We start from the raw sequence: 57,671 nt of genomic DNA, 5'->3' as shown, positions 1-57,671 counted from the left end.
CCCACTCGGCCAAGGCTTTACTGACCAGCTCTGGCCCGTTATCCATCCGCAGTGCTTTTGGCATGCCCCGCTCCAACGCCAACACGTCGAGTTGTTCCGCTAGATCCAGCCCAGTGATGGAGTAGTCGACGAGGCCGCCCAAGCATTCTCTGGTGTGTTCATCAACGATGGAGAGAATCTTGATCGGTTTGCCTGTGATGGTTGAGTCGAACTGGAAGTCGACAGACCACACATCATTGGCTTTCTCAGCGACCACTGCTGGGACGGTTGACACACCGATTCGTTTCCGGCGGCGTTTCACCACCACGCGGAGTCCTTCTTCAGCCCAGAGGCGTTGAATTTTCTTATGGTTCACCTGCCAACCGTCACGGCGGGCGTCAACATACGCCCGCCGATACCCCCACCGGGCATGACGGCGCGCATAGTCACGCAACCACGCCCGAAGGGCCCGATCTGGATCATCAGGGCGCTCACGTTGCAAGCGTCGGCGGAATGCAGACCGGGATAGCCCGACTAGTCGACAGGCGAGCCGCTCACTGATGTCAAAGACTGACATCACATGAATCACGGCCCGACGTCGACTGGTCGGGCTTAGAAGTTTCCCTCAGCCAACTCCTTGAGGACTGCTTTTTCGAGTTCTGCTTCAGCGAGCAGTTTCTTCAACTGCAAATTCTGCTTCTCCAACGCTTTGAGCTTCTTCGCGTCTTCTGCTTTCAAACCGCCGTAATGGTTTCGCCACCGGTAATACGTCGCCTCCGTGACATTCAGCTCTTTCAACACGGCAGCAACGTCACCGCCCTGGGCGAGGATGCGATCAGCGTCCTGGATTTTCCGAACGATTTGCTCCGGCGAATGCCGCTTCTTCCTTTTCGTCATGATGTTCACAGTCTTTCTGCCAGCTGACGCTGGCCGCAAGACGACTCTCATAACTTTCGGACCTAAAAAATGGGGTCACGTCACAGGCTGATGCCCAGATGCGGTCATCCGGCTGAGAGGAGCCGGCCGTTGTGGGATTGTGCCTTGCACGACCCGCCACTGGGAGGTGAGCCTCCGAGGGGTCAGGCAGAAAACGATGAGGGTTTTTTGGATTTAGGAGAATCAATTACATGCTCAAGCGCGAACGCTGGCTGATCGGATGGGACAAGGTGCCCTGGACCACGAAAATCCGGTGATTCAATGGGGTTAAATGGCACAAAAGACTTCTAGGAAAAAAACAAACTTCCTGATTTGTGTCCCGCTCACAAGGTTAACCATAAGTTCCAACCAAATTTTCAAGACCAGCGGTGAAGGGCGGGCATCGCCTGTGAGGCAATCCGGACAGTGTTCGCTGTTGTGGCGTTACTCACCGACGTGTTCTTACGGAAGAGTGTTGGCTGGTCCGCGTCGACCCTGTCGACAATTGAAGAGTTGACCGGCAAGCCACTCAATCTGGAGGTTTGGAGCTTCATTGAGCGCCTCGCATGGCGGATTCATCATTTCACCTGTGGCTCAAACTAGCATTCTTTTGCGTATGCGGACCGAATCCTTGAACTGGGAATGAAAACGACTATCAGCCCTAAAAGCAAGCTTTGTGAGGATGCCATCACCGAGTCCCAGTTTGCAATGTCGAGGTCCGAACTGACCAAGAAATGGCCTTCTTCGAGAACTTTCGGGTAGGTAGAATCCTCGAGTCTCGAGTAGAGGTTGGTGTTACAACACCAAACGGCCGCACTGACCAATCCGAGGAGTGTCACCAGGCGGAAATGAGCCGACCTACTACGCTGAAAAGGCCTATATATCAACGGCCGCGTGAGGCCGAGCGTCAATGGCGATACACACAAATAGTGAGTGGTAATGAGTAAAAGAACTTTTAGGCCCGACCTCCAGGGACTCCGTGGGATTGCTGTTGTTGCGGTCGTTGCGTACCACCTTGGAATTTTCTTTCCGGGCGGTTTTTTGGGCGTCGACATTTTCTTCGTCATCTCAGGGTTTGTTATCGGACAAATTTTGCTTCATGAGTGGGAGAGCGATGGGCATATTCGGTGGGCAAAGTTTTTTGCCAGGCGTTTTTTTCGCCTGATTCCTGCTCTTGCAATTGTCGTGTTGGTCACCATGGCATTGGCCGTATTCGTTTTCACATCGCCGGCCATTCAAGAAAATGCTGTTCTGACGGGCGCTTCGGCGTTACTCGGGACGTCCAACTTTGTGATCGCTGATCTCTCCGGTGGCTATTTTGGGTTTGCGCCCGCAATGAATCCGCTCATCCACACTTGGTCTCTGAGTGTGGAGTGGCAGTTCTACCTCATCTTCCCGCTACTGCTCCTCGCACTCGGCGCGGGGACTCGTAAGAGCAAGCCTCCTCGAGACGTGCTCCTGTTTGTGACCGTACTGCTCATCTCGGTGCTCTCCTTTGCTCTGTCTTTCGGGGAAGTGAGAGTGCCGGGTCTTGGGGAGATGGACGTGTTGGGTTTTTATTCGCCACTCCCGCGGATTTGGGAGTTTGGTTTAGGCATCCTCGCACTACTGGTGGTTCGGAGGCTCGGTGCCCTCCCTCGGGCTATGGGTGCCACCCTTGCAACCGTGGGCCTGCTGGCAATTGCCTTCGGGTTGTTTTTTGTGAGCGAAGACAATTCGACACCGGGGCTCACCACCCTGATACCCACTGTGGGGACAGCGCTTCTCATCGTCGCTGGATCTCGAATGGTTGAAGGCGAAAAATCACTCAACGGGGCGTTGTCAATTAAGCCGTTGCGTTGGTTGGGTGATTTGTCCTACTCGCTTTATCTCTGGCACTGGCCCGTCTTATATTTCGCGAAGGAGTTTGGTTTTCCCAACAACCCTCAACGGATGGTTGCGGTCGTCGGACTCTCTTTGCTTGCGAGCGTGATTTCCTACTACTGGGTAGAAACCAAATTTCGAAGCAGACAATGGCCGGTCAGTAGCCGGGTAAGCGTTCGCGCGGTGGCCTTGGGGGTGACGCCGTTTCTTGTGGCAGGGCTGTGGTCCGTTGCGGGCGATACCTATCGAGACGCCCTCGAACGGCAAGGGGTGATCGATACCGTGCCTGGTGATGTCGGGCACGACCTTTTTCATGAGACGGTCGAAGAACGTTTTTTTCCTTGTCTTCCCCTAGCGATTCGAGACGAAGCAGACAGATGGAAGGGCTTCCTGCGATGCCAACAATCGAAAGAAACCGAAGGCCTCAGCGTGGCATTGGTGGGAGACAGTCACGCTGAGCACCTATTTGCCGGTCTTGCCACAGCCCTGCCAGAAGAAAATGTCGGGTATTACATCCGCTCAGGTGAACTTGCCGTCGCGGGCAGTTCAGCGCAAATGCGGAACATCCTCCACACCGTTGCTGAGTCAGGGAGTATTCACACGGTGGTGATTTCCAACTGGTGGATGTTGTTTGGGGTGCCTGTTGACGAACTTGCCACCACAGTGGCCACACTGGAGGACGCCGGCAAACGGGTCATCATTACCAACGACATTCCGACCGCCCCATTCAATCCTGACAACTGCAAGACCAGCGCCTACATTTTTGCCCCACGAGAGTGTGACTTTCCGGTGAAAGCCATCGAATTCAGCCGCGAAGAAGTGCAAAAAGACTTAGAGGCCGTCGTCGAATCATCCCAATCGGCCTACTTGATGGACACCTACGGCCTATTCTGCGAAGGAGACTTCTGCACAATGGACGTTCCCGATTACGGTGTCGTGTATCGAGACAATGATCACTTGAATCTCTTAGGCTCGGAGCTTGTCGCAACCCAAATAGCGGAAAAAATAGGGCATTCCATTCGGTAGATCTCAGGGTGCGAAGTCATGAAACCCCAAGGCGCACTCCTCGCGCAATCTTCCCAATTGGCCGCAGGATTTTTCGCCTGTACAAGCTCCGAATGTGAACGATGTCCTGAGACACCACATTGGCGGAGGATGGGGTGTCCAGGTTCAGGACATCGTTGATATCTGTCTCACCACATCGTTGATAGTCGCTTCTTAGGTTATCGAAACCCTCGGGGGTTCGTTTTTTGATGTGTCACGACACCGTTCACAGCAGAATGAGGAATGTCAAAGTCACGGGTAATTGTTCTGTCTGTCGTCCAGCAAGGCCTCACGAAAGCTGAGGTCGCACGAAAATATGGTGTCTCGTGGCAATGGGTCCACGAGCTCGTCACCCGCTACGAACGCGAGGGCGACGCCGGGTTAGAACCCCGCTCCCGAAAACCCCGAAGCAACAAAAACCACACTGCGCCCGAGGCCGCTAATCGCGTCCTTGAATTACGCCGTCAACTCACTCACGAGGGTTTCGATGCAGGCCCCCATTCCATCAGAGACCGCCTGATCCATGAGGGCCTCCCCGCACCGTCTCGCTCAACAATTAGTCGCATTCTGAAACGGGCTGGCCTGATCATTCCCGAACCCAAAAAACGCCCCAAGTCTTCCTACATTCGCTTCCAAGCCGACCAACCCAACGAGTGTTGGCAATCTGATTTCACCCACTGGCGACTCGCGGACGGCACCGACATTGAAATCATCAACTGGTTGGACGACCACTCCCGATTCTTACTCTCCCTCCACGCCCACCCGCGCATCACCGGAGACATCGTGATCGATACTTTCACCCAAAACACTGACTACTACGGCCTGCCAGAGCCCACCCTGACCGATAACGGAAGTGTTTACACCTCCCGCTTCACCGGAGGACGAAACGGTTTCGAATACCTCCCCGCAGCCCTCGGTATTCGACAGAAAAACGGCTCCCCCAACCACCCCCAAACCCAAGGCAAAATCGAACGCTTCCACCAAACCCAGAAACGTTGGCTCGCCGCCAGGCCCCCCGCGGAAAACCTCCACGAACTACAACACCAACTAGACGAGTTCCAACACGCCTACAACACCAAAAGACCCCACAGGTCCCTAGAAGGCCAGACACCCGACCACGCTTACCACTCCACACCCAAAGCCACCCCACGCACCCCAGCAGACGCCACCCACTACCGAATTCGCATCGACCGACTCGACCCCAAAGGCAAAGGCTCACTAAGGCGCGCCGGAAAAATGCACCACCTTGGCTGCCGAGTCGAAAACGCACGAAAAAGAGTCCTCATGCTCATCGACGACACCACGGTCACCATCACAGAACTCACCACCGGCGAAGTCCTCAGCCAACACCACATCAACCCTGAAAAGAACTACTGGCCCAACACACTCAAACCCGCAGGACGCTGGCCGAATCGCGACGCAGCGAACCCTTGAATATCAACTATGTCGCGAGACATCTATCAACGATGTCCTGAGACATCACATTGGCGGAGGATGGGGTGTCCAGGTTCAGGACATCGTTGATATCTGTCTCACCACATCGTTGATATTGCGCACGCGGGGGTTCCTGAGGAATGGGGGTTCACTTTTTGATGTGTCACGACATAGTTCCTATCTCGAGGTAGCAGGAATCCATCTCTGAGGTTCATAACGGGCTACTGCCGAGCGTTCCTTTTCCGCAGCGCCATGTCCCTTTAAGCAGCCGTTCTCACCCTTTTTCAAACTTGCCTGCCCGTATTCAAAAGGGCAGGCAAGCTTGCGCCTACCAGCCCTGAGAAGAGGCGATCGCCACGCGAGAAGCCGGCGTAAGAGGGATCCCGCGGAAATTCACAACTCTCAACTATGTCGCGAGACATCTATCAACGATGTCGTGAGACACCACATTGGCGGAGGATGGGGGATTCGAACCCCCGAGGGCGTTAACCCAACACGCTTTCCAAGCGTGCGCCATAGGCCACTAGGCGAATCCTCCGGCTCTGCCCCGAAGGGCCCTCCCAATCCTAACGGTAGACTTGAGGTTGGCTCCTCGCGTGGCGCCATCTCGGTCAATCCCCCAGGACGGAAACGTAGCAAGGGTCGCTGGGCTCTGGTGGGTGCGCGGGGAGTCGTTTTTTGAGGTCACCAGTGGCGCGTACTCTGTAGCTATGGCTTCCGGTGTGTGCATCACAGCGGCCGAGGGCTTCTCGGGAAAATCCACAGTAGCCCTGGGACTTATCGACGCGCTCGCCGGCACGGTTTCCACAGTGGGGGTTTTTCGTCCCGTCGCCCGCTCCGGTGACGATAGGGATTACGTCTTAGAGCTATTGCTCTCCCACGAGGCTGTCGATCTGGATTACGACGCCTGCGTGGGGGTGAGCTACGACCAGGTCCACACAGATCCAGACGCCGCCATGTCCGAGATAGTTCGGAAATATCGCGCGCTGGAAGCGCGCTGCGATTCTGTGGTGGTTTTAGGCTCCGACTACACCGATGTGGGTAATCCCACCGAGTTCGAGTTCAATGCCCAGATTGCGACCAATCTGGGCATCCCTGTGGTCTTGGTGGTAACCGGAAGGGACCCTGCGGAACAGGCGCACAGAGGTCTTGCCTCCGCACCGGCGAGAAGCGCCGAAGATGTTGCAAGGGTTGCATCTTCTGCGTTGGCAGAAATTCGCGAAGCCCATGCGCGCCCCGTTGCGGTCATTGTGAACCGGGCAGAGCCCTCCGATAAGGAGGCCATCCTAGAAGCGTTACGCGCAGTGGCTTCAGGTCTTCTTGTTGCCACCGTTCCGGAAAACCGTGTGTTGGTATCGCCCACTGTCGCCAGTGTCATTGCGGCCGTCGATGGCCAGCTGGTTCAGGGCGACCAGGAAGCACTGGGGCGGGAGGCGCTCGGCGTGATGGTAGCCGCCATGGAGCTGGAAACCGTGTTGACCCGTCTTCGAGAGGGTTATCTCGTGTTGGTCCCCGCCGATCGTTACGAAGTGTTGATGGCGGTCGTATTGGCCCACCAGAGTGAAAACTTCCCGGGCCTCGCCGGGGTGGTGCTTTATGGCGGTGTGAAGATCCCCGAGGTGGTCTCGTCGCTGTTATCTGGTCTGCACTCCCGGTTGCCGATTATTCAGACCCAATCGGATACGTATGAGACTGTGCTTCAGGTGACCGGCGCGAGGGGGCGAATGGCAGCAGATTCGCAGGGGAAATACGACACTGCGTTGGCTCTCTTTCGAGACAACGTGGATGCGGAGTCGCTGCTGGAGAGCTTCAACGTGGCGAAATCAGATGTGGTCACACCCCTCATGTTCGAATATGACTTACTCGAGCGCGCGAAGTCGGATCTGAAACACATTGTGTTGCCGGAGGGCAGTGACGATCGGATCATTCGGGCGGCCGCCACCCTCTTAGCGAGGGGCGTCGTTCGCCTCACCCTGCTGGGTGATGAGCAGGAAATTCGCTCGCGGGCGAGCGAATTGGGTGTGAGTTTGGAGGGCGCAAATGTGCTCTCGCCTTTTGATGAGGGTTTGCGCGAGCGCTTCGCGGCCGAGTATTTCCGTTTGCGCGAACACAAAGGGATGACCGTGGAGCAGGCGCGGGACATTGTGGTGGATGTGTCGTTTTTTGGCACGATGATGGTCCACCTGGCGTTGGCAGATGGCATGGTCTCTGGTGCGGTAAACACCACCGCCCACACGATTACACCCAGTTTTCAGATCATCAAAACCACTCCCGGAGTTTCTGTCGTATCCAGCGTCTTTTTCATGTGTTTAGCCGATCGGGTGTTGGTCTACGGCGACTGTGCCGTGGTGCCAGAGCCCACGGCAGAAGAACTAGCCGATATTGCCGCTGGTGCGGCGCAAACCGCCGCACAGTTCGGTATTGAACCCAGGGTGGCGATGCTTTCTTACTCGACCGGTGAGTCCGGTCGAGGCACTGAAGTAGAAAAGGTTCGCACAGCAACAGCGCTCTTGCGAAAGCTGCGGCCCGATCTGCCCATCGAGGGTCCCATCCAATACGATGCCGCAGCCGAGCCCACGGTGGCCCGGACAAAGATGCCAGACTCTGATGTGGCCGGCCGTGCCACAGTCTTTGTTTTTCCCGACCTGAACACCGGAAACAACACCTACAAGGCGGTCCAGCGCAGTGCCGGGGCCATCGCGATTGGTCCAGTACTCCAAGGGCTCAATAAACCCGTCAACGATCTTTCCCGCGGCGCCACCGTTAGAGACATTGTGAACACGGTCGCCATCACCGCAATTCAAGCCCAAGGTCATGAGGCGGTGGCCTCATGACCCAAGTCCTGGTCGTGAACTCTGGTTCCTCGTCCGTGAAATACCAAGTCATTGACCTGCCCTCAGAGCAGGTCGTCGACAAGGGCCAAAGGGACCGTGTCGGAATCGATGGGGGCGACTTTGCTACCCACAAGGAAGCGATTGCGGACATCGTGGCCTCCCTGCCAGCCAACGTGTCACTTGATCTTGTGGGTCACCGGGTCGTCCACGGTGGGGCCCGCTTCACGAGACCTGTATTAATCGACCAGGACGTGATTTCAGGAATTGAAAAAGTCAGAGCCCTGGCGCCCCTTCACAATCCGGCAAATCTGGAAGGGATTCATGCCGTCACCGAAGTGATGCCGCAGTTACCCCAGGTGGCCGTCTTTGATACCGCGTTTTTTTCCACGCTGTCTCCTGCCGCATATGACTACGCGCTTCCTCGCGACCTGGTGGAGAAATATGGAATCCGTAAATACGGATTCCATGGCACCAGTCACGACTACGTGACGGGTGAATTGTCGAGGCTCATGCCACCGTCTGAAAAGCCCGTGCGGGTGGTGTCGTTTCACCTGGGCAATGGCTCCTCGGTGGCTGCTGTCCGTGGCGGTGTTGCCGTGGATACATCGATGGGGCTTACCCCACTGGCAGGCCTAGTCATGGGCACACGCTCTGGGGACATTGACCCCTCGGTGGTCCTGTATTTGCAAAGGGAAGCGGGATTAAGTCCAGAGCAGGTTGATGAGGTGCTGAACCGCAACAGCGGCCTGCTGGGGTTGTCCGGTCATTCCGATATGCGAGACCTCTACGAACACGCAGAACACGGCGACCCCGATGCTTTACACGCCCTTGACGTGTGGACGTGGAGGGCCAAGCACTACCTGGGGGCCTACCTCGCCCAGTTGGGTGGTCTAGACGCCATCGTGTTCACCGGCGGTATTGGCGAAAACAGCCCAGAACTTCGCTTAAGTGCAGTTTCTGACCTAGAGGGTCTCGGAATCCATATAGACGAGAGCAGAAATAAGGCTGAGTCAGGTGAACCCCGGCTTATTTCTGCTGATGGTTCCTCGGTGTCGCTGTGGGTAATACCCACCAATGAAGAGCTCCATATTGCCCGAATTGCTACACGCCACTGCGAGAGCGCAAGAAAGAAAACCGATTTACGCCCTTGAGGGTTGGACGTGGCTTTTAGGTGGTGTGTGATGTCGCAAAGCATTGGAATAATCTGAACTTACGGTCTTGGGTCTCTTCTTATTTCTGCGGCCGGTCTTTTTGGCTTGTCCTCCGGTCAGGCGGGTTTCCAAGAACCAGTATGGACACCGGTGTCGTAGAGTTAGCGGGTGCCTTTTTGCCGCCTAAGCAGGGTTGGTTGGGTTTTTGTCCCCGCAGAGTGCGCGAAAGCCGCTTCACCTTCTTCTTTCTAGCGTGTGGTGAGTGCGGAGACTGAGCTTTGTAAGGCGCCGTATTTGACGACTGTTTGTTGTTGTGTCAGGTTCCTAATATAGGTCGCGGTGATGATTAGTCGGGTGTTGTGCATGGCTCAAGTCGGCCAATGAATTATTCCTAAGTAGCACGACAGGGTCTTCCTATGTCCTGGGACCGGAAAGTGTTTGAGGTGACGAATTTGCATTTTTCTTCTTGAGGTATGTTGGCAGGCCAAGCTAAAAATCGTCGCCCGCCTGAGAGGCAGGTCAATCACACCAGAGACATACTGTTCGATAACGTTGTCACGATGTTAGTCAATTTTAGCTATGGCGTCGTTTTCGTTAAGACTCACAAAACCGCCGGTTCGTCCACAGAGGCCTACCTACAGGCTGCTTTGTGGCCCACACAGCCTCCTGTTCAAGAGCAACAGGGATTTGTGCTTTATCGAGATGGCTGGTGCACTAGTCGCCTTCAGCGAGATGTCGCCCCACTTTACAAAACGACGCTCTTGTGCCTGCGGAACAAGCTCATGCCGACCCGATCGGTTCGAATCCGAGGAACCAGAAATCACAGTACTCCTCAGGAAATCAGAGCGTGTGTGGGGCCCAATTTCTGGAATCGCTCTCTGAAAGTAGTGAACATACGGAACCCTTTTGACTTGGTCGTCTCGGAATTTTTTTGGAGATCCCGAAGGGCGACAACCCGTAGGACTTTTGGTGACTTTGTTCGGGACTATCGGCGCCTCCCAAACAATGCCGCACTTGCCACCGAGATCGATTCAACTTGGGAGCTACTCCGATATGAGACGTTGAGAGAGGGGGGGTGGTGAACGTTTTGGTGACATCTGACATGTGAACACCGTGGGGTGTTCCTGGAAGGATGTTGCTATGAAAGCGTTCCCTGAAGAGTTCCGCCGTGACGTGGTGGAAATTGCGCGTAGTAGTCGTGAGCCGAGGAAGAAAATCGCTGAGGATTTCGGTATTTCCCCGGCGACGTTATCGAACTGGTTGAAGGCTGACGAGGTGGAAAACGGGTCCCGTGATGGTGTGACCAAGGACCAGGTGGAGGAGTTGCGGCAGTTGCGTCGCCGCACTCGCCTGTTGGAGCAGGAAAACGAGGTGTTGCGTCGCGCGGCAGCGTATTTGTCGCAAGCGAATCTGAAATTGGGTGGTTCCCCAAAATGATGTACCCGCTCGTTCGTGAGCTAGCCGTGGAGGGTGTCCCTGTGACGGTGACGTGTCGGGTGTTGAAAATGGCCAGGCAACCCTATTACCAGTGGTTAGACACTCCAGTGTCTGATCGGGCGTGGGCGCAAGCGCATCAGCTCAACGCTTTGGTGGATGCCAACCGGGCTGACCCTGAATACGGGTATCGGCTGCTGCGTGATGAAGCAGAACAGGGTGGCTGGTCGATGAGTCGTCGAACAGCGTGGCAGTTGGCCTCCTGGCAACGCATTCGTTCAGTAATCGGCAGGAAACAGCGTGGGTCGGGCAAGACGCCTGGCCCTGCTGTTGCTGACGACCTGGTGAAACGTGACTTCACCGCTGATGGGCCCAACCAGTTATGGCTCACCGATATCACTGAACATAAAACGCGCGAGGGAACGCTGTATGCCTGCGGGGTGAAAGACGTGTTCTCGAACCGCATTGTGGGCTATTCCATCTCCGAGAGGATGACAGCAACACTCGTCACCTCTGCCATCACCAACGCGGTCGCCAGACGTCGTGATGTCACCGGGTGTGTTGTTCACGCCGACCGAGGATCCCAGTTTCGCTCGAGGGCATTCCAGGAGGTCCTCACCCGGCATGGACTGATCTTGTCCATGGGTCGAGTCGCATCCGCGGCGGATAACGCCGCGATGGAATCATTCCATTCCCTCCTCCAAGGAAACGTCCTCGACCGGCGAACCTGGGACACCCGTGACCAACTGCGGCAAGCAATCGTCACCTGGATAGAAACGAAATACCACCGCCGCCGGCGACAAGACCGGTTAGGGCGATTGACACCCATCGAATACGAAGCAAAAATGACCACTGAAACAGGCCACGCAGCCTAAACCCTACATGTCACCAAAACGTGCACCAGGCCCAGGATTTGAGTTCTCTGTCGCTGAAGTTAGGCCTACCAGTCCAGACGGTGCCAACCTTTAAAATGAACACCCGCCCGCGCGCCGCCTCGGATTTTAGGTCTTTTTATTCGCGGCGCGAGCGCGCAATTGTGGCATCTTTATACTCAGACTGGTTGGACACTTTTGGGTATGGGTTTGAATGAAAAGCAAGTGGACCGGTCACTTAATTTCGGTCCAAGTGGTCCGACCGTCATGTTTCCGCCGAAATCCTGCTAAGGGGGGATCTGGGTCATCAAGGCGCCCACCTTTCAAGAGGCGGCAGAGAGCGGGCCGGGACAGCGCGGCTAGTCGACACGCGAGTGGGTGGCCGGCATCAAACGTGTTGATGACGTGAATCACGGCCCGAAGTTTGCTCGTCGGGCTTAGGCGACCCGCTCAGCCAACCAGTCCAACAAAGCTTTATCGAGTTCTGCTTCAGCAAGCAGTTTCTTCAACTTCTGATTCTACTTCTCCAGCTGAGTCAATTCTTGGCATCTTCAGCTTTCAGGCCGGTGTAATGGCTCCGCCAACAGTAACACCTCGCCTGAGTAACTTTCAGCTCCTTCAACACTGCGGCAACGTCACCGCCCTCGGCGGAAAACTGATCAGCGTCCTGGATTTTGCGAGCGATTTGCTCCGGCGAGTGCCGCTTTTCTTTTTGGTCACGATGCTCAAGGTCTTCTTGCCAGCAAAAGTCGACAGCAAGAAAACTCTCATGGTTTTGGACCGAGGAATGGGTTCAAGTCAGTTGCTTGGGAGCGTTTGCCAGGGTAGGCGCGCTCTATCCAGAACACGATTTCTAACCCGCGCTGCCGGCGAGTTGTCCGCTGGCAGCGGCCAACGACGTTTTGCTGCAACCGGCGAGGAATGATTCCCTGACGGCGTTTCTACTGCCGGATCTGCTCGCTCTAATGACCCAACAAGTCCGCGATACCTCAGAGCCTGAAGGCAGTTCTTGCTGTGGAGCCGACTGCCTCAATCCGGGTGGACCACCCGTTCAGAGTCGTGGCGGGGTCTGGTAACCACGTTATTCGGCGCATTGACCCGAAGGTGGGCCTAATTTGCGCCGCGACGGAATACCCGACCGCGGGCCTGGATAAAGTGTCCTGGATGGTGTCGGGGTAAAGCCGTTCTTTTTGTCCGATGCTCCGTAACGTCCGCGGGCCACATATCGTTTGGGGCAGTTTGTGTGACTGCTGATTGCACCAGATCGTTGCGCACGAACCTGCCGTGCTAGTTCCCAATTTTTTGCGCTGATTGACGATGGCAGTCATGATGGTGGACTCGTTGCCAGAACCGCCATGCGGCCCGATCCAACGTTGGAGGCTCGATCTGGCGAGCTAGGGCGACTAGGGGCAGACATCCAAATCCGGCGTCTCCCCATCAGATTCACGGAGAGTGACAATTCGCTGTTCTCGAAGTCTCTCCACTTTGCCGACTGGTTCCCGAAACAAGAGGTAACGCGGTGCATGGGCAAGCGTTAATACCCGAAAGGACATCGCGAGGGGAATCCCATGAGCAGAGGGCTTGCTTTGGCGTGGGGAATTCCTTTCCCCGGCAGAGCCCCTTCGGAGAGATACGCCAGATCAGGCTTCGACACTTCCACTTCTTCTGCCAACAGCCGGACACGCCTATTGCATTCAAAAAATTCACCGATCCGCGTTGGCGTGATTCTCGGTTTGACCTGGTCGTCGAAATCGCTGGGTTTCGACCAAGCCGACAAAGTAATCGAATCGCATAAAGTAAATTAATGCATGCAGCCGGCAACTTCTCGCGGGCAACCTCCGGCCCGCGACTTAGAGGAAACTGGATCGTGCCCCGGCGAAACTCCATCCAGTAGTTATTGAGTTTGGTCTTCATGCGTCCACCCGAAGCTCCGGATTAGCCAAAGTGGAAATCAAACCATAGCGTCAGGCCACGGGGGCCAACCAAACCTGCACCATTCCGAACTTGCAGCCGAGAGATGAGTCATCAATCATGAAAGCCGTGTAGGCAGACCCTAATTGAAAGGGCTTCGCACCCCATATTTAGGAGGCACTAAAGTTTGCAGCACCGGCCGGGCAAGTAAGATTCAATAGTCGCTCGTCGGCCTGCCACGGAGCGCTTAAAAGGAGAATCTTTCGTGGGATTTTGGAATTTTGTTCAAGAAGCCCAAATTGGGATCAGCGCGGCTTTGAAGGTAGTCAGACGACGCATATTGCGGAAGTTTAGAAAAGTTAGAAATTGCTGGCTTTTCAAGCCACCCAGGACTCGTTTTTGTATTCCCTGCCGCCAGCGAATCAGCTCTGCCGTACTTGAGAAAAAGAATTTGCAGGCGTGGCGACCGATAAAGCTCGCTTCTGCCGATTCCATGGCGGCTGTGTTTATTCATATCCCGAAAACCGGGGGGACCTCTTTGCGGGCCGCTCTTACTTCGGATGCAGGATTCGAGGCAGTCCAACCAGGTCGTGGAATCAGGTCGACCCGGGTTGTGATACCACACCACAATCCAGATTGGCTCATAAAAAAGGGTTTGTTGAATGCAGATGAGTTGGCGGACGCCTTCAGCTTTGTCCTTGTTCGCGATCCGGTTGACCGAGCGATTTCGAGTTATCGCTATGCGCTGGCCACTAAACGCATCCCGGCTTTTTGGAAGTTTGAGGACTTCCTTTTGTGCGTAAAGAGAGAAAGACCGCAAATTGGGGGCTTTATGGAATCTCGAATGACTCATGCTGCTCCGCAAGTCGCCTGGCTCCAACAGTCAGAGTGGTCGGGGCCGTCACAGGTGTACCGCATTGAAAATCTTTCTAATTCCATTAGTGAACTTTCCGAGAAGCTTGAAAAAAAAATTCAAATTCCTTTTCTTAATAGGTCAACTGGAGACAAACCATCCCCATCTACGCGGGCGAAAGAACTAATCGCGAGCATCTACAGCGCTGATTTTGAATTCTTGGGGTATGAACCACCTCTCTAACTCTTCTTCCGTTTCATTGGCCAAAACGAAACGACACCCAGAGCGATTTATCCTCGCTAATTCCCCGCACGTTCCCCGTTAGTTGACATTGGTAACCAGCCGTCGATAGCCGGAAATCGAAGTTCACTGAGGGCTTCCATTAGGTCACTGGGGTAATTAATTAAGGCTCACTCCTGTTGACGATAGGCTCAACGCTGTGGCAGCGCTCTATCGCAGGTACCGGCCGGAGACCTTCCAGGAGGTCATCGGCCAGATTCACGTCACTGGTCCACTCCGTCACGCCCTCACCTCAGATCGCAGCCACCACGCCTACCTTTTCTCCGGCCCGAGAGGCTGTGGGAAGACCACGTCAGCGCGCATTTTGGCGCGCTGTCTGAACTGCGCCAAAGGCCCGACGGACACTCCGTGTGGGGAGTGTCCAAGCTGTGTGGAGCTCTCACGGGATGGCGGTGGCTCGCTCGACGTGGTGGAAATCGACGCCGCCAGTCACAACGGTGTCGATGACGCCAGAGAACTGCGCGAGCGGGCCGTGTTCGCGCCGGCTCGTGATCGATACAAGATTTACATCCTCGATGAAGCCCACATGGTTACCCAGCAGGGCTTCAATGCGCTGTTGAAAATTGTGGAAGAACCACCAGAACACGTGAAGTTCATTTTCGCGACAACCGATCCGGACAAAGTTCTTCCGACAATTCGCTCCCGCACACACCACTACCCCTTTCGACTGGTCGTCCCTGCAGAACTTTTGGCTTACCTCCAACAGGTTTCGGAATCTGAAGGGGTCACCATCGAAGAGGGTGTTTTAGCTCTCGTGGTGCGCTCTGGGGGTGGCTCGGTACGGGATTCACTCTCACTACTGGATCAACTCATCGCCGGCTCCAGCGATCAGGCCATAACCTTGGAGGGTGCGCAAGCCCTCCTTGGTTACACACCCCGTGTTCTCCTTGACGAGGTCGTGGCGGCGTTTGCGAGCAAAGACGCCCCGGTAGCGTTTCAATCACTCGATTCGGTGATGCAGTCGGGTCAAGACCCGAGGCGCTTCGTGGAAGACCTCCTTGCCCACATCAGGGACATCATCGTCATCCAAGCAACAGGCACTGAAGCCCACGAGTTGTTCCCTGGCGTGAGCCAGGGAGATTTGGGGATTTGGCAGGAGCAAGCCTCATGGTTCTCACCAGCCCAACTCGCCTCAATGGGCAGAGAGATTAGTGACACCCTGCAGCACATGTCGGGGGTGACCGCCCCACGGCTCCAATTGGAGCTGATGGTGGCCAAACTTCTCGTGCGGGCTGATGCTTCGGTTAATGGGTCGGCTGGCAGGTCGGTTGATGTGCCTGCCGCCACACCGGCTGATCGCCCAGCTTCTGCCACCAACCAGCCAGCAGACCAGAAAGCCTCCACAGCGGCTCCGGAAGCTGGCCCAGGTAGCGGGCCTGGACCCGAACACAGTTCAACAGCCCCTTCGGTGCCAGAAGCCTCAATCGAACCTCCGACTTCAGACGTAGCTTCGGAGGAGGTCTTCGCCACCCCCGTTGAACCGCTTGCCGAGTGGACCTTGGAGGCAGTGGTCGAGCGGTGGTCCGGCATTGTCGAAACCGTGGGTGAACAAAAACGCTCGTTGTGGGTCGTGCTGTCTGAAACAACCCCGGTTGCCCTCAATGCTGATGTCTTGACTGTTGGTTTTGCCAAACGATCTGATGCGGAAATTCTCAAAAAACCCCAAGGGCCAGGCAGTCCGCTGCCTAATGCAGACCTTCTAAGAGATGCCATTTACCAGCACACGGGACACCGTGTGCGTTTCACGATTGCTGAGTTAGAGCCACACCAGGTTCCCACTCCCGGTGCTAATGCCACATCCCAATGGCCAGTGGTGTCCAAGCCAGGTAGTGATTCCAGTGGTTCGGGTGATTCCGGCGGCAATAGTGATGAGACGGCCGGTGTTGCTGCTTCTGAATCTGAAACATCCGCACATGCCTCTCCTGCTGTTTCCGAAGAGGATTCGATGGCGACCACCGAGGGCGCTGGATCTGCGCCGGAAAATACAGAACCCGCGAGCTTAGTGGAGGAATCCCCTGAGGAGCCCGGCGCGGAGAGCGCCGAGGCTGATTCGAAGTCAGACCCCACAGCATCCGCGTCGGCCACGTCACAAAATGCGAAGGGATCCTCCGGGCCACCTCTGGCGACCCGCGGTGAACCGGTCTTGCGTCAAGTCTTGGGCGGCGAACTAATCGGGGAAGAAATCCTCAGCGAAATGTCTGGCCAGGGCGAAGCCGATGTTTGATGGCACCATTGGTGAGCTGATTGAGCAACTCGGTCGGCTACCCGGTGTCGGACCTAAGTCCGCACAGCGCATCGCGTTCTTCGTGCTACAAAATCCGAACTATGACCCCAGGGATCTCGCTGATGTGCTGGCGAGTATCCGAGAACGGGTGCGCTTTTGTGACACCTGCGGGATGTTAGCCACTGACACCGAATGTGACATCTGCCAAGACGTTAGGCGAGACGAAACGGTGTTGTGTGTGGTGGAAGAAGCCAAAGATGTGTGGGCTATTGAGCGCACCAGGGAATACCGCGGTCGCTACCACGTGCTGGGCGGAGCGCTTAGTCCCATAGATGGAATTGGTCCGGACCAGTTGCGTATTCGCGAATTGATGGCGCGTTTAGGAAACAGCGCCATCACCGAAGTGATTATCGCTACTGACCCCAACTTGGAAGGTGAAGCAACCGCCAGTTACCTCTCCCGAATGTTGGAACAGCCCGGTCTCACCGTCTCGCGCCTGGCCAGCGGTCTGCCGGTCGGTGGCGACCTGGAATACGCCGACGAAGTCACGCTGGGGCGGGCGTTTGCGGGGAGGCGCAGTGTCTAATCCCGAAGAACCGCAGACTTCAACACATGAGATTCGTGCAGCCCCCTTAAATGGCCATCTTGCAGTTGCCGTGACTTTTTTTTACGACGAGTCACGTTTTGGCTACTTAGAACAGATTGCACAGCACTATCCGCACCTTGCCACCCAGACAAGCGTCTGGGTGGTCACCAATACCCGAGACGAGGCGGCGCACCAAAAGATTCACCAAGTCTTTAACGGTGTTGAGCTCCACATTGTCGTGCCCAGCCATTTGGGCCACCCGTTGCTCTTGCCGTGGTTCCACCGGGATATTTTTGCGGAGCTCTATCGCACGCGACCTGAGGTGTCACATTTCCTCTACGTGGAAGATGACCTTGAGGTGACGCCCGAAAACGTTCGTTACTGGCTCGAGGCTCGCGAAGTTCTCCGACCTTTTTCACTCATTCCGTCCTTTTTGCGTGTCGAAGAAGGGCCAGATGGCCATCTCTACAGCTCAGACGTGTACCGCAGCGCGCACATCGGTAATTTGCCGAGGCTGATTGATAGTGAGGGGTACTGGGTAAACCTCAGGTACCCCTACCAGGCCTCCTACCTGATGGACCAAGAGCTCATGGCGGAGTTCTTGCAGTCACCCACCCAAAGTCCGGACTCTGGAACCTGGCCTATTCGAGAAAAAGCAACACAAGGTCTGATTTATTCGAATGTTCCGAAGGGATGTTTTTCCCGGGCGTTTATAAGAGTTGGTGCCGATGGGGGGATTCCAGGCGCGGCGCGGATTCACCACCTACCCAATAACTATGCGATGAAAAAAGGTAACAAGTACGGAGGGCTCCGAGTAGGCGAACTTGTGCGCACCCAGGGCATACGAATTCCCACTCCGGTCCAGGAACTCAACAAGCTGGTGAGCCTTCGTATTCCTAAACGGCGACGCTTTATGGTCCACCATCTGGACTAGGTGCTCACTAATCGGTCTGCGTCGAACGGGTATTGCGCCTAAAATGGAACTAGTCAGCGCAGTCTTGTCGTTCTCCTCCACCCTTGGAGCATGTGTCAGTGGGTCTTGTCGTTCAAAAATATGGTGGTTCGTCGGTTGCCGACGCCACCAGTATTAAGCGCGTCGCGAAGCGTATTGCACAGGCCAAAAAAGCAGGCCACGACGTGGTCGTCGCCGTCTCCGCCATGGGTGACACCACCGACGAACTCATCGATTTAGCCCACCAGGTGGCGGAAAATCCGCATTCCAGGGAAATGGACATGCTGCTCACCACCGGTGAGCGCATCGCCATGGCCCTGTTGGCCATGGCGATCAGGGACTTGGGTTTGGATGCTCGGTCGTTCACGGGAAGCCAAGCGGGCATGATGACCAATGCCGACCACGGTCGAGCCCGAATTGTTGATGTCACGCCCACTCGTGTGCGCCAGGCCCTCGATGAGGGTGCGATTGCGATTGTGGCGGGTTTTCAAGGGTTCAATACTGATTCTAAAGACATCACCACACTGGGTCGGGGTGGGTCGGACACCACTGCTGTGGCGTTGGCTGCGGTCTTGGGTGCTGAATCCTGTGAGATTTATACTGACGTCGATGGTGTTTTCAGCGCTGATCCGCGCATTGCGCCCAAGGCCAAAAAGCTCGATCACGTGTCCTACGAAGAAATGTTGGAATTGGCGGCATCTGGGGCGAAAGTGCTCTATATCCGCGCGGTGGAGTTTGCGAGAAGACACGGGGTTCCCCTCCATGTGCGCTCATCGTTTGGTGACGATGAGGGAACATGGATTGGTACCCCCCGGGAGGGAAGTCGCATGGAAGAACCAATCATCACTGGCGTAGCCAGTGATTTAAGCGAAGCGAAAATTACGGTAGTCGGTGTGCCAGACGTGCCCGGTAAGGCCGCAGATATTTTCACCATCGTGGCCGACGTGGGCGCCAACATCGACATGATTGTGCAAAACATTTCCGTCCAACAAAGCGGACATACGGATATTTCTTTCACCCTGCCCAAAGAAGATGGCGAGCGGGCGATGAACGCCCTTCGGGCCAAGCAGGCCGAGGCCGGTTTTGATTCCCTCATCTACGACGAAGGCATTGGGAAGCTCTCCGTGGTGGGTGCGGGAATGCGGACCAACGCGGGTGTTTCCGCGCAGCTTTTTCGCGCACTAAGTGATGCGGGTATCAACATTGAAATGATTTCCACCAGTGAGATCCGCATTTCCGTGGTCACTCGCGCCGATATTTTGCCCGAAGCCGTGCGGGTCGTCCACGAAGCGTTCGGTCTCGATGCGGACACCGACGCCACCGTCCATGCAGGGACGGGACGCTAATGGTCGCCCTCGGTGTTGTCGGTGCCACCGGCCAGGTAGGCCAAGTAGTTCGCGCCCTGCTGGGAGAGCGGGATTTCCCCTTCACGTCTCTTCGACTGTTTGCGTCTTCTCGCTCCGCCGGGTCGACCCTCACGGTGGGAGACCACACCGTGGTGGTCGAAGACCTCGACGAGGCTGACCCCAGCGGTCTCGACATTGCCATTTTTAGCGCCGGTGCAGGAACCTCAAGGGCTCACGCTCCGCGGTTTGCAGAAGCCGGTGTCACCGTGGTGGATAACTCCAGTGCGTGGCGAAAAGACCCCTACGTGCCACTCGTGGTGTCGGAAGTAAACCCTCACCATCTGGATGAGATTCCTTTAGGCATCGTGGCAAACCCCAACTGCACGACGATGGCAGCCATGCCGGTGTTGAAGGTCCTCCACGATGAGGCCGGCCTTCGCCGGCTCATCGTGTCGACCTACCAGGCTGTTTCTGGTGCAGGGCTTGCCGGTGTGAGAGAACTGTCGGGTATGGCACACCACGCTGTCTCGAAAGATTTAGAGGGTCTCACCTATTCGGGTGACGCGGTGGAGTGGATTGACCCACAAGTTTTTGCTGAACCGATCGCGTTTAACGTGTTGCCGTTCGCGGGAGCCTTGGTTGATGACGGCCTGCACGAAACCGATGAGGAACAAAAGCTCCGGTTTGAATCCAGGAAGATCCTGGATATCCCGGAGCTTTTGGTCAGTGGCACCTGTGTGAGGGTGCCGGTGTTTACTGGCCACTCGTTACAAATCAACGCAGAGTTTGATCGGCCGCTGTCCCCGGAGCGTGCGACAGAGTTGCTTTCTGACGCCCCGGGAGTTCAGCTTGAGGCGGTGCCCACACCCTTAAAAGCGGCCGGGGTTGATCCCAGCTTGGTGGGGCGCATTAGGACGGACGAAGGCGTGCCTGACGGACGTGGCCTGGCGTTATTTGTCAGTGGCGATAATCTGCGCAAAGGCGCGGCTCTCAACGCCGTCCAAATTGCCGAGATTCTCGCGGCGCGGGCGAACAGCTAATTAGGGGTTTCGTCGCCGGCGAATGGCTCGAATGAGCAGGGTGGTGGCAATGAGTAGACCAAAGCCACCAAAGATGATGTTGGCAAGTTGTTCCGGAATAATGAAAGCGCCCAAAGAGCCCAGCGGTGTAGCAATCAGTGCGGCAAGTGCCACCCAGAGGCCATCGCGCAAGGTGGCCACTTTGTGTCGCAGGTGAGACACACTGCCCGATAGTGCTGCCGGGGCCATCGCAATGAGCGAAACACCTTTCGCTTCCAAATCCCCCACGCCAAAAAAGATCATGAGGGCGGGAATAGCAATAATGCCGCCCCCGATGCCAAAAAGTCCCGCCGCAATGCCCATGACCACGCCAATTCCGGCTAAGCCGGCGGCTGTGACGAGATCAAGCTCCAGGCTCACCCCGCGGTTTGGAACAGTGAACACGACAACGGTCGCGATTGCCGCCACAAAGACAATAAATGTCCACTCCAGCCAGCCAAGGCTCAGTTTGCGAAGTAACCAGGCACCCACTTGGGCCCCGGCAAGGGCTCCCAGTGCGACGAGAAGGGCCGGAAGGATGGGGAACACACCGCCCACGGCGTAGCTGGCGGTACCGACCAGGGCAGCTGGTGCGATCGCGAGCAGTGAAGAAGCTTGCGCCCTGCGCTGGTCCATTTTGGCCCAGACCAACAGCAGGGGCACCATCACGATGCCGCCACCGACACCGAAAAAACCGGCCAGTAGGCCACCAATAATTCCCACACTCAACAGGGCCACTACAGGGGGTTTGTTGAGGGGTTCAGTCACAACCACAGCGTAGTGGGGCACCAGGTAGTGCCTCCTAGAATGGAGGCGTGGAGAACAAAGCAGACGTGGTGTTGGTGGGTGCCGGCATCATGTCGACCACGCTAGCCACACTGATTAATCAGTTGGAGCCCTCCTGGCGCATCGTCATTGTGGAAAAGATGCCGGACGTGGCAATGGAATCCAGTCACGGGTGGAACAACGCTGGCACTGGGCACTCGGCACTGTGCGAACTGAACTACACCCCGCAGCAGCCTGACGGTTCAGTCACCATCGATAAAGCGGTCGTGATTAATGAACAGTTCCAACTCTCGCGCCAATTTTGGTCCTGGTTGATCGAATCAGGTCGGATTCCAGACCCCTCGATGTTCATTCGCCAAAGCCCCCACATGTCTGTGGTCTTTGGCGAAGACAACATTGCGTTTTTGAAAACCCGGTTTGAGGCCCTAAAAAACCACCCCCTGTTCGCCGGGATGGAATATAGCGAAGACCCCTACGAAATCGCCACTTGGGCCCCTTTGGTGATTGATGGTCGCATGAAAGGTGAGCGTTTGGCCGCCACGCGGGTTGTCAGCGGGTCAGATGTGGACTTTGGTGGGCTCTCCGACCGGCTTGCCAGCGATTTGGCGGCCAGCGGTGCCGAATTCATGTTTAACACTCGAGTCAGTGACATCAAGAAGACATCCATCGGAGGGTGGGAGTTGACCCTTCGCGATGAATTGGGCCACACTCCGCGGTTTATCGAAGCTGATTTTGTCTTCGTGGGGGCGGGTGGAGCGGCATTGCCGCTTCTGCAACGCTCAGGTATTCCCGAAATTCGGGGTTACGGTGGCTTCCCCGTCAGTGGTGAATGGTTGAAGTGTGACAACCCGGAAGTGGTGTCACAGCACAACGCCAAGGTTTATGGCTTGGCTGAGGTGGGGGCGCCCCCCATGTCAGTGCCTCATCTCGATGTGCGCGTTGTGGAAGGCCAGAAGAGTTTGCTCTTTGGTCCCTACGCGGGCTTTACTCCCAAATTTCTCAAAAACGGCTCCTGGTTGGATCTTTTCGGTTCACTGCGCTGGCACAACATAATCCCCATGTTGGCTGTGGGGCTGGGAAACTTTGGTCTCCTGAAATACCTCATCGGCGAAGTGTTTGCCTCGAGGCAACAGCGCCTTGAGGCGCTGTATCGCTTTTACCCCGACGCCAACCCAGAAGATTGGGTTCCAGAAGTCGCCGGACAGCGTGTTCAGATCATCAAACCCGATAAGAAAAAGGGTGGGGTGCTGCAGTTTGGCACCGAGGTGGTCTCCAGCGCTGACGGTTCTATTGCTGGACTACTGGGGGCCTCACCGGGGGCGTCAACGGCAACGGCAATCATGCTCGATGTGTTGACCACCTGCTTCCCGGACCGCATCGACAAGTGGACGCCTCAGATAAAAAACATGATTCCGGCTTTCGGTGAAGATTCATCCTCCGGGGTTACTAGCGCCTTGGCGTCGGACATGTCTCGTACTGCGAAGGTGCTGAAGCTCTAGAGAAACGCTCGCGGCGCGCGAGAACACCACTGTGCCCGGAGAACCCTGGCCGTTGTTTGCGGAGTCCTCTTAGTGACGGGTCGCGTGATCGCTGGGGTTCACAATCACCACATCGGGTGTCGCAAGGCCGTGTTCACTAAAGCCCGTATCAAGGGCTTGAGAGATCCGGCTCAGTGCGTCGTTCGGCACGAGGGCAACTACCGAGCCGGAGGTGCGGTGGCCAAGCAACCGCGCGGCACTGGCGCCGTTATCCAAGGCGATACTGACGGCAAGGTCAACATCGAGCGTGTGTGCCCCAAATGCGTCCGCTAGAGACTGGTGTGAGTCGGCAAAAATTTGGCCGATTGCTTCAGGGCCGTCTTCACGAAGTGTGCGCACCACTTCTAACACCCGGACATTTTCTTTCACCGCGTGTGTGGCTAATGCCAATTCCTGGGAGTCCACACTCTTGTTACTGACAAGCTGCTTCATGTCGACTGCCTGCGCTTCTCGAAGTGAGGGAACGCTCAGGGCATCGGCGACATGTTCGATGGCTTGTAGTCGTTCGGCGAGCGGTGGGAGCGGCCGAGGTTCAGCGTGGGTGTGGACCAACATCAGGGTGTGGTCATGGGTTTGTAAACCAAGTGGCACGTTTTCGAAATCTTTACTGCGCCCATCGACAAGGACTCCCTGGTCGGCGTTGCCGGCCAGGGAGGCGAGGATGGGGCCAAGGCCGACATCTTCGCCTGCCGCAAGAGATTCGGAAAGGTTGCAGATCCGGGCCAGCTGGCCCAGGTCAGCATCGATTTGCCAGGCGTCCCGCAACGCAAGAGCAACGGCCACTGTGAGTGCCACAGAGGAACCCATCCGCACGCGGGTGGGAACATCAGAATCGATGTAAAGGTCCACCCCGGGTACGGCCTGAAGGTCCGCACCGAATTGCCCCATGGCCCACGCGGTACCCAGGGGGTACTGTGGCCAACCTTCTAGAGACTCAGAGTCCAAGTCGTCCAAAGAAATTTCGGCAATTTCGTCTTGGTCGACACTGGCGACACGGATTGTGCGGTCCTCTCGAACTCCGAGGGCCACCACCGTGCGCACATCCAGTGCCAGGCACAGGGTGTGACCGTCGGCATATTCGGTGTGATCGCCAATGAGGCGCATGACGCCAGGTGCCGACCACAGACCGTGCGGGTCTTTTCCGTAAATTGCGCGGAACCCAGCTCGGGTGTCATCTCGGATATCGCCCAGAGTGTCCACATCCTCTTTCGTGTGTCGGGAACTGCCCTATTCTGTCCCATCTTTATGGCAAGCGGGTTACACCGCTTATTCCCGCGGATTTGTCAGACCGACCAGGCAGAATATCCCCGTGCCCCTTCCTCTGAAAGACCGCTTTACGACACCGAATCGTCGACCCCGTTGGCGGTGGTGGGTGGGCACTCTGGTGATTCTTGCGTTTTGGTTCGTGGGCGGGACAATACTGAGCTTGGTGGTTCTGCCCTGGACGGGGGTGGACCTCGAGGGTTTCTTCGTTGAAGGTGACATGTTCACCTCATTTCCTTCCTGGGGTTTCTTACTTTTTGCGCTGGTGAGTTTTATCCCCCTCCTACTGGGTGTTCTGGTGTCCTATCGCCTCATTTTGGGCGTAAAGCTTCGTCGACTCTTTGCCTCTGGTGTTCCTTTCAGGATGTGGCGAGTGGGCTGGGGCGCACTGGTGTGGATTGCAATCATGGCGGGTCCGGCAATTGTTGCCGTTGTGCTCTCACCAGAGCAGTTCCAAACGAACTTTGATTGGCAGGCGTTCTTGCCCTACGCCGTCATCGCGTTGCTGTTGCTTCCGATACAAACCACCGCGGAAGAAGTGTTCTTCCGCGGTTGGCTTATTCAGGGCCTCAGTCAGCGCTACAGCAACATTTGGTTGCTGTCTCTCGCAAGCGGATTGCTTTTTGCCCTTCCGCACCTGGCGAATCCGGAAGCAGCGGGGGCGCTATTGCCGGCAATGGTGGGTTACGGGATGGTGGGGTTCGCTCTTGCCTGGGTAACCGTGCGGGATCGCTCCTTAGAAATCGCGATTGGTGCCCACGCGGCAAATAATCTTTTCGCGGCCCTAGTGGTGGGTTATGAAGGTGGAGCGCTTCCGGCAGAAGCACCCTTGGTCTCTAGTGGTGAAGTGGACTGGGCCATTGACAACTTGCTTTCGATTCTCCTGATCCCACTTTTTATTGTTCTGAGTCGTTGGGGTTACACAAAGCGGCAAGCGCCGAAGGCGCTCAACGCGTCGCAGTAGTGAAGAGCCCGCTGGAAAAATACCCCAGGGGGTATTAGGCTAGCGGTGTGACGAAAAATACCGCACCCAGTCGAATCCAAACACTCTCGCCCGCATGGGGCGCCATGGCGATGACCGTGAGCGGTCTCGCGATGGTGTCACTGCTTGGCCCACTGCCCGGGTCGGACATTGATACCGGGGCGGGGCTGGTGTTCTTGGCACTGTCCTGGATCATCGTGATTACCCTGACCGTGCTATTCCTCACCAAAATGATTCGCTACCGCGAAAACTTTCTCGCTGATTTGTTCAACCCCGGCCAGGGCGCTCAGACTGCCGCGTGGCCGGCCTCTCTACTCATCTCCGCACTAGCCACATCCCAAGCCGGCTTCGCCGGTTACATTCCCGGCGATATTGCATTGACTGTGGGTGTCGTTGTCGGGGGTCTGGGGTTTTTGGGTACAGCGCTCAGTGGCTTTGCGTTCTTTAGCCACGTAATTGGCCAGCCAGATATTCCCGCACAGACCATCACAGCAGGGTGGTTCGTCCCTGTCGTGCCCCTCGTACTGGTCCCCAGCATCACCCTGCGACTCACGTCGATAGCCGGCGGTGAACCGGCGAGCTGGACGGTGTGGTTGGCAGTTTCGGCCTGGGGTGTGGGATTTGGGTTATTTCTTCTCCTGGCCGCCATCATCGGTGGGCGACTGTTGATGCTGGAGCCACCCGCAGCCCATGCCCTGCCCAGTTGGTGGGCATGGTTAGCGCCCCTGGGCGCGGGAGGTTTAGGAATTGTGACCAGCACGCGGATGCTGGGCGATGAAGTGCTCATCAGCGTGGCCTACTGGTTGGCTGCTGTTATGTGGGGCTTTTCAGCCTGGTGGGCAATCTTTGCTCTGATTGTGATGTGGGGTAAGCGCAAAGAAGCACGCTTCCACCTGGGCTACTGGGGCTTTGGCTTTCCCACCGCCGCTTTCGCTTCGCTGAGTTTGGAAGTGGGCCGCCACCATGAGTTTGCGGGACTGGGTGTGATTGCCATCGTGTTCTGGGTGGCACTGCTGGTCATTGTCACCGTCCTTGCCTCCAAAACGATTTCCCAGTGGCGGGCGGGTGCCCTGTTCCCCCAACCGGCAGCGACTCAGAGCAAATAGCGACAGCCTGACAGTGTTGCCCTCTAGGGGTTTAGGACGAGTGTTGGCGTCTCAGTAGACGTTGCCGGCGGCGCTCCTGGCGAGCCTTGATGTTGCCCATGAGACCTTTGCCGCGAAGCCAACCGCCTGGTTTATTGCGCCGGCCGTGGACCACACGCTCAGTTAACGGCGCGTGCCTAATCTGATCGGCTTCGGCGCGCACCCGCGAAGACAGTTGGGCGTAGAGAGAATAACGATGCAGCAGCCGTTGGCGTGCCTCAGTGAGGGCCTCCAAGTGGGACGACCAGTTATCGGCAGCTAACGTGTCTCGAATAACGCCGATTGCCCGGTCCGGGTCATCGATTGGCAACCAAATGAAACTGCCTTCCGGGAAATAGTCGGCAATGTTTGTGGCACCGAAATACAGCGGAACCGTGTAGCTCAAGAAGCAATCCGCAATCTTCTCAGTCCAATAGTCATCCTTGGACGTGTTCTCAATGGCAATCGAGTATTGGTAGGGAGCAATCCCGTCCCATTTGTCATCAAGAGTGTGCTCACGGCCATGCCCAAAAAGGTCAATTTCCGGAAATTCGCTCGCTACGCGTTCAATGAACGCGTGGCGAGCGCGGTGACCGGGAATGTCGGTTTTCGTGCTGGCAATAGCCGATAACGTTCGAGGTTTTGCGGGTGGCTTCAGTTGGACTAGTTCGTCAAAGGTTTTTCCCACCCACCAGTCCAAAACTGGTGGCGCAGTGTGAACAACGCTTTCGCGCGGAAGGTGAAGGTGTGTGTACACCCGGTCATACCCGGGAGCAACAGGGCGAGCCACGAGTGGTTCGTTGTCCCACTTCCAGATGTAGCCCTCGCGGGCAGTGACCTTTTGGTCGTAGCGCAAATAGTTTTGAATGAAGACCACATCAGCGGGTTCATCGCCTACCAGGTCAAAAATGACATCGCAGTGGTCCAGTGCGCCTCCCGGCATTCTGCGTCGAAGAGCCTCTTCGTCGAAAGGCCCACGTTGGGACATCATCCGAATACGAATAGGTTCGACTTCCTTGGGGGGCACATTCACCTCGGGCACCCTTTAAGCCTAAGCGGACCCGGGGCACACCCTTGCTCCTGCTATTTTCTGAAAGTCAGCGTTTTTGGAGCTCTGACGGCCACAGTGAAGCTATGCCTTCGACACACCTGTTGTCTTTCGCCGCCCTAGGCCTTCTCGTAGCGCTTGTGGGTTGCACTCCGCAAGCCTCAGTGGAGGGCGATCAGCCCCTCGACACACCCGCCCAGGTGGAACCTGAGCGCCTCGAACAGGACGAGCCAGATGGTGAGGAGCGACCCACTGACGCAGAGCCACAAGAAGTCTTGAGTGCGTGTGAAAGTAGCGAGCGAGGGCAGACACAAACCATCGTTCAAGCTCAAACGGGCGCACTGGGTGGCGGTGATTTCGAGCTCGCTTATTCTTATGCGACTCCTGGTTTTCAGTCAGCGGTGTCCCTCGAGCAATTTGCCGGGTTGATTGCTGCCAGCTACCAGCCCCTCTTGGGCAGTGCCGACCTTGAGTTTGGCAACTGCCTCATTGACCAATCCGCCACGAGAGTGGCTCTAGATGTGGTTGTGCGAACAACGCAGGGCGAAGCCTTGGGATTGCGCTACGTGTTACTCGATACCGAAGAGGGTTGGCGGGTTGATGGCGCCAGCGATTTTCGCCTCGTCGGCACCCCTGCATAACCAGCAGATGCTAATGCCGGTCTAGTTCTTTTCGGCCGCGGCCTGCTCCAGGACCGCCACATAGGACTCGGCCACAGTTTTCGGGTCCCACAACCGGCGGGCGCGTTCGGTCGCGGCCGCTCCCAGGGTTGAGGTGCGCTCTGAATCTTCGATTACCCAGTGGATGGCGTCAGCCAGAGACTGAGGGTCAAAAGCCTGCGCAAGGGCTCCCGTGACGCGGTCTTCCACAACGTCTGCCAAGCCGGAATTATCGAATGCCACAACGGGTGTGCCACAGCATTGCGCTTCCGCAGCAACCTGGCCGAAGGCTTCTAGTCGGGAGGGCACTACGAAGACATCTGCAGCGGAATACGCCCTGCGCAGCCCCTCGTCATCCAGTCGCCCTAAGAACTGGACGGGAACGCCGCCTACCTCCCGGGTGGGCCCGTCTTCACCGAACACGATTGCCCGAAGCGGCCTTGTGTCTCCCGAGGCGGCGTGCAGGCTCTTCAGGAGGGGAAGTGCGTCAAAGAGTAGACCGGCGCCTTTGTGGGGTTGGCTGGTCCCATTGCCGGCTCCGAACATGACGACCACGGCGTCTTGTTCGATGCCGAAGCTGTTTCTCGCCTTTTTTTGGTCAGTGGGTGCCCAAAACCCGGTATCCATCGGAACAGGTATGACGTGAGTGGGCCGCGTGGCGCTCAGCACACTCGACTTCGCCTCCCGCTCTAACCAGCGGGTCAATGCGACCACGTGAGAAGGCTTTTTCCACTGCCGACGCTTTCGACGAAATGTTTCCCGATCAATGTCGGGTCCTGATTCGCCGGGGGGCCTGGATGCTTTCGAATACCCCACCCGGTAGCGTCCCGTGTCGGTGTAGTGCTCAGCGCCAGAAAACATCCACATATCGGATAGCCGCCAAACCACGGGTGCGCGAAGTCGACCCACCTCGGCAATTGACAGGGTCGCATTACCCAGCCAGCCCAACAGGATGACATCGGGTGTCATCCTGTTAATTTCTCGCCCCAAACCCGTTGGGTAAAGGGCTTGAGAGTGCAACAGGGTGTTTGGTGAGATAAAAGGTTTCCTGGGGAGGTATTTTCGAAACCTGGTGCGAAGAAAATATTGTGCGTATTCCAGCCGACTTCTGGAAGCTTTTCCTCCCACAATCTGTTCGTCGTCGCGGGTTTTATGGATCACCCTAAACGTAATGTCGATGCGGTCAGGGAAATGGGTCCTGATCGCATCAAACACCCGGTAAGCGGCTCGTGCCGCACCGCCCAAACTGTCATGGGCGGCAACAAAGACGACCTTGAGGGGTCGTCTGTCAGTGGTGTCGGGTGTTGGCGTCACGGTGTGCGGATGTCCCTACTCACAATCCTTGGCTACCCGCTGAACGGGGAAGAGGCAGCGAATGTAGCCCCACGCTACCTGGCGCTTCGCGCCAGATCGAGCAAGCCGGTGCTCGCCATGTTGTCGACAATCCCCCGAGCGAGCTGTGTTGCTCCCAACTCGCTCACGTGATCTTGATCGGAGTAGAGGTAATCGCCGCCCGGGGTTGATTGCGAACACGATTGTTCTTCGCACAGAAATTCCCACGGTTCAATCAGATGAACGAAATCGCGATTTTGCGCAAGATCTTGTTCCACGGCGATGAACTCACCGTGTCGGGCAAGGTAGTCCTGTTTGGAGACCGTGTCACCGAATTCAAAATCAAACCACGGAGCAAAAAGCAGTTCGGCCTGCGAAGCAGGCTTGCCCGCACGACCCACCTCTTCTGGGCGGAAGGCAAAATCTGGAACCCCAGAAACGACGATTATTTGCGCTCCCGAGGCACCAAAAATGTCGAGAGTGTCTTGAAGGGCGCTGCGGTAAGCGTCAACAGCAGTGCTCTCGTTCACGGCGATACCAGACCCCTGGTCAATCAATTGGATTTCTGAATCACCACCAGAGTTGACGGTCGTAAATCGCCCGGCCGTGTACCCGTGGATGATGACGACCCGCGGGGTCTTCTCCTGCACCAAGCTTCTGACCTGTTGGGAAAGCTCCTGGCATTCTTCGTGGACGCTCGTCACCGTAGTGCTGGGCAAGTGCAGGCATCCAAAAGTACGAGCCACCACAGCCCCGTACATTTCAACCCCTTCCACTTCAAGTGCCTCGGTAAGCGCATCACCCACACTCCCCGCATGGGAATCACCGACCAAGAGCACATCAATCGCTGTGTCATCACAGGAGGTCTTCATGCAGTCCCTGGATTCCTCCAGCTGCGGCACCGGAGGGGCTGAGCGCAGCACGCCGGTTTCTTGGAACACCCCGTAAATACCCAAAGTTCCCCCTCCCACGACGAGGGGAAGTGCGATTAGGGCCACCAAAGCGCCAGTGCCGGCCCTCTTCGAAGAAGATGACTGCCCACCTGAGGGCACTGCTGATGGCGGATCGCCGTCAGCAGGGTTTTCTCCAGCGCTTTCTTTGGCACTTTGGGGAGAGTGAGCGTTGACGGGTTGGATGCCCCGGTGTCGCTTCATGAAGGGCTGCTCGATGAAACGAAAGGACAGGGCGGAAAAGCCAATCGTGACGGCAAACGACAGGCCAATGGAAATCACTCCGTCGCCCAGCCGGCTGGTCACGAACAACCACACGGGCCAATGCCACAGATAGGCACTGTAGGAGCGATCACCCAACCATCGCAGTGGGCGAAGTGCCGGTGACTGCACGAGAGATTTGCTGAGCGGAAAAATTAATAGCCCGGTGACTGCCACCATGGGAAACACTGTCGGCCAGCCCGGCAGTAAGTTCGACTCAGGGACCAGCGCAAAAGATCCGAGAAGTACTGCGAGGCTTCCCAGCGAGATGCTCTGACTCTTCTTAGTGCCGCTTTGCGGAACGAACAGGGCGGCAAGAACCCCGAAAAGGAACTGCCATGCCCGAGTGAGCGGTGAGTAATACCCAAAAGCAGCGGAGAGTCCAGTGGATTCGGTGAAGATGCCTCCCCAGCCCAGCTGATCGTCCCAGTCATTGAGGAGGGCAAACGCGAACGACGTGACCAAGAGGGCTGAGACCACAAGGGTGGAGCGTTTAGCCCGCGCGCGGGCCCAAGGGCTGGCAATGGCCGCAAGAAAAATCAGGGGAAAAAGAAGATAAAACTGTTCCTCAACCCCCAAAGACCAGAGGTGGAGGAGCCAGTTTTCTTCAACGCCCGGGTCAAAATAGTCACCTCGTGTGACGACCTCCACACCAATGTTTCCGGCAAAAAATAATGACCACACCGACATTTCCACCTGGTCGGCAAAACCCCTCGGGGCTAACGTGACCGCAGCGCCGATCAGGGTAGCGGTCAGGACAACAACGAGGACGGGAACAAGGCGAAAGAACCTGCGCTTCCAAAACTCCGCCAAAAAAGCCCTGTGTGACGGGTGCTTATCGCGCAATGACCACATGCTGAGGGTAATGACGAAGCCGGAAATGACGAAGAACACGTCAACGCCTAAGAAGCCCCCTGGAACCAGCGCGCCGAAGTGGGCCAGCATGACCCCGAGGACAGCCACCCCCCGAAGCAGCTGAATATCGATGCGCCTCGCCACGGCGAAGTTGGTGGGGACGGAAGTATTCACGACGCCTCACCCTCCGCCGTTTCGGCTAACTCACCCAAACGTGTTTGAAAATTCTGGGAAAAATGAAAGCGTTGAGAGGCGAATGCTTGAGCCGCCTGTGGACTAACCCTCATCAGTTTCTCGCCTTCTCGTGCTGCCGATTGGGAGGAAAATCCCGCGTTCCTCCGCTTTGTGGAGGCGAAAAAACCACAAAGGTGGGCCCCGTGGGACTCGAACCCACGACCCACGGATTAAAAGTCCGATGCTCTACCAACTGAGCTAGAGGCCCGCCAATAGTGTAGTAGTGCCCAGCAAAGGTTGTGCACCCCGAGCCGTGAAACAGCTTGGACACAATCGCGTGGCATACTTACACGGTCGATTCGTGCCTGGAAGGGGCCCCTATGAACCGCGTCGCGCTGCGTCGTTTTGTCGCTCTGAGTGTTGTTGCTGCTTTGACCCTGGTGGGTTGTGCGCGGCCAGACGAGCCGGTAGAGGTCGAGGAGTCAGCTCCCGCTGAAGAACAAGTCGAGGAAGTTATTGAACCACCCCGGCATCCCCTAACCGGCGAAGAAGTGGTGGAAGGCTCCGTCACTGGGCCGGCCGTCATGGCGAAAATCGATCACGAGAACCGCCCCTACGTGAACTTGCACCGCGCGGACATCGTCATTCAGCAGCTCATTCCGCAAAACGGCACGCGCTTCATCGCCATTTTCCACTCTGACGTTCCTGACCAAATTGGTTACGTCCGCTCATTTAGGCCACACGACCTCTACATGGCCTCGCCCTTCCAAGGCCTGTTGGCCTCCTCGGGAATGTTTGCCCTCGTCGTGCCCTTCTGGGAAGACACGGAAGCAGCCGGTGTCAGACAGTATGTCTGGGATTACCGCACCGCCGAGGACCGTGACCTGTGGTCGACGGTGGATAAGAACTATGCGATGGCCTCCAGCGTGCTCTTTGCGGCTGCAGATGCTCAGGCAGCAAACGCCACACTGGCACCGCCCCAGCAGTACTTCGAATATGTCTCGGACCCGGCGGAAGCCTCCGCTGCGGCGGGAACACCGGTGTCAAACTTCACGACCTACTTCAGCGAGTCGGCCACTAACGACTACGTGACTTCGGTGTGGGAATGGAATGCCACAACTGGGTTTTTTGAAAAGAACTTCATCAACGGAGACCCTGTCTCGGTCGAATCCGGTGAACAGCTAGCAGTGACCAACCTGGTCGCCATCAGCGTCGAACACGATGACTTTGTGGGTCAGCCTACAGCTCGGATGCTCAACGGCGGTGGATCAGCGTGGGTGGCAACGGGTGGAAAAGTCATCGAAGCAGACTGGGAAGGTGGCGCGCTCACCGAACCCATCACACTCACTTCCGGGGGCGAACCAGTGAAGCTTGCGCCGGGTAAAACCTGGTTCATGATTTTCCCCGGCGATGCCTCCACTGCTCGCACCGCAGCGTGGGGTGGCCCGGGAAGCGTGTCCTACGAATAGGACGCGCTTCACTAGCTGACGACTCAGTTCACTCCTGAGCTGCCTAGTGGGCTCGCCTCTTGGCTGGAGTCTGCGGGACGCTTGGATAGTGCTCTTTCTCGCATGGCGAGAAAGAGTGGGAAGGTGAACGCGAAGGCGGTAACCCCGGAAACTAAGATGTAAGCCCAGAGGTAGCGCATCCCTAGCCTCTTGCCCTCCAGCAAAATAAAAGCCGAACCGGCGACGGCGACAACTAACAAATCGAGGGAAAGGACCCAGTCGAGCGAGCTGGTAAACCACGCCTCCACATAGTCACTGCTGGTCGCACCACCCATGACGGCAAGGCCGTTAAACACCCATGCGGTAATCAAACCCGCGATGGCGACGAATAGGTAAAACCAGAAGCGAGAACGCTGTGCACGTGTCATTGTCATGCCCACACGGTAGGGCCGCCAGCTGAACAGTGTCGTCACCTGATTGCCATCACCTGGTTGGCATTGCTTGGTCGATTCGATGGAGACTCTTCAGCAGTTCCTCCTACGCTGGGGGCATGACGGATCGCCCCCACAAGCCTGTGTCGATGGCGCCGTGGCGTTTAGAAGCCTCAGGAAGTGAGGAGGACGCCATCTGGCGCCTTCACCCTGAGCGGCGCCTTGCCATTGCCCACGACACGGCCCAACTGCTTGTGCGAGGTGTGGATGGCGGAAACTCTTCCGACACCCTGGAGCGCTTAAACACTTTTGTGGACCGTGAAGGTGTGGATACTTTGGCGGAATTGTGGGCAGGTGCTGATTCAGTGAGTCTGCCGGGCGCACTGTGGCGACTTTTTCGTATCCGAGAACAGGTTCGCTCCAGGCCGGACGTGATCGGTGAAGTGGTGCAACGCGGACTCGATGCATTGGACACGATTGACCCGGTTGTTGTGGGTGCCGAGGAGCCTGTGACAGCTTCTGGGGTGGGAGAAATCATCGACCAGGTGTTACGCGGTGGCTTTAGTGGGAACCTTGCTCCGGCCCTCGAGCGGGCTTCCGCATTAGCGCGCGTCATTGCCGCGGGCCTGTTGCATTGGCCATCAGCCGACGAGCACAGCGAACACGAAGTGGCTCTCAGGAGCCTCTCTTGGGGCGTGGTGGCAACAGAGCTTGCTGATTGCGCCAAGCGCGAAAAAAACGGCCAGCTTCGCTAGCGTGCTGGCCGTTAGTCTGGGGGAGCCTGGTCGCAGTAACCCCGGGCTCCATTATTTGCCGCTGCGAGCGGCCTCGCGCCGAGAGGCGTTCTGCGGCCAGGCTTTCACCCCCGAACTGTTCAGTGATTGCTCTCTTTGGTTCACCCCGGGTAGGTGAGGCTGACTGTTTCTGGGGGTTAGTCCTCGGGAGCTCGGTGTGCTTCCACCGCCACAATCCGAGGAACGTCGGTCTCCAGCGAAAAATGGAGGACAACAAATTCCCCGGTGCTCATCCCGAGGTGTTGCTCGACCAGTCGACCTGAGCCTTGGGCGCTGATATCGCTGGCCGCTTTAAGAATTTGGGGTAATACGGGGCCGTGTGAGCACAGCACGGTGGGGCGTTTTTTCGACACCGTTTTGGTGACAATGCTGATCGGGCCTTCAGCGCTTGGTTCCCAGGCGTCCTGACTGATGCGTTTTCTGGTCACCACATCGAGACCGGTCTTCCTGGCGATGGGTTCAATGGTGGCGAGGCACCGTGTGGCGGGGCTGGAGACCAGTCGCTCCGGTGCAAAGGCTGCGATTCCGCCTGCTTGATATTTGGCTTGGTTGAGACCGCGTTGAAGCAGTGGTCGGGTGTGGTCGGGGCCGTCCCAGTTTTCTCTGGGCATGGCTTTGCCGTGTCGAAGCAAAATCAGCGGAAAGGTCCGCTCCAACCCGGAGTCGACCAAGTGTTGGAAGTTCTCCAAAATATCCGCGTCGTGGGGGTAGCTGAGCTTCTTTGACGCTTTGGCCAGGGAGACCCACTCCAGCGCAAAAATTTCGTTGTTTGATTCAAACGGTGCACGCTCAGCCTCGCCCGGGTCCACTTCAGTCGCCCAATAAAACACTTCTTTATCTCGACCGCTGGGGATGGTGTAATCCACTCGGCCCAGGTAGGCGCCGAGGGTGACGTGGAGCCCGGTTTCTTCCAAAATTTCCCGTTTGGCACACTCCGGGATGCTCTCACCGGGGTCCCGTTTGCCTTTAGGGATGGAGACGTCTTTATGTTGTGTGCGGTGAACCAGGAGAACCTTGATGTCACCGTCGACGCGTTTCCAACAGACCGCGCCACCAGCGACGACCGGTTTTTCCTTCTTACTCACCCGTTATTACCCGAACGGCTGGTACTGGCTTTGTGACGTGCAGTAATCGCGGACATGGTTTCTTTCTGAATATCGACAAGACGGTCACCATTATCCGCCACTGCGTGTCGAATCCATTCACCCGAACTGGTCAAATGCCATGAGGCGACATCGTCGCTCATGCCCCGGTCCATATGCGTGAGCACCCGGTCGATGTGTCGGGGGTCGGAGAGTTTGAGAAGAACTTCAATTCGACGGTCCAAGTTGCGATGCATCATGTCGGCAGAGCCGATATAGACAATCGGGTCACCGCCGTGGTGGAAGGAAAACACCCGTGAGTGCTCCAGGTAGCGCCCGAGGATGCTTCGCACCCTGATGGTGTCGCTCACGCCGGGTAACCCCGGTACCAGGGCACAAATACCTCGCACCCAAATATCAATTTCCACACCGGCTTGGCTTGCCCGGTAGAGCGAGTCGATGATCACTTCATCGACCAGCGAGTTCAACTTGAGGATGATTTTTGCCGGCTTACCTTTCAGGGCCGCCTGGGTTTCATTGTCGATGTGTTTCAAGAGCCCTTTTCGCAGGTAGCGGGGGGCGACCAATAAGCGAGTGAACTTTTTCTCAATGGCGTAGCCGGAGAGTTCGTTGAAAAGCCTGGCGACTTCTTTACCGACCGATTGGTCGGAGGTGAAGTAGCCGTAGTCTTCATAAATTCGACTCGTTTTGGGGTTGTAGTTTCCCGTTCCGATGTGGGTGTAGTGGCCAAGGCCACCGCCTCGCTCTTGTCGAATGACAAGAGCGAGTTTGCAGTGGGTTTTTAGCCCGACCAACCCGTAGACGACGTGCACACCGGCTTTTTCCAACTTTTTTGCCCAGGTGATGTTTGCTTCTTCATCAAAGCGGGCTTTCACTTCGACCAGGGCCAACACTGACTTGCCGGCTTCCGCCGCACGAATCAGTGCCGCAATGATCGGGCTGTCGCCACTGGTGCGATACAGCGTTTGTTTAATGGCCAGCACGTAGGGGTCCACGGCGGCCTGTTCGATAAACGCCTGAACACTGGTGGCAAACGATTCGTAAGGGTGGTGGACCATGACGTCATTAGCGGCAATTGACCTGAAAATGTTGGGCTCATCGGTGGGTTCACTGGGGAGTAGATCAGTGGGGGTGATGGGCACCTGTTTGGAGTATTTAAGATCGGGCCTGTCGATATCGGCTAGTTGGAAGAGGCCGTTTAGTCCTAAGGGGGCGGGGAGTCGGTAGACCTCTTGGTCGGTGATGCCCAATTCGTTGACCAACAACTTCAAGGTCACATCGTCCATGTCTTCGGTGATTTCCAACCGAATCGGGGGACCAAACCGGCGACGGAGCAGTTCCCGCTCGAGCGCTTGGATGAGGTTTTCACTCTCATCTTCATCAATTTCGACATCTTCGTTCCGGGTAATGCGAAATTCGTGGTGTTCCAACACCTCCATACCGGGAAACAGCTCACCCACGTGATGGGAGATCAGGTCCTCGATGGCGATAAAACGCATCCGACCCGAACCGTCATCGGCCAGTGGGTAAAACCGGGGAAGAATCGGTGGAACTTTCACTCGGGCAAATTCGACCCGATCGGTGCGGGGGTCTCGAATACGCACCGACAGGTTCAACGACAGCCCAGAGATGTAGGGGAACGGGTGTGCCGGGTCAACAGCTAAGGGCATCAACACGGGGAAGATTTGTTCGGTGAATACTTCGTGGAGGCCCGCACGGTCAGATTCGGCCAAATCCGACCACGATTCTATGTGGATGTGTTCGGCGTCTAATGCCGGCTTCACCAGCTCGTGAAGGGCAGCTGCGTGGCGCAGTTGGAGTTCGTGGGCCATCTGGGCAATATCGTCCAGCACCTGCTGGGGGGACTTGCCCGTATTGGTGGGAACGGCAATCCCGGTCACGATGCGACGCTTCAGCCCGGCGACCCGCACCATAAAAAACTCATCAAGGTTGCTCGCGAAAATCGCTAAAAACTTGACCCGCTCCAGCAGGGGGACCTGCGGGTCTTCTGCTAACTCGAGGACACGTTTGTTAAACGCCAACCAACTCAGTTCGCGATCAAAAAACCGCTCCGCGGGAAGATCTTCGGCTTCCGGGACACCTTCGTCGTAGTCGTCAATGAAGTCGCCACCGACTCCGGTGGTGACTTCATAGTCGCGTTCACTCGCGTTCACACTCTCCACAGGATTCATGCAAACACTGCTTCGTAAACGGTGGGTAACAATTGGGGCGACACTCGTGTCGCCTTAGTTCTCAGCAGCGAGTTTGGCTGTTGTGGCCGGCGCACTCGATTCGGCGGCGTGTTCGTCGATGACAGCGAAACGGTAACCGACGTTTCGCACGGTACCGATGAGGGATTCCATGTCGCCCAGTTTGGCGCGAAGGCGCCTGACATGGACGTCGACTGTTCTGGTGCCCCCGAAGTAGTCATAGCCCCACACTTCACTGAGCAGCTGTTCCCGGGTGAACACCCGGGACGGGTGGGCTACTAAAAAGCGCAGTAATTCGAATTCTTTAAACGTGAGGTCTAGTGCCCGGCCATTGACTTTGGCCTGATAGGACACTTCATCGATGACGACCCCTGACGATTGAATCATCTCCGAACCGGGCTTTGCCGCCTCTCGGGTCAACGCAAGACGGATTCGGGCGTCAACTTCAGCGGGACCCGCGTGGCTGAGAATGACGTCATCAAAACCCCATTCGGAGTTCAACGCGGCCATACCGCCTTCAGTGACCACGACCATTAGTGCTGAGGACATTCCGGTGGTTTGCAAGATACGACACAGCGCTTTGGCCTGGGCCAAATCGGTGCGGGCATCCACAATGACCACTTCCGCACTGGGGGCGCGCACAAGAGACGCGGGTTCGGCGGGAATAGTTTTCACCCGGTGGGGCAACAGGCCAATGGAGGGCAACACCACAGAGTGGTCGTCACCGCTCAGCATCAAAATACTGGCCATCGACTCACTCTCCTTTCGCCCCCTGGGGGACCCTGTCAGTAACACTCACCGTCACAGCCCGGCCATTTGGCATTTTTGCACTAAACCTCGAGTGTACCCGGGCTGCCCCTTACTGCCCAGGTCAGTGTGTGGGGGGTCCCGCAGGGGGGACACCCCAACGTGTCGTTCACAGGTCAGCAAAAGACCGGAAGCGACCAATAATCTGTGGCTTTTGTGGGAATACTCAGCCGACGCCATAGAATAGGGGCGTGCACAACCTCTTATTTTTGGAAATCTTTTTCCTCGGTCTACTGGGCCTCGCTGTTTTAGCCATTGGCTGGGTGTCCGGTGTGGTGCTCCTGAACCTCTTTAGGGGACAGCGCTAAATCGTGGTCTCTTCGCTACTGGGAATACCAGGAGCCATCGGCGAGACCACCCCTGTCCATTACGGCAACCCTCTCGGCGAGCAAAGAAAGCTCGCCGAAGGCCAGGCGGTCGTTGATCTGGGTGACTACCAGGTCATTACCCTTTCGGGGCCTGACCGGCTGATCTGGTTGAACTCCATTAGTTCCCAAGACTTTTTGGGCCTTCCCCCGGGCCGCACCGTGGAGTCGCTGATTTTGGACCCGAACGGTCACGTCGAAAACCGCTTTTTGGCCGTCGACGATGGAACCACGCTGTGGTTATTAGTCGAACCGGGCGCTGCGGAAGCGTTAGTGGCGTGGTTGACGAGAATGCGTTTTCGTATGCAGGTCGACATTGACCAGGTGAGCGAGCACTGGAATGTTGTCGCGGCAACGGGGGAGAACCCGCCCGCGAGCGCCACGTCCACTACCGAGTCGTCGCCTGTCGTGTGGAATGACCCGTGGCCAAACATTCAACCCGGTGCGGTCGGGTATGGCCCAGAACCACACCCCGGTGCACATTTACGACTGACCTACTGGCTACACCCCAGACAGGAGCTCACCCCGGAGTCTTACCCGGAGTGGGCGGGCAGTGCGGCGCTTGATGCCCTTTTGGTGCGTGCCGCCAGGCCCACCCTGCATGGTGAAGTCGATGAGAAACTGCTTCCCCACGAAGTGGACTGGATTCGTACCGCCATCCACCTAGACAAGGGCTGCTACCGAGGTCAAGAAACGGTGGCGAAAGTGCACAACCTGGGCCACCCGCCTCGGCGAGTGGTGCTTTTGCACCTTGATGGTTCAGGTGGGGAACTGCCAGCAGCTGGCAGTGACGTGAGCCTTGGGGAAAAAACCGTGGGTCACATCACACGGGCGGTGAGGCACTTCGAATGGGGCCCCATTGCTTTGGCGTTGGTGAAGCGACCCACGGACACTGAAGCCGAACTGCACGTGGCGGGTCCAGACGGTCCCATTGTTGCCACACAGGAAGTCCTGGTGCCACAAGACGCAGGGGCCACCAGGCGCGAAGCCATTCGACAAATTCGCTCCGGGGGCTAAACACGCTCCCGACCATTAGGGGCTGACCTCCAGGCGGGAGTTGGTGGGGCGAAAGTGTGTTCGTTACCCCGATTAAGCTGGGGGCATGCCTGGAACCCTGATACTTCTTCGACACGGTCAATCTGACTGGAATCAAAAAAACCTCTTCACCGGTTGGGTTGATGTGCGCCTCACTAACCAGGGCCGGACCGAAGCGGCACGGGCGGGTGAGTTGATGCGCGAAGCAGAGTTACTTCCCGATGTGCTGCACACGTCACTGCTCTCTCGGGCAATCCAAACCGCACACCTCGCACTCGAGTCATGCGACCGGCTGTGGATTCCCGTCAAGCGCTCTTGGCGACTGAACGAACGCCACTACGGAGCCCTGCAGGGTAAAGACAAAGCCCAAACCCTGGCCGAGTTTGGTGAGGAACAGTTTCAGACCTGGCGTCGAAGCTTTGATACCCCACCACCACCCATCGATGACGACAACGAGTTTTCCCAGGTCGGTGACCCCCGCTACGCAGATCTCGAAGGACACCTTCCGAAAACCGAATCGCTCAAATTGGTCATTGATCGGATGTTGCCCTATTGGCGCTCCGATATTCAAACGGATGTGTTGGTGGGTAAGACCACGCTGGTGGTTGCCCACGGGAACAGCCTGCGTGGCTTAGTCAAGCATTTAGAAGGTTTAACCGATGAGGAAGTCGTTGAACTAAACATCCCCACCGGTATTCCGCTGGTCTATGACGTGAATGAGGATGGCACCATTACCGGCAAGGGCCGCTACCTCGACCCGGCTGCTGCCGAAGCCGGAGCTCAAGCCGTCGCCGCACAGGGAAAGAAATAAACCCCAGTTCTTCTGACCTGATGAGGCGCTGGGTGGCGCAACACCACTGCACCCGCAGCGAGTCGGTAGCGCTGTCAAGGTCGCTGCACATATCGCTGTAAAGACTGCGCTCGTATGCACTCTCTCGGAGGAGTGTGCACACGACGTCAGCTGACTACAGGGACTACTCGGAGCTGTCTGGATCCCACTCGCCGGTCAGCAAGTAGAGGACCTTTTTGGAAATCGAGACACCGTGGTCGGCGAAGCGCTCCAGGTAACGAGAGGCCAGGGTCGCATCGACCACGGTGGCGGTTCCTGAACCGAACTCTTCACTGAGAACCGTTTCGAAAACACTCAGGTGGAGTGCATCGATCGAGTCATCGAGGTCGCGGATTTCGTCCACCGTTTTTGTGTTGGGGTCTTGCAGCAGTCCCACCACGAGGCCGGCCATCTTCAAATCGAGGGCACCCATTTCTTTGAAGGTGGGGCGAATTCCTTTCGGGGCGACCTTTTCGGGGAAACGGTAGCGGGCCAGTTGAGCCAAGTGGGAAGCAAGGTCACCCATGCGCTCAAGGGACGCGCTAATACGTAGGGTGGAAATCACTTGGCGCAGGTCACCGGCGACGGGTGCCTGGCGGGCAAGAATCGCGATGGCCTGTTCGTCGAGTTCCCGAACGGCGTCATCAATCAGGTGGTCCTGTGCGATGACTTCTTCCGCCAGTTGCACGTCGGATTGGTTGAACGCGCGCACCGCGCGGTCCATCGCTCCTTCGACACTCTGTGCGATGTCGACGAGGTCATCTTTAAGGTCGGCTAGCTCTTGTTGGAATAGCTGGCGCATGGCGCTCCCTGCTGCAAAGGCGTGTGATGTGTTCTACACCCTGTCGAATGCGGGTAAACGACCGGTGAGAACTTTATGAACTCTTGTACTTTTGTTGCCATTCTAGACGCGCCAGCTCGCATCTACTAGGAGCAGGCGCGTACCCTCTGGTTATGGACCTGTGGATGAGTTGGCCCTTCAGCGGCCTCCTCGGTTTTGTCGCAGGCGCACTCATTGTGGGTGTCGTCTGGATGATTAGACATCCGTGGTCGAGCCCAGGCGGTATTGACAAAGAAGTCGTGCCAGACGGTCTCGACACGGCACTGGAAGTCATTGGCGCCACCGGTCTGGTGCTCGACGAAAACAACCGGGTGATTCGCGCCTCCCGGGCTGCCCTCGATTTGGGTTTCGTGGAAGATCGCCGCCTAGCGATCGACCCGGTCACCAAGTTGGTGAAACGCTCCAGAAAGACCGGCACATCACTCCAAGAAGAATTTGAACTCAACAACTCAGACGGCACCCCACTGAAAGTGTTGGTGCGTGTTGCGCCACTGGGTTCGCGGTTTGTGTTGTTGGTCGCTGAAGACCGGTCCGATATTTACCGCATCGACAATGTTCGCCGAGATTTCATTGCCAATATTTCCCACGAACTCAAAACCCCCATCGGGGCCGTCTCACTGTTGGCTGAAGCGCTCAGTTTCTCAGCCGATGACCCCGACCAGGTGCGACGGTTTGCGTCCAGTTTGGAAAAAGAAGCACACCGGTTAGCGGAGCTCACCGGAGACATTATTGAACTCTCCAGGCTCCAATCCTTGGGGGGTGTCTCAAATGGTGAAGCCCTCCCTATCGATGACGTGGTCAACGCTGCTGTTGACGCCAACAGGGTGTTTGCCGAATCGGCAGAAATAGAACTCGTCGTGAACGCCAAATCGAAAGCCTGGGTGGTGGGCGATCGAGGCTCACTGGTGACGGCAGTGCACAACTTGGTGCGAAACGCCATTGCCTACTCCACGACACCCGCCCGCGTGGGTGTCGGAGTTGTCGTGCGAGACGGGCGGGTGGAAATCTCTGTCACAGACCAGGGGGTCGGAATTCTGGCCAACGAATTAGACCGCGTGTTTGAACGCTTCTACCGCGGTGACCCCGCGAGGTCGCGCCAAACCGGCGGGACAGGGCTTGGCCTCAGTATTGTCAAACACGTCGTTCAAAACCACCGGGGTGAAGTGCGAGTGTGGTCACACCCTGGTCGCGGATCCACGTTCACCATCAAACTGAACACCACCGAACCCGCCCACAATCAGGCACCGGCCGGGGAGAGTCCCACCGTGATGGAACCCAAAAAAGCGGCACCCGTCAACACGAGGCCTTCTGAATTTGTTGCCACCACACCCACTGAGCAGAACACCCAAACCAAGGGGCGTGAGAGGAAAAGCGCGTGAGCACCATTTTGGTTGTTGAGGACGAAGCGTCACTGCGGGAGCCGTTGGAATATTTGCTGCGCCGTGAAGGCTACGACGTGATTGGTGTTGAAGATGGCCTGGAAGCGGTGAAGGTAGCCCAAAGTGACAACCCAGACCTGATCCTCTTAGACCTGATGTTGCCCGGAATGTCCGGCACTGAAGTGTGTCGGGAAGTGCGTGCCCGCTCGGGCGTCCCCATCATTATGTTGACGGCGAAAGATTCGGAAGTAGACATCGTGGTGGGGTTGGAACTGGGTGCTGATGATTACATCACCAAGCCCTACTCCAGTCGGGAACTGTTGGCCAGGATTCGCGCCGTCATGCGCCGCCAAGACGTTGACCAGTCGGGCTCGAATCATGTGTTGGAGCACCACGGCATTCGCTTAGACACCGAAAAACACCAGGTCACCCTGAAGGGCGAACCGGTATCGCTTCCCCTCAAAGAGTTTGAACTGCTGGAGCTGCTCATGGTCAATGCGGGTCGTGTGCTGACCAGGGGTCAAATTATCGACCGCGTGTGGGGTTCTGACTATTTCGGTGACACCAAAACACTCGACGTGCACATCAAACGTCTGCGGTCAAAAATCGAAGCCGTACCGTCCCAACCCACAGTGATTGTCACCGTGCGGGGGCTTGGTTACCGCTTCGAAGCGTAGGTCGAACACCGCTTACACCCGCGAGTTCACATCCGTTAGTTCACCGCTGATAGTTCACATCCGGTGAACTACCGAAGGTGCGAGCTGGAGACTTACGGAACGAGGAGTTCGTACTCTGCGAGGGTTCCATCGAGGACAGGAACCTCGATGATTTCGCCTTGGGCATTGCCGTGTTGGAAGTAAACGGGAAAGAGCGAACCGGCGATGATGCCGTCATCGGAAATGACTAACTGGTTAGCCGGGTCGCTGCCCACCTGGAACAGTTCAGGTTCTGCCGGCAACGCGATGATGTCGGTTTGGCGTGCATCGCTTGGGCCGTATTGAACCCGGAGGTCGACACTTTCTCCCGTGGTGTTCACCACAGTCATCACCAGGTTTGCTTCTGCACCGTCACCGGTAATCAACAAAGCGTTTCGAACCGCAACGTCATCCATCGTGATCGCCACCCCATCGGAGGGGTCGTAGGGCTGCAGGTTCGCGATTTCGGCGGTAAACGTACAGCCGGTAAGGGCGGTTACGGTCAAAGCAGACGCCACAAGTGTTGGTGCAAAGCGAGCGCGCACGGTGGTTGCTGTCCTCCAGGGTGCTACCCCGCTCAGAGTTTCTGTCGGGCGCGGGGAGGTGGTCCGACCCCTCTAGCCTAACCGACAGCGCGGGCATCTGCGGAAGCCACTGGAACGAGCACAGCGTAACTCGTGGGTGACCGAGCGGAATCGTAGCAGTAGTGCTGTGATAAACTGGGGATTTGTTGAAAGGGCGTTACTAAATGCAGTTTGAAGTTGGAGAGACCGTTGTCTACCCACACCACGGTGCGGCAACCATCACCGAGGTGAAGCAACGGACCGTCAGAGGCGAAAAGAAGCTCTACCTCAAACTGAACGTCAAACAGGGTGATCTGACCATTGAGGTCCCCGCAGACAACGTTGACCTGGTCGGTGTGCGCGACGTAATCGGCCGTGAAGGTGTGAACCAGGTGTTCGACGTGTTGCGTCAGCCTTTCACTGAAGAACCCACCAACTGGTCGCGTCGTTACAAGGCCAACCTCGAAAAGCTGGCCTCCGGTGACGTGATCAAGGTGTCTGAAGTGGTGCGTGACCTGTGGCGCCGTGACCAAGACCGCGGTCTTTCTGCCGGAGAAAAGCGCATGTTGGCGAAGGCGCGCCAGATTCTGATTTCCGAACTTGCACTCGCCGAGAAAACTGACGAGGAAAAAGCCTCGCAGACTCTCGACGAGGTCCTCGCCTCTTAAGCCAGGTTGGGCCACCCCGTGACCCTTTCGGTGATTGTGGTCGCTGCGGGAAGTGGCGAAAGGCTCGGTTCGGCGTCGCCGAAAGCGTTTGTGACCCTCGCGGGGAAAACCCTTCTCGAGAATTCCCTGCAACCCCTGCTTGGTCTTGACCGGCCACTCCAGGTTGTCGTGGTGGCACCAGAGGGGTGGTTAACTCCAGCCCACACCCTCGCAGACAGTGTTCTCACTAAGGGTGTTTCTGCCCACGATATGTCTTTCACGGTGGTTGCGGGTGGTGCGACCCGGACGGAGAGTGTGCGCCGCGGCCTCGCGGCTGTAGACGCCGGGAATGACTACGTCCTCATTCATGATGCCGCCAGGGCGCTCACTCCCACAGAGGTCTTCCAGCGGGTCATTGATGCGCTTGAGGCCGGACATCAGGGGGTGATTCCCGTTTTGCCCGTGGTGGACACGATTGTTCCGGTGGACCCTGACACTTCGGTCACCGCACCAGCGCATCCGCGTGAAGAGCTGGGGGCTGTTCAAACACCGCAAGGTTTTCACACCGCTTCGCTGAAGGCGGCCTATGAACAGTTTGGGGGAGATGCCACAGACGATGCGGCCGTGTTGCGCGCGGCAGGCCACGACGTCGTGGCGGTTGCTGGTCACCGCGAAAGTGTGAAGGTGACCTACCCCGAAGACCTGCGAAACCTTGAGCGCGTTGTCGGTGGTGTTCGGGCTCCAGGCGGTGGCGTCATGGTCGGCACCGGAGTAGATGTTCACCAGTTTGACCCCAGCAAACCGCTGGTTCTTGGCGGAATGGATTTTCCCGGTGTTGCTGGTCTTGCCGGACACAGCGACGGTGACGTGATTGTTCACGCGATTACTGACGCACTCCTTGCCGCATCGAGTCTGGGCGATTTAGGGACGCATTTTGGGGTGAACCGGCCCGAATATGAGGGTGTTGCCAGTACCGCGCTGTTGACACACGCACTGGGCCTGTTGCGAGATGCGGGTGTGACCCCCACGTCGGTGTCGGTTCAATACATTGCCAACCACCCAAAAATCGGGCCAGTGCGAAAAGAAATGTGTGAGGCGTTGAGTGTCCTCGTCGGGGCACCCGTACACGTGGCGGGGACCACCACTGATGGCCTGGGTCTTACCGGGCGTGGTGAAGGCGCAGCAGCGATCGCCACAGCACTCGTGGTGCCACACGAACTGGCCTAACCACCTGGCGGCTACCATGAAGGCGTGCCCATCCGGTTATATGACTCTTTAGCGCGCGACGTTGTCGACTTCGTGCCGCTGACGCCTGGGCAGGTGTCGATGTATGTCTGTGGGCCCACAGTGCAATCCGAGCCTCATATCGGTCACCTTCGAAGTGCCCTGGTGTATGACCTGTGGTGGCGGTGGATGGAGTACCGGGGCTTAGACGTCACTATGGTGCGAAACGTCACCGACATTGACGACAAGATTTTGGAAAAAGCTCGTGACACGAACGAACAGTGGTGGCAGCTTGCCTCGCGTGTGGAGCGGGAGTTTCACAAAGCGAGCGACGCCATTGGTATTCGACGCCCCGCCAGTGAGCCGAGAGCTACGGGCGATATCCCTGCGATGTTGTCACTGATCGAGCGCCTCATTGACCGCGGTCACGCCTACGTCGCAGATGACGGCTCCGGTGATGTCTATTTCGATGTGGCCAGTTGGTCCCGCTACGGCGAACTCACCCGGCAAAAACCAGAAGACATGGAACCGGGCGAAGCCAGCACCGGTGCGAAGCGCTCCGTGCATGACTTCGCCCTCTGGAAAGGCCACAAAGAACACGAGCCTGAGACTGCCGCGTGGCCTGCCCCGTGGGGTCGTGGTCGCCCCGGTTGGCACCTGGAATGCTCTGCCATGGCGGCTCGTTACCTGGGTCCAACGTTTGATATTCACGGTGGCGGGCTTGATTTGCGTTTCCCCCACCACGAAAACGAACTCGCCCAATCTGCAGCAGCGGGTGACGATTTCGCGCGCCACTGGGTGCACAGCGCTTTGGTGTTGGTCAATGGGCAAAAAATGTCCAAATCGTTGGGCAATAGCATTTTCGCCGGCGACTGGTTAGAAAAAGCCCGGCCTATTGTGATCCGCTATGCGTTGAGCGCTGCCCACTACCGATCCGACATTGACCTTCACGACGGTGCCCTCGAAGAGGCAGAAAAAGCGTTCTCCCGTATTGAAGGTTTCGTGGAGCGAACCCGCGACCTGCCAGAAGCTCACGAGCCACTGCCGGAGGCGTTTAGTGACGCCATGGATGATGACTTGGGCATCCCCGAAGCATTAGGGGTGCTACACGAAACGGTGCGCCGGGGAAACCACGCCGTCGATGACGGTGACACCTCGTTGGCCGCACAGTGCCGAAGCGAAGTGGTGGCCATGCTCGATGTTCTAGGCCTGAACCCCCACTCCGCACAGTGGGCTGCCCAGTCCGGTAGTGCTGATTCAGGCAGCGAACACCTAGACACACTCGTCCAGGCGCTACTCGATGCCAGGAAGAGTGCCCGAGAGTCCAAAGATTTCGGCCTCGCCGATCAGATTCGCGATGTCCTCCAGGCCGGTGGCATCGATGTGACCGATACAGCAGACGGCCCGCAGTGGAGTATTCGTGGTAGCTAAAAAACCAGCAGGAAAACGTATCGGCAGTGGCGGTAGGGGTAAAAAAGCCCTCGAAGGTAAAGGCCCCACCCCGAAAGCAGAAGAACGTCACTGGTATCGGGATAAGAAAAAACCTGGCCGACCCACCACCAGAAACCAGAAGCGTCCCGTGCGCCAAGATGGCCCGGTCGGCCCCGATGTGGTGTGTGGGAAAAACCCTGTCGTCGAAGCCCTACGTGCCGGTGTCCCCGCCACCCAAATCACCATGGGTCAGCGACTGCAAAGAGACCAAAGAGTCGCCGAAATTCTCGACATGGCGACCAAGAAAAACATTCCCATTTCTGAGGCCACAACACCCGAAATGGACCGGCTTGCCGGAGCTGACGCCGTCCACCAAGGCATCATCCTCACCGTTCCTGCCTATCGCTACCAAGAACCTATGGACGTTGCCGAGCGTGCTTTAGACCGTGTCGCTGAGCGTCTCTCTGGGCGAAGCCAAGCGCTTCTTGTGGCCGCCGACGGGGTGACTGACCCCAGAAACTTGGGCGCCATTGTCCGCTCCACCGCTGCTTTTGGTGGATCCGGAGTAATTGTTCCCAAACGTCGCAGCGTGGGGGTCACCCCGGCGGTCTGGAAAACCTCGGCGGGACAGTTGACCCATGCTCCTGTGGCACAGGCCTCCAACCTCACCCACACCCTGAAAGCGCTCCAAGAGCGGGGTTACTTTGTGGTCGGCCTTGCCGGCGACAATGCCACTCCCATTGGGGAGGCCGAATTGGGCGATGTGCCCATCGTGTTGGTGGTGGGAGCTGAAGGTGCGGGGCTTTCCCGGTTGGTTCGTGAAACCTGCGACATGGTGGTCTCGATTCCCCTCGACCCCAAAACCGAATCGCTAAACGCCAGCGTCGCTGCGGGTATTGCTCTGTACGAAATTGACCGACAAAAAAGAGTGGCCAGTCGCTAGGAGCCAGTCGCTAGGAACCAGTAGCTGGGTGTCAGCGGTTAACAATCAGCGACTGCCGATCCGTGACTGGTGAGTTTTGTGCCTTAGACGACGTCTCGCCAGTTAATTTCCACCGTGGGGTTGGGTTGAGTGATGGCCCCAGTGGGGGGTCCCATCACGGTGGCTTCATCGCGGCGGTGGCTTAACACCTCATCGATATACACCGAGAGTGCTTCCGCCAAGGACACATCGCGGTCTTGGGCTTTAGAAAGTCTCGCCCGGTGGTGAAGTAACTGGTAGAACACTTCGGCGGGTTCCAGTTTGGTGCGCAAGTCCCTGGGTATGGCCCTGACGACGGGTTCAAACACGCGGGTGAGCCATTCGTGGGCGACCATTTCTTCGTCGACGACCTGGTCGGGGTAAAACGTCGCGCGATACGAATCCAAGTCGTTGAGTAACTGCCGTGCCTGGTTTTCTCCCGCATCGATACCCGTTAAACGAATCAGGCGTCGTTGGTGGTGCCCGGAATCAACCACTTTGGGCTGAATGGACAGGGTCGTACCGGACTCGTCGGAGGCCATACTGAGCTCTTCGATGTCGAAACCGAGGGCGTTAAGTTTCTCGATGCGTTCGCGAATACGCCAACGCTCCGAGCGATCAAACGTTTCCTGACTGGTCAGTGCCTCCCACAGTGACCGGTAAGACTCCACAATGGAGCCCGCCATTTCCACCGGATCAATTTCGGGATCCAGTCGGCCACCGGCTTGAAGATCGAGTAGTTCACCGGCGACGTTTACTCGGGCAATTTCGAGGTCACTTTCTCTTTGCCCGTCCGATAACCCCGCGCTGTGCAGCGCGCCGGTTTCGGCATCCACCAGATACGCGGCGAATGCTCCCGCATCTCGGCGAAATAGAGTGTTCGAAAGGGACACATCGCCCCAATAGAAACCCTCCAGGTGCAACTTCACCAGCAGCAGCGCCATGGCGTCGACCAGCCGGGTCGCCGTTTGAGGTCGAAGGGTGTGGGAAAACACTGCCCGGTAGGGCAGTGAGAACTTTAAATGTCTGGTCACCAGTGCAGGTGGGAGGCTCTGGCCGTCCGCCCCACGTCGATCGGACACGATTGCGACAGGTTCGACCGCGGGGGCTTCCAGTCGACCTAAGCCCTTCAGGAGGTCATATTCGGTGCGGGCCAGTTCTTCAGTGGTTTCTTTCACTGCCACAATGTGGTCGCCCAGGTGCACGAATCGCACAATGTGGCGAGATATACCTTTAGGTAGTGCCGCCACTGTTTCTTCTGGCCACGCCTCCAGTGGCAACTCCCACGGCAGCTCTAACAGCTCGGGGCTGGGTTGGGCAGCCTGAATCGACAGAGGCGACATCCACACTCCTTCGACTGATTCACGTGTGCCTAATTCACGCTGCGACCCACGCACACACTCACGACACACAAGACTGGGGTTACCGCCTTAAGCGGTAACCCCAGTCTCTCGCACTCTGTGAGTAGCGGGAAGGTTTACTTCTGCGAGACAACCTCGCGGTTCAGGCGAACCCCGGTGTTCTTGTCAAAGACGTGAACGTGACGGTCAACCGGCATCAACACGACAGAATCGCCCTTATCCGGGTGTTCGCGACCATCGACACGGGCCACAATCGCGGTCGTCTGACCACCAATTTCTGCTTCGCAGTAGAGGTAACCATCGGCACCCAGTTCTTCAACCAACACCACGGTGGCGGGGATTCCCTCACCGGAAGTGTGGACATCGATATCTTCGGGGCGGACACCCACTGTTGCGTGGGTCGACGTTGCCGCTTCGGTTGCTTCACGCTCGATCGGAATGGTTGCCGAGCCGAACTTCAGACCACCTTCGACCAGGTCGGTTTCGAAAATGTTCATTGCCGGTGAACCAATGAAGCCAGCAACGAAGACGTTTTGGGGGCGTTCGTAGAGCTCACGTGGTGTTCCCACCTGCTGGAGCACACCATCTTTCAACACCGCAATGCGGTCGCCCATGGTGAGCGCTTCCACCTGGTCGTGAGTCACATAGACGGTTGTTACTCCGAGTCGACGCTGCAGGGACGCAATTTGGGTGCGCGTCTGGACACGCAGTTTGGCGTCAAGGTTCGACAGTGGTTCATCCATCAAGAACACTTGGGGTTCACGCACAATGGCGCGACCCATGGCCACACGTTGGCGTTGCCCACCGGAGAGTGCTTTGGGTTTCCGACCCAGGTAGGGCTCCAAGTCGAGAAGCTTCGCGGCTTCTTCGACCCGCTTCGCGCGCTCTTCTTTACTGACACCCGCAATTTTGAGGGCAAACCCCATGTTCTCGGCCACTGTCATGTGTGGGTAGAGCGCATAGTTTTGAAACACCATGGCGATGTCACGGTCTTTGGGGGGCATATCGGTGACGTCACGGTCACCAATCATGATCCGACCAGAGTTGACCTCTTCGAGGCCTGCCAGCATCCGCAGCGATGTTGACTTTCCACAGCCCGAGGGGCCGACGAGGACGAGAAACTCTCCGTCTTCGATTGTGAGTTCCAGTTCGTCCACGGCGGGAATTTCTGTTCCCGGGTAGAGCCTGGATGCTTTGTCAAACGTGACAGTAGCCATTATTTTTTTCTCCTCTTCACCGGCAGGTACGTGCCGGACGATCCGTTGTGAATGAGACGGTGGCCCTTGTCACCAAGCGCCATCGCTTGAGCTTCAGTATGGCATGTTGGCCTCGTGGGGACCTGATCTATGCGCTCGAATCGGTATTCCAAGTTTCCGGCGGTAGCATGTAGGGCCGGCGGTGCGAGCCCCGTCTGGGCCCCGCAAAGCGCACACAGGCGAACAACTACCGTCACAGACCACACACGAAAGAGCCCGCAACGAATGAATGCTTACTCCGAGCCCCGACAGTCGAAAAATCAACGTCGCCAAGAGGCACGGGAAAAAGCTCGCCAGCTGCGTGAGCAGCAGTCGAAGCAGTCGAAGCGCAAGAAGATTGTTCTGCAGTCCTCAATTGCGGTTGTGGTGCTGGCCATTATCGGTGTGGTGACCTTCTTCATCACTTCTTCGGTCACCCCGCAGGGTCCGGGGCCTAGGAACATGGCCAGTGACGGGATCAAGATCGGCCAAGGTTTCATCGCCGAGCGCACCGACGCACTTCAGCCGGAGGGTACGCCGACGCTGTCGTCGGAAAACCCTGACGGTGTCGCGGCAATCAATATTTTTATCGACTATTCATGCCCTGCGTGTGCTCAGTTCGAAGTGGTCTATTCGGAGCTGTTTCGCAACTGGCTCGACAGTGGCACTGTGACGGTGGAATATCACCCACTGTCGTTTAGGGACCCCCAGACCGCGGGTCAGCGCTATGCCACCCGTTCAGGAAACGCTGCCGTGTGTGTGGCGGACTTGGAACCGGATTCCTTCTTTGAGTACAGCGAAACGTTGCTGTTCAACCAACCGGCTCCTCCCGAGCAGGTCAGCCTGAGCGATAACGAGTTAGTCGCCCTCGCGGAAGAAGCAGGTGTGGCCAATATCGACGAGGTCGAGACCTGCATCAAGGAAGAACGCTTCGCCGACTGGCTAGAAGACGCCACGATTCGGGCAATGGGAACCGGCCCGGTCCCCGTTCGTAACTCGCAAATTCCCATCGTTCAGGGAACCCCCACGGTGTTGGTGAACGGTCAAGAATATGTGGGCCGCTCGCCTGCCGACCTGGCGGCCTTTGTTGCGTCAGTGGAAGACATCGACGGCGCCGAATAAGTCCTCGGCGCCGTATGAGCCGGTTTGCAGCACAGGCCGTGGTGTTCCTCCGGCCAACCGTCGCCCGACTACTTCTTAAACAGGGTGTAGCGGGTCAGATCAAAGCGGCGTTGCCAACGCAGCTTTTTCTGATGGGTGCTGATTGCGTGCTTCCAGAGTCGGTAGTCGTCGCTTAGGAGGGCAACGGTGAAAAATTCGCGCTCTTTGGTGGGCATGAGGGGTTCACTGGAGATGGTCTTCTGGGGTCTGGCGAATTCGAACCACTGGTGTAGTTCGGCGGAGCTGTCGTGAAAAAAGTCTTCGTGTAGGTGGTCGGGCATGGTGCGATAGGCCGCCCGGTTTCCCCAAATGAGGTGGACGGCGACCATTGCGACAAGGTGCTGCCTGATCGTCTCTGGCAACGCGGGAATCATGTTCCTCTCCCGGATGCGCTGAATCTGGGCAATACGCACCAAGGTTTTTTCCCCTTTTGACCGGGTGGCACTGCTGCCTATTTCCCCCCGGATGTAGCGGTAACACAGGTGGTCGACACCGTCGACAGACTCTGCGCGCAGTAGTGCTTCCGTGCTCGAGGGTACGTCTTGGTGGTAGCCGGGTGGGAAGACAATGTCTTCGTCGATGATGAAGTCGCGCCTGAACGCTTTCGACCAGGTCGATGGTGGCCAGAACAACAGTTGTGGGTGGTTGGCTACATTCCACGGTGTGGGGCTGGTTGCAATCCGGGTGAGCATTTCGGGGGAGTGCAGGGGTTTATCCCGCCCTCTCTTATTCTCCAGGGTGCCAAGCAGCAATAAATCTGCTGAAGAGTGAGCTGCTACCCGTCCAATGGCGGCGAGGGCGCCAGGGAGTAATTCATCATCTGAATCGACGAAGACCACATATTTGCCCATGGCTTCTGTGGCCGCGGTAGTGCGTGCAGGACCTAAACCCATGTTCTTGGGGTGGTTCACAAACCGAACGGTGAGTGCAGGTCGTCCGGATTCCTGGGGGTCTGGAGGGGTGACGTCTTTGGCCACCTGGAGAGAATTGTCAGTGGACCCGTCATTGACGATGACGACTTCATAGTCGTCAAAATCTTGCTGGTAGATCGAATGGAGGGCCCGAGCGATAGTGTCCTCTGACTGAAACATCGCCACAGCCACCGTGAGAAGTGGGGTGTCGGGCATGGCGTAAGTGTATCCGGGCAAACAAATCTCCTTTGGGGCGTTATCCTTAAGAGGCCCTGCCGGCTTGGCGCAATTGGTAGCGCATCCGACTTGTAATCGGAAGGTTGCGGGTTCAAGTCCCGCAGCCGGCCCCATTTCCGCCCACACCAAGGGGGCACGTGCGTGCAGCGACTGGTGAAGAACGTGTTTCCAGTACTCACCACTGCCTTGGTGTGGGTATTGGTGGCTGTGGCGGGCTTTGCCCTCGGTGCAACATCCACCCAGGCGGATGCAGGCGTCAACGATTCTTTCGGGGTAGAACCTGATGACCCGCAGGCCCTTCCCTCACACCCTCGTGGTGGTGACGAAGTGGATTACCGGGAGGGGAACCTGGTCGACGATACGTCGCGGGCAGGGGAAAGCGTCGGAGGTTATTTCGACACATCAGTGCAGCCTCTTCGGGTGCGCACCTGTCAGATTCCCGACTCTCTGACCCAGGGCGCCACTGGGCAGTGGGGTGTGGCCGTGTCGCTACTGGGTGAGGAAAGTGCGGACGGATCATCGCTTCTGGGAATCAACGAGGGCACACCAGTGGCTCCCGCCAGTGTGGTGAAGCTTTTTACTGCCGTTGCTGCCCTAGAGACCTTGGGGCCCGATTTTCGCTTCCGCACCAAGGTGATGGAAGGGGATGTCCCCGGCGAGATATGGCTGGTTGGTGGTGGTGATGTGACGCTGACCAGGGCGACTGGAGGGAACTATTACGACAGCGAAGCCCACTTGGAAGAGCTCGCCGCAGCGACGGTGGCAACTCTGGCAACAGGTAGTTCCGGGTCCGAACCGACCACTGGTGCGGTCATCGAGCGAGTCTGGGTAGACGATTCCCGTTATGAGCGCTTTGCTGACTGGGATGACTCTTGGCGACCAGGATCAGCAGCGTTAGGTTACGTCGCACCAGTGAGTCCACTTCAAGTAGACGGCGACCGAGATGATCCTGCCCTTCGACTCTCTCCCCGGTCCACAGACCCCAGCGCGCGGGCAGCAACGTGGTTTGGCGATGCCCTCTGGCGCTCCGGAGGGGGAAGTCCTGAAGTGGTTTTTGCGCAGGGGGCACCAGAGGGTCGCCTACTGGCCGAAGTGTCCTCAGCGCCCTTGACACAGTTGCTTCGCATCATGTTGGTCGATAGCGATAATTCTCTCGCGGAAGTCATTTCCCGGGAGGTGGCACTCTCCCTGGATCCGAGCGGTGAGTTGGGCCTCACCCCGGGCGAGGCGGTGTTAGAAGCCGTAAGAGCGGTTGTGGACCGCTCCCATGGGATGTCAGCGGATGTTTCAGAAGCTGACCTGCTGGAAGGGGCGGTTATCCACGACGGTTCGGGGCTTAGCGCCCTCAGTGCCCTCTCGCCACGCAGTGTCCTTGCCCTCCTTCACATCATCGAGCGCTCGCCAAAGCTTGAGCCGGTCCGAGAAGGCCTGCCAGTAGCAGGCGAGAGTGGTTCACTGAGAAACCGTTATCAGAGCGTTTCCAGCGACCTCCAGGGCCTGGTGCAGGCAAAAACGGGCAGTATTCGGGGCACCAGAAGCCTCGCGGGTTACCTGGAATCTCCGGAGGGTGAGTCGTCTGCCGGTGACCGGTTAGCGTTTTCGGTGGTGTTGAGCGGTAACCGGGTATCTGATGCCAGTAGGAGGGACATCGACCGGCTGGTGGGGGCCCTAGCCCAGTGTGGGGAGAACCTGGCAGACTGGAATGACTCAAACAATTAGCCAACCTGTGGGGTGAGTGGTGTGCGAGGACTCCTTGTAGTCGATATCCAAAACGATTTCACCGAAGGGGGCGCCCTCGGTGTTGAGGGTGGGACCCAGGTTGCACGCGATGTGAGTGCGTTTCTTGCCGAACACCACGACGACTATGCGCTGGTGATTGCGTCTCGGGATTGGCATGACGCCGATAACGACAATGGTGGCCATTTCGCCACCGATGGTGAACCCAACTTTGTCGACACCTGGCCGGTGCACTGCGTGGCGGGAACATTCGGTGCCGAATATCACCCAGAGTTAGATCTTCAACACATTGGTGTGCACGTCAAAAAGGGTAGGGGTGAGCCGTCCTATTCGATGTTTGAAGGCACAACGGAGGATGGTCACACCGTCGCCGATGTTCTCACCCAACACGGGATCACCGAAGTGGACGTGGTGGGGATTGCCACCGACCACTGTGTTCGGGCAAGTGCACTCGATGCCCTCGGCGTCGGGCAAAAAGTCACCATCTTGACGGACCTGATTGCTGCTGTCGCACCGCAGAGTGGTCAGGCCGCGCTGGACGAGCTCGCCCAACACGGTGCGACCCTTCACGCGGGCAACTAATTCACACCAGCAGTTAATTCACACGAGTAGTTGATGTTTGGCGAGGTCGCGGTAGAGCGGCGTGGATTTCACCAGTTCTGAGTGCGTGCCCTCACCCACCACTCTTCCGTGGTCGAGCACCACAATGTGGTCGCTATCGACCACGGTGGAAAGCCGGTGGGCGATGACGACCAGGGTTCGACCTTCGGAGACTTTGTCGATTGCTTCCCGCATGAGCTGTTCGTTGACGCCATCAAGGGATGATGTCGACTCATCGAGAAGCAAAATGGGCGGTGCGGCAAGCAGTGCCCGCCCAATGGCTAAACGCTGACGCTCACCACCGGAGAGCATCACACCGGCTTCACCGACGGGGGCGTCTAATCCGGCAGGGTCACGCTCCAACACACTTTCTAGATTCACCCTTTGCAACACATCGATGCAGTCGGCATCGGTGGCCTCAGAGGCCGCCAGTAACAGGTTTTGCCGGATGGTCCCGGCCAAGACTGGTGCATCCTGTTCGACATAACCCAACTGTGAACGAAGGGCCTCACGCTCGAGGTTCCTGATATCGCTACCGCCTAAGGAGATGACGCCTGCCGTGGGGTCATAAAAACGCTCAAGTAGTGCAAACACTGTCGATTTGCCTGCACCACTTGGCCCCACCAACGCCACTCTGGCACCGAGTGGAACCTCGAATGACACGTCGGTCAACACTGGTGCGCGGGTTGAACCACCCTCCAGCGAAATGGGGCCCGTGAGCGCGGCGACCGCATCTTCACCGATTTCTTCGGCCACAACTTTTTCTGCTTCACTCCGGTGGGCACGCTCGGGGTAGGAAAAACTGACCCCCTGGAAGGCCAAGGCCGGCTGTGTTGAATCGGCCAAGGTCGGCACATTCTGGGTGGTCGTCGCATCGTCTGCTGCCTCACCAGGCAGGTCAATAATTTCTTGAATGCGACCCAGTGCACCCAGTGCTTGGTTCACCGAGTTGATTGCTCCAAAGGCTTGGCCGAGGGGCATGATCATCATGAACAAAAACAGGATGAACGCCACCAGACTTGCCACCGTGATGGCGCCACTGGCCACACGGTAGCCACCCACTCCCAAAACGACAAGGAATGCCACCTGGAGGGCGATGCCGGAAATGGGAACCACCAGCGCAGAAATACGGGCGACCTGGAGTCCCATTCGCCAGGCACCCTCAGCGTCTTTATCGATCACGTCGATTTCCCGATGGGTGGCGTTTGCCGCTCGCACCGTGCGGATGGCACTAATGGCGCGCTCCACACTGGCCGTGAGGTCGCCCACTCGCTCTTGAGCTTTACGGCTGGCCACTCGAATGCGCCTTGAGAGGGTCACCACAGTGGTCACCGCAATGGCGACGACGACGATGGTCAAACTAAACAACAACGCGTCCAACACGAGCATGGCGATGATTGCTCCGACGAACGTCAGCGCACCACCGATTGCTTCGACCAAGCCTTGGGTCAACACCGCGCGAAGCAGTGTCGTATCGGAGCCGACACGGGAAACCAAGTCTCCTGTTCGGCGCTCATCAAATTCGCGGATGGGTAAAAACAGCATTCGACGGATGAGTTGTTTCCTACTGGAGAGGACAACCCCTTCACCGGTTTTTTGTAACAGGTAGTGGCGGTAGCCAGAGAGCAGTGCCGAGACCACCACCAGTCCCACCAGCGTCCACACCAGCCATTCCAATTCGAGGCCCGCCTCGACGCGGCTAATGACCTCGGCCACCAATAGCGGCTGGGCAAGCCCGGTCAGGGCTCCCAATGCGCTCAGGGCAATGACCACACCGAGAACTTTTTTGTGCTCCAACAGGTAGGGCAGTAACTGGCGGAAGCGCGCCTTTGGCGCACCGTCGTCATCGAGGTCGCTCCTGCGGGGAGATGCCTGTGTTCCGCGCAGCCGGCGGGGACCAAAACCCATACTCATAGAAGTAGTCTGCCCACTCACTCT

43 protein-coding genes, 3 tRNA genes, 1 other RNA gene and 1 pseudogene (1 of these 48 only partly in view) are annotated in these 57,671 nt (G+C 57.3%); 30 read left to right on the top strand and 18 right to left on the bottom strand.

Annotated elements, in window-relative coordinates; all coding sequences use genetic code 11:
* Positions 1-876, bottom strand: a pseudogene (locus C3B54_RS08530) (IS3 family transposase) (it extends 268 nt beyond the left edge of the window).
* 957 nt (positions 877-1,833) lie between these two features.
* Here C3B54_RS08530 and C3B54_RS08520 point away from each other — a divergent pair.
* Positions 1,834-3,783, top strand: coding sequence for an acyltransferase family protein (locus C3B54_RS08520; protein ID WP_104914117.1), 1,950 nt, complete (start codon positions 1,834-1,836; stop codon positions 3,781-3,783).
* 261 nt (positions 3,784-4,044) lie between these two features.
* Entirely contained in the window at positions 4,045-5,235 is a 1,191-nt protein-coding gene (locus C3B54_RS08515) for an IS481 family transposase (protein ID WP_104914116.1), read from the top strand.
* Positions 5,236-5,685: 450 nt separating this feature from the next.
* Here the strand turns inward: C3B54_RS08515 and C3B54_RS08510 are convergent.
* Positions 5,686-5,773 (bottom strand) — tRNA-Ser (locus tag C3B54_RS08510).
* 45 nt (positions 5,774-5,818) lie between these two features.
* Between C3B54_RS08510 and ffs the strand changes: the two genes are divergently transcribed.
* The 10 genes from ffs (at position 5,819) to C3B54_RS08455 (ending at position 20,738) form a co-directional block, all read left to right on the top strand.
* An RNA gene (gene ffs / locus C3B54_RS08505) (signal recognition particle sRNA small type) lies at positions 5,819-5,914 on the top strand.
* A gap of 31 nt (positions 5,915-5,945) precedes the next feature.
* The gene (gene pta, locus C3B54_RS08500) at positions 5,946-8,069 is read left to right on the top strand and encodes a phosphate acetyltransferase (RefSeq protein ID WP_104914115.1); all 2,124 of its coding nucleotides are present in this window, start codon (positions 5,946-5,948) and stop codon (positions 8,067-8,069) included.
* Positions 8,066-9,220: an acetate/propionate family kinase gene (locus tag C3B54_RS08495; RefSeq protein WP_104914114.1), complete on the top strand. Its 1,155-nt coding sequence runs from the start codon at positions 8,066-8,068 to the stop codon at positions 9,218-9,220. The genes pta and C3B54_RS08495 overlap by 4 nt, the downstream gene beginning before the upstream one ends.
* A 1,140-nt stretch (positions 9,221-10,360) precedes the next feature.
* Positions 10,361-11,529 (top strand): IS3 family transposase gene (locus C3B54_RS08490; protein WP_425440304.1). Its coding sequence is split into 2 segments (ribosomal slippage): positions 10,361-10,618 and positions 10,621-11,529, totalling 1,167 coding nucleotides; the frame shifts between segments, so codons are not numbered across the junction.
* A gap of 2,173 nt (positions 11,530-13,702) precedes the next feature.
* Complete coding sequence (locus C3B54_RS08480; RefSeq protein WP_104914112.1) at positions 13,703-14,533, top strand: sulfotransferase family 2 domain-containing protein; 831 nt, start codon at positions 13,703-13,705, stop codon at positions 14,531-14,533.
* 196 nt (positions 14,534-14,729) lie between these two features.
* A complete protein-coding gene (gene dnaX / locus C3B54_RS08475; protein WP_104914111.1) occupies positions 14,730-16,814 on the top strand; it encodes a DNA polymerase III subunit gamma/tau in 2,085 nt (694 codons plus the stop codon).
* On the top strand, positions 16,807-17,400 hold the full coding sequence (recR, locus tag C3B54_RS08470; protein ID WP_104914110.1) for a recombination mediator RecR: 594 nt from the start codon (positions 16,807-16,809) through the stop codon (positions 17,398-17,400). Before dnaX ends, recR begins: the two co-directional genes overlap by 8 nt.
* A gap of 70 nt (positions 17,401-17,470) precedes the next feature.
* Positions 17,471-18,334 (top strand): hypothetical protein, encoded by an 864-nt coding sequence (locus C3B54_RS08465; RefSeq protein ID WP_158665617.1) that lies wholly within the window; start codon positions 17,471-17,473, stop codon positions 18,332-18,334.
* A gap of 98 nt (positions 18,335-18,432) precedes the next feature.
* On the top strand, positions 18,433-19,698 hold the full coding sequence (locus tag C3B54_RS08460; RefSeq protein ID WP_104914362.1) for an aspartate kinase: 1,266 nt from the start codon (positions 18,433-18,435) through the stop codon (positions 19,696-19,698).
* Positions 19,698-20,738 (top strand): aspartate-semialdehyde dehydrogenase, encoded by a 1,041-nt coding sequence (locus C3B54_RS08455; protein WP_104914108.1) that lies wholly within the window; start codon positions 19,698-19,700, stop codon positions 20,736-20,738. Before C3B54_RS08460 ends, C3B54_RS08455 begins: the two co-directional genes overlap by 1 nt.
* On the opposite strand, the gene C3B54_RS08450 is transcribed toward C3B54_RS08455, so the two are convergent.
* Positions 20,739-21,524 carry a sulfite exporter TauE/SafE family protein gene (locus tag C3B54_RS08450; RefSeq protein ID WP_158665616.1) on the bottom strand — a complete coding sequence of 262 codons (786 nt, stop codon included), beginning with the start codon at positions 21,522-21,524 and terminating at the stop codon, positions 20,739-20,741.
* A 47-nt stretch (positions 21,525-21,571) separates the two neighbouring features.
* Here C3B54_RS08450 and mqo point away from each other — a divergent pair, with 47 nt between their 5' ends.
* Entirely contained in the window at positions 21,572-23,041 is a 1,470-nt protein-coding gene (gene mqo / locus C3B54_RS08445) for a malate dehydrogenase (quinone) (RefSeq protein ID WP_104914106.1), read from the top strand.
* Between the two features lie 69 nt (positions 23,042-23,110).
* Here mqo and C3B54_RS08440 read toward each other — a convergent pair whose 3' ends face one another.
* A complete protein-coding gene (locus C3B54_RS08440; protein ID WP_104914105.1) occupies positions 23,111-24,280 on the bottom strand; it encodes a galactokinase in 1,170 nt (389 codons plus the stop codon).
* 109 nt (positions 24,281-24,389) lie between these two features.
* Between C3B54_RS08440 and C3B54_RS08435 the strand changes: the two genes are divergently transcribed.
* Positions 24,390-25,307: a CPBP family intramembrane glutamic endopeptidase gene (locus tag C3B54_RS08435; RefSeq protein ID WP_158665615.1), complete on the top strand. Its 918-nt coding sequence runs from the start codon at positions 24,390-24,392 to the stop codon at positions 25,305-25,307.
* A gap of 47 nt (positions 25,308-25,354) precedes the next feature.
* Positions 25,355-26,431, top strand: a complete 1,077-nt coding sequence (locus C3B54_RS08430) for an SLAC1 family transporter (protein WP_104914103.1) — start codon at positions 25,355-25,357, stop codon at positions 26,429-26,431.
* 31 nt (positions 26,432-26,462) lie between these two features.
* On the opposite strand, the gene C3B54_RS08425 is transcribed toward C3B54_RS08430, so the two are convergent.
* Positions 26,463-27,491, bottom strand: a complete 1,029-nt coding sequence (locus tag C3B54_RS08425; RefSeq protein ID WP_104914102.1) for a glycosyltransferase family 10 domain-containing protein — start codon at positions 27,489-27,491, stop codon at positions 26,463-26,465.
* 92 nt (positions 27,492-27,583) lie between these two features.
* Between C3B54_RS08425 and C3B54_RS08420 the strand changes: the two genes are divergently transcribed.
* Positions 27,584-28,138, top strand: coding sequence for a DUF4864 domain-containing protein (locus C3B54_RS08420; protein ID WP_104914101.1), 555 nt, complete (start codon positions 27,584-27,586; stop codon positions 28,136-28,138).
* A 21-nt stretch (positions 28,139-28,159) separates the two neighbouring features.
* Here the strand turns inward: C3B54_RS08420 and C3B54_RS08415 are convergent, their stop codons facing one another.
* The 3 genes from C3B54_RS08415 to C3B54_RS08400 form a co-directional block, all read right to left on the bottom strand.
* Complete coding sequence (locus tag C3B54_RS08415; RefSeq protein ID WP_104914100.1) at positions 28,160-29,470, bottom strand: glycosyltransferase; 1,311 nt, start codon at positions 29,468-29,470, stop codon at positions 28,160-28,162.
* Positions 29,471-29,544: 74 nt separating this feature from the next.
* The gene (locus C3B54_RS08410) at positions 29,545-31,728 is read right to left on the bottom strand and encodes an acyltransferase family protein (RefSeq protein ID WP_104914099.1); all 2,184 of its coding nucleotides are present in this window, start codon (positions 31,726-31,728) and stop codon (positions 29,545-29,547) included.
* Positions 31,729-31,923: 195 nt separating this feature from the next.
* Positions 31,924-31,996, bottom strand: a tRNA-Lys gene (locus C3B54_RS08400).
* Positions 31,997-32,108: 112 nt separating this feature from the next.
* On the opposite strand from C3B54_RS08400, the gene C3B54_RS08395 reads away from it, so the two are divergent.
* The gene (locus C3B54_RS08395) at positions 32,109-33,197 is read left to right on the top strand and encodes a DUF3048 domain-containing protein (protein ID WP_104914097.1); all 1,089 of its coding nucleotides are present in this window, start codon (positions 32,109-32,111) and stop codon (positions 33,195-33,197) included.
* 23 nt (positions 33,198-33,220) lie between these two features.
* Here the strand turns inward: C3B54_RS08395 and C3B54_RS08390 are convergent, their stop codons facing one another.
* A complete protein-coding gene (locus C3B54_RS08390) occupies positions 33,221-33,610 on the bottom strand; it encodes a DUF2834 domain-containing protein (RefSeq protein ID WP_245867921.1) in 390 nt (129 codons plus the stop codon).
* Between the two features lie 116 nt (positions 33,611-33,726).
* On the opposite strand from C3B54_RS08390, the gene C3B54_RS08385 reads away from it, so the two are divergent.
* Positions 33,727-34,362, top strand: a complete 636-nt coding sequence (locus C3B54_RS08385; protein WP_104914096.1) for a DNA-directed RNA polymerase subunit beta — start codon at positions 33,727-33,729, stop codon at positions 34,360-34,362.
* A gap of 176 nt (positions 34,363-34,538) precedes the next feature.
* Here C3B54_RS08385 and C3B54_RS08380 read toward each other — a convergent pair whose 3' ends face one another.
* The 3 genes from C3B54_RS08380 to C3B54_RS08370 are packed head-to-tail and all read right to left on the bottom strand — an operon-like array spanning position 34,539 to position 38,464.
* The gene (locus C3B54_RS08380; RefSeq protein ID WP_104914095.1) at positions 34,539-35,486 is read right to left on the bottom strand and encodes an NUDIX hydrolase; all 948 of its coding nucleotides are present in this window, start codon (positions 35,484-35,486) and stop codon (positions 34,539-34,541) included.
* Positions 35,483-37,696 carry an RNA degradosome polyphosphate kinase gene (locus C3B54_RS08375; protein WP_104914094.1) on the bottom strand — a complete coding sequence of 738 codons (2,214 nt, stop codon included), beginning with the start codon at positions 37,694-37,696 and terminating at the stop codon, positions 35,483-35,485. Before C3B54_RS08375 ends, C3B54_RS08380 begins: the two co-directional genes overlap by 4 nt.
* Before the next feature lie 54 nt (positions 37,697-37,750).
* A complete protein-coding gene (locus tag C3B54_RS08370; RefSeq protein WP_104914093.1) occupies positions 37,751-38,464 on the bottom strand; it encodes a winged helix-turn-helix domain-containing protein in 714 nt (237 codons plus the stop codon).
* Positions 38,465-38,832: 368 nt separating this feature from the next.
* Between C3B54_RS08370 and ygfZ the strand changes: the two genes are divergently transcribed.
* Both ygfZ and C3B54_RS08360 read left to right on the top strand, forming a co-directional pair.
* Positions 38,833-39,903 (top strand): CAF17-like 4Fe-4S cluster assembly/insertion protein YgfZ, encoded by a 1,071-nt coding sequence (ygfZ, locus tag C3B54_RS08365; RefSeq protein WP_211286296.1) that lies wholly within the window; start codon positions 38,833-38,835, stop codon positions 39,901-39,903.
* 85 nt (positions 39,904-39,988) lie between these two features.
* On the top strand, positions 39,989-40,732 hold the full coding sequence (locus C3B54_RS08360) for a phosphoglyceromutase (RefSeq protein WP_104914092.1): 744 nt from the start codon (positions 39,989-39,991) through the stop codon (positions 40,730-40,732).
* Between the two features lie 163 nt (positions 40,733-40,895).
* Here the strand turns inward: C3B54_RS08360 and phoU are convergent, their stop codons facing one another.
* The gene (gene phoU, locus C3B54_RS08355; protein ID WP_104914091.1) at positions 40,896-41,552 is read right to left on the bottom strand and encodes a phosphate signaling complex protein PhoU; all 657 of its coding nucleotides are present in this window, start codon (positions 41,550-41,552) and stop codon (positions 40,896-40,898) included.
* A gap of 152 nt (positions 41,553-41,704) precedes the next feature.
* Here phoU and C3B54_RS08350 point away from each other — a divergent pair, with 152 nt between their 5' ends.
* Entirely contained in the window at positions 41,705-42,970 is a 1,266-nt protein-coding gene (locus C3B54_RS08350) for a sensor histidine kinase (protein ID WP_104914090.1), read from the top strand.
* Positions 42,967-43,647 carry a response regulator transcription factor gene (locus C3B54_RS08345; RefSeq protein ID WP_104914089.1) on the top strand — a complete coding sequence of 227 codons (681 nt, stop codon included), beginning with the start codon at positions 42,967-42,969 and terminating at the stop codon, positions 43,645-43,647. The genes C3B54_RS08350 and C3B54_RS08345 overlap by 4 nt, the downstream gene beginning before the upstream one ends.
* Before the next feature lie 92 nt (positions 43,648-43,739).
* Here the strand turns inward: C3B54_RS08345 and C3B54_RS08340 are convergent, their stop codons facing one another.
* On the bottom strand, positions 43,740-44,210 hold the full coding sequence (locus tag C3B54_RS08340; protein WP_104914088.1) for a hypothetical protein: 471 nt from the start codon (positions 44,208-44,210) through the stop codon (positions 43,740-43,742).
* Between the two features lie 203 nt (positions 44,211-44,413).
* Here C3B54_RS08340 and C3B54_RS08335 point away from each other — a divergent pair, with 203 nt between their 5' ends.
* From C3B54_RS08335 to rlmB, 4 genes are read left to right on the top strand one after another with little or no spacing between them, the layout of a single operon-like run.
* Complete coding sequence (locus tag C3B54_RS08335) at positions 44,414-44,896, top strand: CarD family transcriptional regulator (protein ID WP_104914087.1); 483 nt, start codon at positions 44,414-44,416, stop codon at positions 44,894-44,896.
* A gap of 18 nt (positions 44,897-44,914) precedes the next feature.
* Positions 44,915-46,102, top strand: a complete 1,188-nt coding sequence (gene ispD / locus C3B54_RS08330) for a 2-C-methyl-D-erythritol 4-phosphate cytidylyltransferase (protein ID WP_104914086.1) — start codon at positions 44,915-44,917, stop codon at positions 46,100-46,102.
* Between the two features lie 24 nt (positions 46,103-46,126).
* Entirely contained in the window at positions 46,127-47,530 is a 1,404-nt protein-coding gene (cysS, locus tag C3B54_RS08325; protein ID WP_104914085.1) for a cysteine--tRNA ligase, read from the top strand.
* Positions 47,520-48,473 (top strand): 23S rRNA (guanosine(2251)-2'-O)-methyltransferase RlmB, encoded by a 954-nt coding sequence (rlmB, locus tag C3B54_RS08320; protein WP_104914084.1) that lies wholly within the window; start codon positions 47,520-47,522, stop codon positions 48,471-48,473. Before cysS ends, rlmB begins: the two co-directional genes overlap by 11 nt.
* 83 nt (positions 48,474-48,556) lie before the next feature.
* Here the strand turns inward: rlmB and C3B54_RS08315 are convergent, their stop codons facing one another.
* Positions 48,557-49,834: a DUF4032 domain-containing protein gene (locus C3B54_RS08315; RefSeq protein ID WP_104914359.1), complete on the bottom strand. Its 1,278-nt coding sequence runs from the start codon at positions 49,832-49,834 to the stop codon at positions 48,557-48,559.
* Positions 49,835-49,968: 134 nt separating this feature from the next.
* Complete coding sequence (locus C3B54_RS08310) at positions 49,969-51,069, bottom strand: ABC transporter ATP-binding protein (protein ID WP_104914083.1); 1,101 nt, start codon at positions 51,067-51,069, stop codon at positions 49,969-49,971.
* Between the two features lie 264 nt (positions 51,070-51,333).
* Here C3B54_RS08310 and C3B54_RS08305 point away from each other — a divergent pair, with 264 nt between their 5' ends.
* A complete protein-coding gene (locus C3B54_RS08305; protein ID WP_158665614.1) occupies positions 51,334-52,209 on the top strand; it encodes a DsbA family protein in 876 nt (291 codons plus the stop codon).
* Between the two features lie 68 nt (positions 52,210-52,277).
* Here the strand turns inward: C3B54_RS08305 and C3B54_RS08300 are convergent, their stop codons facing one another.
* Positions 52,278-53,375, bottom strand: coding sequence for a glycosyltransferase family 2 protein (locus tag C3B54_RS08300; protein ID WP_104914081.1), 1,098 nt, complete (start codon positions 53,373-53,375; stop codon positions 52,278-52,280).
* Positions 53,376-53,433: 58 nt separating this feature from the next.
* Between C3B54_RS08300 and C3B54_RS08295 the strand changes: the two genes are divergently transcribed.
* The 3 genes from C3B54_RS08295 (at position 53,434) to C3B54_RS08285 (ending at position 55,715) form a co-directional block, all read left to right on the top strand.
* Positions 53,434-53,509 (top strand) — tRNA-Thr (locus C3B54_RS08295).
* A 28-nt stretch (positions 53,510-53,537) separates the two neighbouring features.
* A complete protein-coding gene (locus C3B54_RS08290; RefSeq protein WP_104914080.1) occupies positions 53,538-55,115 on the top strand; it encodes a D-alanyl-D-alanine carboxypeptidase/D-alanyl-D-alanine-endopeptidase in 1,578 nt (525 codons plus the stop codon).
* 12 nt (positions 55,116-55,127) lie between these two features.
* A complete protein-coding gene (locus C3B54_RS08285) occupies positions 55,128-55,715 on the top strand; it encodes an isochorismatase family protein (protein WP_245867919.1) in 588 nt (195 codons plus the stop codon).
* A gap of 18 nt (positions 55,716-55,733) precedes the next feature.
* Here C3B54_RS08285 and C3B54_RS08280 read toward each other — a convergent pair whose 3' ends face one another.
* On the bottom strand, positions 55,734-57,647 hold the full coding sequence (locus C3B54_RS08280; RefSeq protein WP_245867915.1) for an ABC transporter ATP-binding protein: 1,914 nt from the start codon (positions 57,645-57,647) through the stop codon (positions 55,734-55,736).
* Positions 57,648-57,671: the final 24 nt, after the last annotated feature.

Origin of the sequence: Pontimonas salivibrio, assembly GCF_002950575.1 — a bacterium.
In the GTDB taxonomy this organism is placed as follows: Bacteria; Actinomycetota; Actinomycetes; order Actinomycetales; family Microbacteriaceae; genus Pontimonas; species Pontimonas salivibrio.
This window is presented reverse-complemented; position numbering and strand designations above follow the sequence as displayed.

Excerpts from the sequence above, each read along its gene's own strand:
- C3B54_RS08495 (WP_104914114.1), top strand. The coding sequence starts at position 8,066 with ATGACCCAAGTCCTGGTCGTGAACTCTGGTTCCTCGTCCGTGAAATAC.
- C3B54_RS08300 (WP_104914081.1), bottom strand. The coding sequence starts at position 53,375 with ATGCCCGACACCCCACTTCTCACGGTGGCTGTGGCGATGTTTCAGTCA.
- C3B54_RS08305 (WP_158665614.1), top strand. The coding sequence starts at position 51,334 with ATGAATGCTTACTCCGAGCCCCGACAGTCGAAAAATCAACGTCGCCAA.
- C3B54_RS08310 (WP_104914083.1), bottom strand. The coding sequence starts at position 51,069 with ATGGCTACTGTCACGTTTGACAAAGCATCCAGGCTCTACCCGGGAACA.
- pta (WP_104914115.1), top strand. The coding sequence starts at position 5,946 with ATGGCTTCCGGTGTGTGCATCACAGCGGCCGAGGGCTTCTCGGGAAAA.
- C3B54_RS08350 (WP_104914090.1), top strand. The coding sequence starts at position 41,705 with ATGGACCTGTGGATGAGTTGGCCCTTCAGCGGCCTCCTCGGTTTTGTC.
- C3B54_RS08520 (WP_104914117.1), top strand. The coding sequence starts at position 1,834 with ATGAGTAAAAGAACTTTTAGGCCCGACCTCCAGGGACTCCGTGGGATT.
- C3B54_RS08515 (WP_104914116.1), top strand. The coding sequence starts at position 4,045 with ATGTCAAAGTCACGGGTAATTGTTCTGTCTGTCGTCCAGCAAGGCCTC.
- C3B54_RS08335 (WP_104914087.1), top strand. The coding sequence starts at position 44,414 with ATGCAGTTTGAAGTTGGAGAGACCGTTGTCTACCCACACCACGGTGCG.
- C3B54_RS08315 (WP_104914359.1), bottom strand. The coding sequence starts at position 49,834 with ATGTCGCCTCTGTCGATTCAGGCTGCCCAACCCAGCCCCGAGCTGTTA.
- C3B54_RS08420 (WP_104914101.1), top strand. The coding sequence starts at position 27,584 with ATGCCTTCGACACACCTGTTGTCTTTCGCCGCCCTAGGCCTTCTCGTA.
- C3B54_RS08375 (WP_104914094.1), bottom strand. The coding sequence starts at position 37,696 with ATGAATCCTGTGGAGAGTGTGAACGCGAGTGAACGCGACTATGAAGTC.
- C3B54_RS08385 (WP_104914096.1), top strand. The coding sequence starts at position 33,727 with ATGACGGATCGCCCCCACAAGCCTGTGTCGATGGCGCCGTGGCGTTTA.
- phoU (WP_104914091.1), bottom strand. The coding sequence starts at position 41,552 with ATGCGCCAGCTATTCCAACAAGAGCTAGCCGACCTTAAAGATGACCTC.
- recR (WP_104914110.1), top strand. The coding sequence starts at position 16,807 with ATGTTTGATGGCACCATTGGTGAGCTGATTGAGCAACTCGGTCGGCTA.
- C3B54_RS08360 (WP_104914092.1), top strand. The coding sequence starts at position 39,989 with ATGCCTGGAACCCTGATACTTCTTCGACACGGTCAATCTGACTGGAAT.
- C3B54_RS08280 (WP_245867915.1), bottom strand. The coding sequence starts at position 57,647 with ATGAGTATGGGTTTTGGTCCCCGCCGGCTGCGCGGAACACAGGCATCT.
- C3B54_RS08455 (WP_104914108.1), top strand. The coding sequence starts at position 19,698 with ATGGTCGCCCTCGGTGTTGTCGGTGCCACCGGCCAGGTAGGCCAAGTA.
- C3B54_RS08390 (WP_245867921.1), bottom strand. The coding sequence starts at position 33,610 with ATGACAATGACACGTGCACAGCGTTCTCGCTTCTGGTTTTACCTATTC.
- C3B54_RS08395 (WP_104914097.1), top strand. The coding sequence starts at position 32,109 with ATGAACCGCGTCGCGCTGCGTCGTTTTGTCGCTCTGAGTGTTGTTGCT.
- C3B54_RS08370 (WP_104914093.1), bottom strand. The coding sequence starts at position 38,464 with ATGGCCAGTATTTTGATGCTGAGCGGTGACGACCACTCTGTGGTGTTG.